At 73.1% G+C, this 57,101-nt stretch carries 46 protein-coding genes (1 of these 46 running past the window's edge); 19 read left to right on the forward strand and 27 right to left on the reverse strand.

Going from position 1 to position 57,101, the window contains the following annotated elements; genetic code table 11:
* Positions 1-368 precede the first annotated feature (368 nt).
* Positions 369-1,373 carry a stage II sporulation protein M gene (locus ACZ3KJ_RS16135; RefSeq protein ID WP_467527454.1) on the reverse strand — a complete coding sequence of 335 codons (1,005 nt, stop codon included), beginning with the start codon at positions 1,371-1,373 and terminating at the stop codon, positions 369-371.
* Between the two features lie 126 nt (positions 1,374-1,499).
* Between ACZ3KJ_RS16135 and ACZ3KJ_RS16140 the strand changes: the two genes are divergently transcribed.
* Entirely contained in the window at positions 1,500-2,438 is a 939-nt protein-coding gene (locus tag ACZ3KJ_RS16140; protein WP_467527455.1) for an RDD family protein, read from the forward strand.
* A gap of 18 nt (positions 2,439-2,456) precedes the next feature.
* Here the strand turns inward: ACZ3KJ_RS16140 and ACZ3KJ_RS16145 are convergent, their stop codons facing one another.
* The 9 genes from ACZ3KJ_RS16145 to ACZ3KJ_RS16185 all read right to left on the reverse strand — a co-directional run bounded on the left by ACZ3KJ_RS16145 (position 2,457) and on the right by ACZ3KJ_RS16185 (position 13,477).
* The gene (locus tag ACZ3KJ_RS16145) at positions 2,457-3,071 is read right to left on the reverse strand and encodes a hypothetical protein (protein ID WP_467527457.1); all 615 of its coding nucleotides are present in this window, start codon (positions 3,069-3,071) and stop codon (positions 2,457-2,459) included.
* A 189-nt stretch (positions 3,072-3,260) separates the two neighbouring features.
* Entirely contained in the window at positions 3,261-4,721 is a 1,461-nt protein-coding gene (gene ahcY, locus ACZ3KJ_RS16150) for an adenosylhomocysteinase (RefSeq protein WP_467527459.1), read from the reverse strand.
* 328 nt (positions 4,722-5,049) lie between these two features.
* On the reverse strand, positions 5,050-6,030 hold the full coding sequence (locus ACZ3KJ_RS16155) for a cation diffusion facilitator family transporter (RefSeq protein WP_467527461.1): 981 nt from the start codon (positions 6,028-6,030) through the stop codon (positions 5,050-5,052).
* Positions 6,031-6,166: 136 nt separating this feature from the next.
* Entirely contained in the window at positions 6,167-7,318 is a 1,152-nt protein-coding gene (manA, locus tag ACZ3KJ_RS16160) for a mannose-6-phosphate isomerase, class I (RefSeq protein ID WP_467527463.1), read from the reverse strand.
* 162 nt (positions 7,319-7,480) lie between these two features.
* Positions 7,481-8,614, reverse strand: coding sequence for an SIS domain-containing protein (locus ACZ3KJ_RS16165; RefSeq protein WP_467527465.1), 1,134 nt, complete (start codon positions 8,612-8,614; stop codon positions 7,481-7,483).
* Positions 8,615-8,680: 66 nt separating this feature from the next.
* The gene (locus tag ACZ3KJ_RS16170) at positions 8,681-8,851 is read right to left on the reverse strand and encodes a Trm112 family protein (protein ID WP_078936097.1); all 171 of its coding nucleotides are present in this window, start codon (positions 8,849-8,851) and stop codon (positions 8,681-8,683) included.
* Positions 8,852-9,770: 919 nt separating this feature from the next.
* Positions 9,771-11,135 carry a phosphomannomutase/phosphoglucomutase gene (locus tag ACZ3KJ_RS16175; protein ID WP_467527467.1) on the reverse strand — a complete coding sequence of 455 codons (1,365 nt, stop codon included), beginning with the start codon at positions 11,133-11,135 and terminating at the stop codon, positions 9,771-9,773.
* Positions 11,136-11,285: 150 nt separating this feature from the next.
* Complete coding sequence (locus ACZ3KJ_RS16180; RefSeq protein WP_467528051.1) at positions 11,286-12,902, reverse strand: L-lactate permease; 1,617 nt, start codon at positions 12,900-12,902, stop codon at positions 11,286-11,288.
* Positions 12,903-13,054: 152 nt separating this feature from the next.
* Positions 13,055-13,477, reverse strand: a complete 423-nt coding sequence (locus ACZ3KJ_RS16185) for a DUF3499 domain-containing protein (RefSeq protein ID WP_187826098.1) — start codon at positions 13,475-13,477, stop codon at positions 13,055-13,057.
* A 295-nt stretch (positions 13,478-13,772) separates the two neighbouring features.
* On the opposite strand from ACZ3KJ_RS16185, the gene ACZ3KJ_RS16190 reads away from it, so the two are divergent.
* A complete protein-coding gene (locus ACZ3KJ_RS16190) occupies positions 13,773-14,222 on the forward strand; it encodes a metallopeptidase family protein (protein ID WP_401695142.1) in 450 nt (149 codons plus the stop codon).
* Positions 14,223-14,313: 91 nt separating this feature from the next.
* On the opposite strand, the gene ACZ3KJ_RS16195 is transcribed toward ACZ3KJ_RS16190, so the two are convergent.
* From ACZ3KJ_RS16195 to ACZ3KJ_RS16205, 3 genes are all read right to left on the reverse strand, one after another.
* On the reverse strand, positions 14,314-15,846 hold the full coding sequence (locus tag ACZ3KJ_RS16195; protein WP_467527470.1) for a DUF5719 family protein: 1,533 nt from the start codon (positions 15,844-15,846) through the stop codon (positions 14,314-14,316).
* On the reverse strand, positions 15,843-19,511 hold the full coding sequence (locus ACZ3KJ_RS16200; protein ID WP_467527471.1) for a glycosyltransferase family 2 protein: 3,669 nt from the start codon (positions 19,509-19,511) through the stop codon (positions 15,843-15,845). Before ACZ3KJ_RS16200 ends, ACZ3KJ_RS16195 begins: the two co-directional genes overlap by 4 nt.
* A gap of 201 nt (positions 19,512-19,712) precedes the next feature.
* On the reverse strand, positions 19,713-19,976 hold the full coding sequence (locus ACZ3KJ_RS16205) for a WhiB family transcriptional regulator (RefSeq protein WP_030792866.1): 264 nt from the start codon (positions 19,974-19,976) through the stop codon (positions 19,713-19,715).
* Positions 19,977-20,686: 710 nt separating this feature from the next.
* On the opposite strand from ACZ3KJ_RS16205, the gene ACZ3KJ_RS16210 reads away from it, so the two are divergent.
* The 4 genes from ACZ3KJ_RS16210 (at position 20,687) to ACZ3KJ_RS16225 (ending at position 24,919) form a co-directional block, all read left to right on the forward strand.
* Positions 20,687-21,205 carry a cysteine dioxygenase gene (locus tag ACZ3KJ_RS16210; protein WP_467527473.1) on the forward strand — a complete coding sequence of 173 codons (519 nt, stop codon included), beginning with the start codon at positions 20,687-20,689 and terminating at the stop codon, positions 21,203-21,205.
* Between the two features lie 278 nt (positions 21,206-21,483).
* Complete coding sequence (cofD, locus tag ACZ3KJ_RS16215) at positions 21,484-22,443, forward strand: 2-phospho-L-lactate transferase (protein WP_467527475.1); 960 nt, start codon at positions 21,484-21,486, stop codon at positions 22,441-22,443.
* On the forward strand, positions 22,440-23,750 hold the full coding sequence (locus ACZ3KJ_RS16220; protein WP_467527476.1) for a coenzyme F420-0:L-glutamate ligase: 1,311 nt from the start codon (positions 22,440-22,442) through the stop codon (positions 23,748-23,750). The genes cofD and ACZ3KJ_RS16220 overlap by 4 nt, the downstream gene beginning before the upstream one ends.
* Before the next feature lie 158 nt (positions 23,751-23,908).
* Positions 23,909-24,919 (forward strand): DNA-3-methyladenine glycosylase family protein, encoded by a 1,011-nt coding sequence (locus ACZ3KJ_RS16225; RefSeq protein WP_467527477.1) that lies wholly within the window; start codon positions 23,909-23,911, stop codon positions 24,917-24,919.
* A 452-nt stretch (positions 24,920-25,371) separates the two neighbouring features.
* Here the strand turns inward: ACZ3KJ_RS16225 and manB are convergent, their stop codons facing one another.
* Both manB and ACZ3KJ_RS16235 read right to left on the reverse strand, forming a co-directional pair.
* Positions 25,372-26,454 (reverse strand): mannose-1-phosphate guanylyltransferase, encoded by a 1,083-nt coding sequence (gene manB / locus ACZ3KJ_RS16230; protein ID WP_467527479.1) that lies wholly within the window; start codon positions 26,452-26,454, stop codon positions 25,372-25,374.
* A 218-nt stretch (positions 26,455-26,672) separates the two neighbouring features.
* Entirely contained in the window at positions 26,673-28,163 is a 1,491-nt protein-coding gene (locus tag ACZ3KJ_RS16235; protein ID WP_467527481.1) for a peptidoglycan recognition protein family protein, read from the reverse strand.
* Between the two features lie 128 nt (positions 28,164-28,291).
* Here ACZ3KJ_RS16235 and ACZ3KJ_RS16240 point away from each other — a divergent pair, with 128 nt between their 5' ends.
* From ACZ3KJ_RS16240 to ACZ3KJ_RS16255, 4 genes are all read left to right on the forward strand, one after another.
* Positions 28,292-29,050 (forward strand): TIGR03089 family protein, encoded by a 759-nt coding sequence (locus ACZ3KJ_RS16240; protein WP_467527482.1) that lies wholly within the window; start codon positions 28,292-28,294, stop codon positions 29,048-29,050.
* Positions 29,051-29,384: 334 nt separating this feature from the next.
* Positions 29,385-30,536 (forward strand): LCP family protein, encoded by a 1,152-nt coding sequence (locus ACZ3KJ_RS16245; protein WP_467528052.1) that lies wholly within the window; start codon positions 29,385-29,387, stop codon positions 30,534-30,536.
* A 409-nt stretch (positions 30,537-30,945) separates the two neighbouring features.
* Positions 30,946-32,706, forward strand: a complete 1,761-nt coding sequence (locus ACZ3KJ_RS16250) for an LCP family protein (RefSeq protein ID WP_467527484.1) — start codon at positions 30,946-30,948, stop codon at positions 32,704-32,706.
* A gap of 139 nt (positions 32,707-32,845) precedes the next feature.
* Positions 32,846-34,507 carry an LCP family protein gene (locus ACZ3KJ_RS16255; protein ID WP_467527485.1) on the forward strand — a complete coding sequence of 554 codons (1,662 nt, stop codon included), beginning with the start codon at positions 32,846-32,848 and terminating at the stop codon, positions 34,505-34,507.
* Between the two features lie 96 nt (positions 34,508-34,603).
* Here the strand turns inward: ACZ3KJ_RS16255 and ACZ3KJ_RS16260 are convergent, their stop codons facing one another.
* The gene (locus ACZ3KJ_RS16260; RefSeq protein WP_467527487.1) at positions 34,604-35,638 is read right to left on the reverse strand and encodes a glycosyltransferase family 2 protein; all 1,035 of its coding nucleotides are present in this window, start codon (positions 35,636-35,638) and stop codon (positions 34,604-34,606) included.
* 132 nt (positions 35,639-35,770) lie between these two features.
* Between ACZ3KJ_RS16260 and ACZ3KJ_RS16265 the strand changes: the two genes are divergently transcribed.
* On the forward strand, positions 35,771-37,240 hold the full coding sequence (locus ACZ3KJ_RS16265; protein WP_467527489.1) for an LCP family protein: 1,470 nt from the start codon (positions 35,771-35,773) through the stop codon (positions 37,238-37,240).
* Positions 37,241-37,282: 42 nt separating this feature from the next.
* On the opposite strand, the gene ACZ3KJ_RS16270 is transcribed toward ACZ3KJ_RS16265, so the two are convergent.
* Positions 37,283-37,840 carry an acyl-CoA thioesterase gene (locus ACZ3KJ_RS16270; protein ID WP_389522101.1) on the reverse strand — a complete coding sequence of 186 codons (558 nt, stop codon included), beginning with the start codon at positions 37,838-37,840 and terminating at the stop codon, positions 37,283-37,285.
* Positions 37,841-37,960: 120 nt separating this feature from the next.
* Between ACZ3KJ_RS16270 and ACZ3KJ_RS16275 the strand changes: the two genes are divergently transcribed.
* On the forward strand, positions 37,961-39,256 hold the full coding sequence (locus ACZ3KJ_RS16275; protein WP_467527492.1) for an LCP family protein: 1,296 nt from the start codon (positions 37,961-37,963) through the stop codon (positions 39,254-39,256).
* Complete coding sequence (locus ACZ3KJ_RS16280; RefSeq protein WP_467527493.1) at positions 39,249-39,878, forward strand: HAD family hydrolase; 630 nt, start codon at positions 39,249-39,251, stop codon at positions 39,876-39,878. The genes ACZ3KJ_RS16275 and ACZ3KJ_RS16280 overlap by 8 nt, the downstream gene beginning before the upstream one ends.
* A 323-nt stretch (positions 39,879-40,201) precedes the next feature.
* On the opposite strand, the gene ACZ3KJ_RS16285 is transcribed toward ACZ3KJ_RS16280, so the two are convergent.
* Both ACZ3KJ_RS16285 and ACZ3KJ_RS16290 read right to left on the reverse strand, forming a co-directional pair.
* Positions 40,202-40,546, reverse strand: coding sequence for a four-helix bundle copper-binding protein (locus ACZ3KJ_RS16285; RefSeq protein ID WP_467528054.1), 345 nt, complete (start codon positions 40,544-40,546; stop codon positions 40,202-40,204).
* Between the two features lie 242 nt (positions 40,547-40,788).
* On the reverse strand, positions 40,789-41,946 hold the full coding sequence (locus ACZ3KJ_RS16290; protein WP_467527494.1) for an acyl-CoA dehydrogenase: 1,158 nt from the start codon (positions 41,944-41,946) through the stop codon (positions 40,789-40,791).
* Positions 41,947-42,151: 205 nt separating this feature from the next.
* Between ACZ3KJ_RS16290 and ACZ3KJ_RS16295 the strand changes: the two genes are divergently transcribed.
* On the forward strand, positions 42,152-43,495 hold the full coding sequence (locus tag ACZ3KJ_RS16295) for a UDP-glucose dehydrogenase family protein (protein WP_467527496.1): 1,344 nt from the start codon (positions 42,152-42,154) through the stop codon (positions 43,493-43,495).
* 285 nt (positions 43,496-43,780) lie between these two features.
* Positions 43,781-44,176, forward strand: coding sequence for a VOC family protein (locus tag ACZ3KJ_RS16300; protein WP_467527498.1), 396 nt, complete (start codon positions 43,781-43,783; stop codon positions 44,174-44,176).
* A gap of 144 nt (positions 44,177-44,320) precedes the next feature.
* Here the strand turns inward: ACZ3KJ_RS16300 and ACZ3KJ_RS16305 are convergent, their stop codons facing one another.
* From ACZ3KJ_RS16305 to ACZ3KJ_RS16315, 3 genes are read right to left on the reverse strand one after another with little or no spacing between them, the layout of a single operon-like run.
* Positions 44,321-45,508: a dipeptidase gene (locus ACZ3KJ_RS16305; RefSeq protein WP_467527500.1), complete on the reverse strand. Its 1,188-nt coding sequence runs from the start codon at positions 45,506-45,508 to the stop codon at positions 44,321-44,323.
* 5 nt (positions 45,509-45,513) lie between these two features.
* Positions 45,514-46,038, reverse strand: a complete 525-nt coding sequence (gene purE, locus ACZ3KJ_RS16310; RefSeq protein ID WP_467527502.1) for a 5-(carboxyamino)imidazole ribonucleotide mutase — start codon at positions 46,036-46,038, stop codon at positions 45,514-45,516.
* Positions 46,035-47,174 carry a 5-(carboxyamino)imidazole ribonucleotide synthase gene (locus tag ACZ3KJ_RS16315; protein ID WP_467527504.1) on the reverse strand — a complete coding sequence of 380 codons (1,140 nt, stop codon included), beginning with the start codon at positions 47,172-47,174 and terminating at the stop codon, positions 46,035-46,037. Before ACZ3KJ_RS16315 ends, purE begins: the two co-directional genes overlap by 4 nt.
* Positions 47,175-47,419: 245 nt before the next feature.
* Here ACZ3KJ_RS16315 and ACZ3KJ_RS16320 point away from each other — a divergent pair, with 245 nt between their 5' ends.
* Positions 47,420-47,944 (forward strand): GtrA family protein, encoded by a 525-nt coding sequence (locus tag ACZ3KJ_RS16320; RefSeq protein WP_467527506.1) that lies wholly within the window; start codon positions 47,420-47,422, stop codon positions 47,942-47,944.
* 86 nt (positions 47,945-48,030) lie between these two features.
* Here ACZ3KJ_RS16320 and ACZ3KJ_RS16325 read toward each other — a convergent pair whose 3' ends face one another.
* Positions 48,031-49,305: an ATP-binding protein gene (locus ACZ3KJ_RS16325; RefSeq protein WP_467527507.1), complete on the reverse strand. Its 1,275-nt coding sequence runs from the start codon at positions 49,303-49,305 to the stop codon at positions 48,031-48,033.
* Positions 49,306-49,536: 231 nt separating this feature from the next.
* Positions 49,537-50,214: a response regulator transcription factor gene (locus ACZ3KJ_RS16330; protein WP_135787585.1), complete on the reverse strand. Its 678-nt coding sequence runs from the start codon at positions 50,212-50,214 to the stop codon at positions 49,537-49,539.
* Between the two features lie 514 nt (positions 50,215-50,728).
* On the opposite strand from ACZ3KJ_RS16330, the gene ACZ3KJ_RS16335 reads away from it, so the two are divergent.
* Positions 50,729-52,225, forward strand: coding sequence for an oligopeptide:H+ symporter (locus ACZ3KJ_RS16335; RefSeq protein WP_467527509.1), 1,497 nt, complete (start codon positions 50,729-50,731; stop codon positions 52,223-52,225).
* A 660-nt stretch (positions 52,226-52,885) separates the two neighbouring features.
* Here ACZ3KJ_RS16335 and ACZ3KJ_RS16340 read toward each other — a convergent pair.
* Together ACZ3KJ_RS16340 and ACZ3KJ_RS16345 are read right to left on the reverse strand one after the other, a co-directional pair.
* Positions 52,886-53,368, reverse strand: a complete 483-nt coding sequence (locus ACZ3KJ_RS16340; RefSeq protein WP_401694853.1) for an ATP-binding protein — start codon at positions 53,366-53,368, stop codon at positions 52,886-52,888.
* A 432-nt stretch (positions 53,369-53,800) separates the two neighbouring features.
* Positions 53,801-54,178: an STAS domain-containing protein gene (locus ACZ3KJ_RS16345; protein ID WP_467527510.1), complete on the reverse strand. Its 378-nt coding sequence runs from the start codon at positions 54,176-54,178 to the stop codon at positions 53,801-53,803.
* Positions 54,179-54,414: 236 nt separating this feature from the next.
* On the opposite strand from ACZ3KJ_RS16345, the gene ACZ3KJ_RS16350 reads away from it, so the two are divergent.
* Both ACZ3KJ_RS16350 and ACZ3KJ_RS16355 read left to right on the forward strand, forming a co-directional pair.
* Positions 54,415-55,362, forward strand: a complete 948-nt coding sequence (locus ACZ3KJ_RS16350) for an RNA polymerase sigma factor SigF (RefSeq protein WP_467527512.1) — start codon at positions 54,415-54,417, stop codon at positions 55,360-55,362.
* Between the two features lie 310 nt (positions 55,363-55,672).
* The gene (locus tag ACZ3KJ_RS16355) at positions 55,673-56,653 is read left to right on the forward strand and encodes a DMT family transporter (protein ID WP_467527513.1); all 981 of its coding nucleotides are present in this window, start codon (positions 55,673-55,675) and stop codon (positions 56,651-56,653) included.
* On the opposite strand, the gene hutI is transcribed toward ACZ3KJ_RS16355, so the two are convergent.
* Positions 56,593-57,101, reverse strand: partial view of an imidazolonepropionase gene (hutI, locus tag ACZ3KJ_RS16360; protein WP_467527515.1) — the 3' portion only. 787 nt of this gene lie beyond the right edge of the window; 509 of the gene's 1,296 nt are visible here — the last part of the coding sequence; its start codon lies beyond the right edge, outside the window; its stop codon occupies positions 56,593-56,595. The genes ACZ3KJ_RS16355 and hutI overlap by 61 nt on opposite strands.

A 57,101-nucleotide genomic window follows, 5' to 3' on the forward strand; every position in this document is an offset into this window, starting at 1 on the left:
CACCCGAGAGACTCTCTCAGGCTTTCCTCCGGGCTTTTCCCTTCGGTCTTGCGTTTCCGACTCTATCAGATCTTTTCTCGATCCGATTTCCTCGGCGCTTTCCAGGTTTCCGCTCTCGCGGTTTCCTTTCCGGCGGTTCCGACTTTATCAGAAGTTCTGAGCCGGTCTGACCGGCCATTCATTTCCGATTAATCGGGGGTGGCTTCTGTGGAAGAAGTGTTCCGAGAGGCCTTATAGATTCTAACTCGCTGCCGACCGGACCCTGTCCAGTCCAGGCAACTGTTCGAATCTACCTCCCCACGCGCTCCGTGTCAACGGCTCTTGTGGGGCGAAGAGGAGACTAGCAGCTCGACAGGGCCCGTCGCACATCACGCGGCCGTCGGCGCCGTCGCGCTGCGCTCGGCGTGGTCGAGGTCGCCCGTGTCCCCGGCGCGGACGGCCCTGGCGCCGAGGACGTAGACGTAGGCGAGGAAGGCCAGCTCGGCGGTGGTGCCGATGGTGATGCGGGTCCAGGTGGGCAGGCCGGAGGGGGTGACGAAGCCTTCGATGGCACCAGAGACGAAGAGGACCAGGGCGAGGCCGATGGCCATGGCCACGGCGGCTCGGCCCTCCTCCGCCAGGGCGGTGCGTCGCGTGCGGGGACCGGGGTCGATCAGGGTCCAGCCGAGCCGCAGTCCGGTGCCGGCGGCGACCCAGACCGCGGTGAGTTCGAGTAGGCCGTGCGGGAGGACGAGGCCGAGGAAGGTGTCGAGTCGGTCGGCCGAGGACATCAGGCCGATGCCGATGCCGAGGTTGAGCATGTTCTGGAAGAGGATCCACAGGACCGGCAGGCCGAGGAAGACGCCCAGGACCAGGCACATCGCGGCTGCCTGGGCGTTGTTCGTCCAGACCTGGGCGGCGAAGGACGTGGCCGGGTGGCTGGAGTAGTAGGTCTCGTACCGGCCACCGGGCCGGGTGAGCTCGCGCAGCGCGGCGGGGGCGGCTATGGAGGACCGCACTTCGGGGTGCGTGCCGATCCACCACCCCAGTAGGGCGGCGACGGCAGTCGAGACGAGTGCGGTCGGGACCCACCAGTGGCGCGTCCGGTACACCGCGGCGGGGAAGCCCCGGGTGAGGAAGCGCGTGGCGTCGCGCCAGGAGGCCTGTCGGGTGCCGGTCACCGTGCTGCGCGCGCGGGCCACCAGGTGGCTGAGCCGGCCGGTGAGCTGTGGGTCGGGGGCGCTGGACCGGATCAGCGAGAGGTGGGTGGCCGTGCGCTGGTAGAGGGTGACGAGTTCGTCGGCCTCGCTGCCGGTGAGGCGGCGCCGGCGCAGGAGGGCGTCGAGGCGGTCCCATTCGGCTCGGTGCGCGGAGACGAAGACGTCGAGGTCCATCGGTGTCCCTGCTCCTCGGCTTCGTGGGCGGCCGGTCGTGTACGTCGGCTTGTCGTACTGCGGTGCGGTGGGTTCTCAGCTTGGCAGACTGGCCGTCGTCGGGGCGGGTCGGGAAGGGCGGCGGGCATGAGTGAGCTGGTGACGGGCGAGGCGGTGGCGCTGGAGCTGGAGCCTGCCAGGCTGCCCAGCAGGTCGTTGGCCGCGTTGGTGGATCTGACCGTGGCCGTGGTGGGCTACGTCGTCATGAGCATCGCCCTGGTGGCGGCTACGGCGTCCCTGGACGAGGCCGCGCGGACGGCGGTGTCGGTCGCCGTGTTCCTGCTGGTGCCGGTGGGTGGGCCGGTCGCGGTGGAGACGCTGAGTCGGGGGCGGTCCTTGGGAAAGCTGGCGTGCGGGTTGCGGGTGGTGAGGGACGACGGCGGGCCGATCCGGTTCCGGCACGCGCTGGTGCGGGGCGCGCTCGGGGTGGTGGAGATCCTGCTGACGGCGGGGGTGGTGGCCTGTGCCGCCTCGCTGGTGTCGGCGCGCGGGCGGCGGCTCGGGGACGTGTTCGCCGGGACGCTGGTGGTGCGGGAGCGGGTGCCGGTGGCGCGGACCGGGTTTCTGCCTCCTGCGCCGCCGTGGCTGGCCGGGAGGTTCGCCGGGCTCGATCTGTCGGCGGTGCCGGACGGTCTGTGGCTGGCGGTCCGGCAGTACCTGGGGCGGGTGGAGCAGTTGGACGCGCAGGTGGGCCGGGCGATGGCGGAGCGGCTGGCCGCGGATCTCGCGGCGCGTACGGGGGTGCCGGTTCCCCAGGGGGTGCCGGCGGCCGCGTATCTGGGGGCTGTTCTGCGGGAGCGGCAGGTGCGGGAGGCGCGGCGGGTGTACGAGTCCGGGGGCGGGAGGGGTGGGAGTGGGGGTGGTGTCGGGCCGGGTGTGGTGCCGTCCGTGCCTGATGGTGGTGGCTGGGTGGCGCCGGAGGCCGCGTCGGCGCCGGAGGCCGGGGTGGGGGGCGGGTCGGCGTCGGCCGGGGGCGGGGTGCCGTCGGTGGAGCGTCCGGCGACCGGGTTCGTGCCGCCCGCGTAGGTGCCTTCCCGGTGGGGGTCAGGGGAAGGTCGACGGGGGTGACGCGAGGTCTTCCAGTTCGACTCCGGGTGCCGCGAGGACCACGTCCCCGGCGATGTGGACGGTGTGCTGTTCCCCGGTGTCCAGGGCTGTGACCTGGTATTCGTCGACGATCAGGGGGCCGTTGTCAGTGGCGTGTGCTTCTCTGTCGACCAAGGCCCAGGACTGGTCCACGGTGCGCGGGGCGAGGACCGGGTCCGTGAAGGCGACGAGGCGGACGCGGGTTGCGGAGGTGGGAAGGGTGAGACGCAGGAGTCGGGCGGTGGCGACGAGGAAGGCGGGGGAGGTGCCGGTGAAGGCGTGGGCCTGGACGTTGCCTTCCGTGGCGTGGGCGCCGGTGGGGTCGGTGCGGACCCAGGTGACGCCGTCGAGGGCCGCGCCGCGTACCTGCCAGCCGCCCGCGTGGAGTTCGAGTCGCAGAGGGCGGCCCAGGTCGTCGAGGGTGAGGTCGACGGAGCCGCTGTGATCGCCGGTGGGGGTGGTCAGCCGGGAGACGTAGCGCCAGCCGGAGGGGCCGGGGGCGCACTGGAAGTGCTCGTGGGCGAGGGGGGTGTGATCGTGCGGGTCGTGGAGCGCATAGCGGCCGCGGGGCATCGGGGTCCTGGGGGTGATGGGCTGGGCCGGGCACCTCGCCGAGGTGGCCGGCACGGGACGGCCGGTGCGGCCGGAGACCGAAGGGGCAGGCCCCCGACACGGGGGTGCGGGGGCCTGCCTCGGAGGATCTGTCCGGTGCCGGGGGCGCGTCGGTGCTCGGGTGCGCTCCCCGGCGGTGGGGCTGCGGACTCAGTAGCGGTAGTGGTCCGGCTTGAAGGGGCCTTCGACGTCGACGCCGATGTAGGCGGCCTGCTCGGGGCGGAGCGTGGTGAGCTTGACGCCGAGCGCGTCCAGGTGGAGGCGGGCGACCTTCTCGTCGAGGTGCTTGGGCAGGGTGTAGACGCCGGTCGGGTACTCGTTCGGCTTGGTGAACAGCTCGATCTGGGCCAGGGTCTGGTCCGCGAAGGAGTTGGACATCACGAAGGACGGGTGGCCGGTGGCGTTGCCCAGGTTCAGCAGGCGGCCCTCGGACAGGACGATGATCACCTTGCCGTCGGGGAAGGTCCAGGTGTGGACCTGCGGCTTGACCTCGTCCTTGACGATGCCGGGGACCTTGGCGAGGCCGGCCATGTCGATCTCGTTGTCGAAGTGGCCGATGTTGCCGACGATGGCCTGGTGCTTCATCTTGGCCATGTCCGAGGCCATGATGATGTCCTTGTTGCCGGTCGTGGTGATGAAGATGTCGGCCTTGTCGACGACCTCGTCGAGGGTCGTGACCTGGTAGCCGTCCATCGCGGCCTGGAGGGCGCAGATGGGGTCGATCTCGGTGACGATGACGCGGGCGCCCTGGCCGCGCAGGGACTCGGCGCAGCCCTTGCCGACGTCGCCGTAGCCGCAGACGACGGCGGTCTTGCCGCCGATGAGGACGTCGGTGGCGCGGTTGATGCCGTCGATGAGGGAGTGGCGGCAGCCGTACTTGTTGTCGAACTTCGACTTGGTGACGGCGTCGTTGACGTTGATCGCCGGGAAGAGGAGGACGCCGTCGCGCTGCATCTCGTACAGGCGGTGGACGCCGGTGGTGGTCTCCTCGGTGACGCCGCGGATCTCCGAGGCGAGCTGGGTCCACTTCTGGGAGCCCTCGGTGATGGTGCGGTGGAGGAGTTCGAGGATGACGCGGTGCTCCTCGTTCTCGGCGGTGTCGACGGCGGGGACCTTGCCGCCGGCCTTCTCGTACTCGACGCCCTTGTGGACGAGGAGGGTGGCGTCACCGCCGTCGTCGAGGATCATGTTGGGGCCGCCGGTGGGGCTGTCCGGCCAGGTGAGGGCCTGCTCGGTGCACCACCAGTACTCCTCCAGGGTTTCGCCCTTCCAGGCGAAGACCGGGACGCCCTGGGGGTTGTCCGCGGTGCCGTTCGGGCCGACGGCGATGGCGGCGGCCGCGTGGTCCTGGGTGGAGAAGATGTTGCAGGAGGCCCAGCGGACCTGGGCGCCGAGGGCGACGAGGGTCTCGATGAGGACGGCGGTCTGCACGGTCATGTGCAGGGAGCCGGTGACGCGGGCGCCGGCGAGGGGCTGGGCGGTGGCGTACTCCTTGCGGATCGCCATGAGGCCCGGCATCTCGTGCTCGGCGAGGGTGATCTCCTTGCGGCCGAACTCGGCCAGGGAGAGGTCGGCGACCTTGAAGTCCTGTCGGTTGTCGACAGTCGTCATGGTGAGCTGCTCCTCGGGGTTGGGGCGAGGTGTGGGTACGGCCGGTCTGCGCGGCGGCGGACACAGGGGTGTCCTGCGGGGACAGGGGTGTGCCCGCAGTGTGCGCGGCGCAGTCCGTCGGAGGCCCTCTCTCCCTCGGCCGGTCCGTCGTGGACCGCCCGACCGCCATCAGCAGCGACGTCTGGCTCCCTTCCAAGCTACACGGTGACCCGGTGAGGCCCCAGTCCGCCTCCGGCGGATCACCTCGGTCGCGGGGGCGGGAGACGCGGCGGGGCCCGCCGTGGTCGGCGGGCCCCGTCGGGTGGCCGGGCGGTCGTTGGCCGTCCGGTCAGTGGTCGGCCGGGGGGTGGCTGGGGCCGCCCGGGGTCGCTTCGGGGTCGGCGCCCTTGGCGGCCTCGGTCTCGCTGTAGATGTCGGGTTCGAGGTAGATGACGCGGGCGATGGGGACGGCCTCGCGGATACGGGTCTCGGCGGCGTCGATGGCGGTGGCGATCTCGGTGGCGGTGTCGTCGTGCCGGACGGCGATCTTGGCGGCGACGAGGAGCTCCTCGGGGCCGAGGTGGAGGGTGCGCATGTGGATGACGCGGGTGACGGTGTCGCCGTCGACGATGGCGGTCTCGATCTTGCGGACGTCCTCGACGCCGGCGGACTCGCCGAGGAGGAGGGACTTGGTCTCGGCGGCGAGGACGAGGGCGATGACGACGAGCAGCACGCCGATGCAGACCGTGCCGATGCCGTCCCAGACGCTGTCGCCGGTGACGAGGGTGAGGCCGACGCCGAGCAGGGCGAGGATCAGGCCGACGAGGGCGCCGAGGTCCTCCAGGAGGACGACGGGGAGTTCGGGCGCCTTGGCGCGGCGTACGAACTCCTTCCAGGAGAGGTCTCCGCGCAGCGGGTCGGACTCTTTGATGGCCGTCCGGAAGGAGAAGGACTCGGCGATGATCGCGAAGACCAGGACGCCGACGGGCCAGTACCAGTGCTCCAGCTCGTGCGGGTGGTTGATCTTCTCGTAGCCCTCGTAGATGGCGAACATGCCGCCGACGGAGAAGAGGACGATGGAGACGAGGAAGGCGTAGATGTAGCGTTCGCGGCCGTAGCCGAAGGGGTGTTGGGGGGTGGCCTCGCGCTGGGCCTTCTTGCCGCCGACCAGGAGGAGGGCCTGGTTGCCGGAGTCGGCGAGCGAGTGGACGCCCTCGGCGAGCATCGACGACGAGCCGCTGAAGGCGAACGCCACGAACTTCGATGCCGCGATCGCGAGGTTGGCGGCGAGTGCCGCCACGATCGCCTTGGTACCGCCTGACGCGCTCATGTGTTCGCGTGGTCCCTTCGTCCTCGGGTGGTCCTGGGGGCGCTCGTGCCGTCGTCGGCTTTGCCCGTCCTTTGCGGTGCGCCATTGTTGCAGCCCGGTCCGTGAGGCGTGTGCCCGGTGGGCCGGGCGGGATGCGTCAGGCGACGACCGTCGCGCGGAAGACCGTGCCGGGTCCGGACACTTCGGCTTTTTCGCCCGCGGGGACGAAGGTGGAGTGGCCGGGGGTCAGGTCGTGGTCGCCCGCGCGGACGGTACCGGCGGTGCACAGGAGGATCTGCGGGGTCGCGAGGGTGAGGTCGTGGGGGGCGGTGCCCTCGGGGAGGACGTACCGGGAGAGGCGGAACTCGTCGATGGGGGTGTCGTAGACCTCTTCGCCGTCCGGGCCGGCCTCGGGGCGCAGGACGCGGGGGTCGCCGGGCTCGAAGCGGACGATGCGCAGGAGTTCGGGGACGTCGACGTGTTTGGGGGTGAGGCCGCAGCGCAGGACGTTGTCGGAGTTGGCCATGATCTCGACGCCGAGGCCGCTGAGGTAGGCGTGCGGGACGCCGGCGCCGAGGTAGAGGGCTTCGCCGGGCTGGAGGCGGACGTGGTTGAGGAGCATGGCGGCGATGACGCCGGGGTCGCCGGGGTGGTGGTGGGCGATGCCGGCGTAGGGGGCGTGGTCGCCGCCGAGGCGGTCGCAGGCGGCCGCGGCGGCGGTGACGGTGCGGGTCATCTCGTCGGGGTCGGCGGTGAGGATCGCGGTGAGGACCTCGCGCAGGGCCGCCTCTCGGGGGCGGGCGCGCAGGAGGTCGGCGTACGGCTTGAGGGAGTCGACGCCGAGGCCGTCGAGGAGGTCGGCGGCGTGGGTGGGGGCGCGGAAGCCGCAGAGGCCGTCGAACTCGGTGAGGGCGCAGATGAGTTCGGGTTTGTGGTTGGCGTCCTTGTAGTTGCGGTGGGGGGCGTCGAGGGGGACGTGCCGGCGTTCCTCGTCCTCGTAGCCCGCGCGGGCCTGGGCGAGGTCGGGGTGGACCTGGAGGGAGAGGGGGGCGCCGGCGGCGAGGATCTTGAGGAGGAAGGGGAGGCGGGGGCCGAACCGGGTGACGGCCGCCGTGCCGAGTTCGGCGCGCGGGTCGGCTTCGATGACGTCGAGGAGGGTGCCCCGGTCGGTGCGGGAGGGTGCGCCCGGGTGGGCGCCCATCCACATCTCGGCCTGTGGTTCGCCGGTCGGTTCGACGCCGAGGAGGTGCGGGATGGCGGTGGGGGAACCCCAGGCGTAGGGGCGGACGGTGTTGTCGAGGCGGTACATGCGGTGTCTCTGCCTGCCTGTCTGTCGGTCTGCCGCGGCTGCCGCGCGGGTGGCTGCCGCGGTCGGCTGTGACGGTCCGTCCGTCGTGTGGGCCGGCGCGCCGGTGCTCGTTGCGGCGGCCCGCGACGGCGGTCGCCCGGGTGCGGTCGGTCGGTCGCCAGATCAGGCGTTCGAGGCGAGCGCCAGGTAAACGGCGGCGAAATCCGTGATGGCGATCAGTTCGGCCAGGGTGACGAGTTCGTCGCCGGGCTCCGGTTCGAGTTCGCTGATCGGCGTGTCGTGGCTGAGGGCGAGGTCGCGGGCGGCGGGGGCGGCGGTGAGTCCGCCGATCGGGCGGTCGCGCAGCAGCACCACGCGCGCGTGGAGGGCGGGTGGTTCCTCGACGCGGTCGCGGAAGAAGTCGTCCGGGTCGGCGCTGGCGGCGAGGGGGCCGGCGAGCAGGGTGCTGTGGGAGGCGAGGGCCTCGGGGAGTTCGGCGACGATGGCGGGGCGGCCGGAGAGTTCGGCGAGCGCGGCGGCGAAGCGGCGGCCGGCGGGGCCGGCGGAGTCGCCCTCGGTCCAGATGACGGGGAGGGCGTCGGCGAGTTCGGCGGCCAGCGTCTTGGCGGGGTTGCTGTAGGTCGCGATGGCGGGGCCGCAGCGTTCGGCGATGTGGTCGAGGCGGTCGGCGACCTTCTCCAGGGCGTCCGGCGGGGCGGAGAGCAGGGCGATCCGGTCGAGGAGCGCGAGGAGCGGGGTGAGCAGGGCCCACAGGACGCCGGGGGCGGACGCGGCGACGGGGGGCTGCTCGTCCTGTTCGTACGGCGCGGTCGCCAGCGGTACGAACAGGCCGTGGGCGCCGGCCACGGCCTCGGTGAGCGGGGAGCGGGCGGGTGCTACGGCGGCGACGGTGCAGCCGCGCCGGTAGGCCTGCTCGGCGAGGAGGGAGAGGCCGGGTTCGGTGCCGTCGGGGGTGGCGATGAGGAGGAGGTCGACGGAGCCGACCCAGCCGGGGAGTTCCCAGCGCAGGGCGCCCGCGGCGGGGGCCACGCCGGTGGGGGCGAGGCGGGTGACCGGGCAGGAGGCGCCGGCGAGGGTGCCGAGGAGGTCGGCGACGCAGGTGGCGGCCGCTCCGGGGCCGGCGATGAGGATCGCGCGCGGGCGGCCGTCCGGTTCGAGCCGGGGGACGCCGGCCTCGATGGCGTGCCGGGCGGCGGTGCGGACACGGGCGCCGGCCTCGGCGGCTCCGCGCAGGAGGGCCCGGTGGTCTGCCTCGGCCAGGGCCTCCGGCGTGTCGAGCAGCGATTCGTCGAGCATGGCGTCAGTTCTCCGATCGCCGGGTCGTCGTCGGTGTGCGGGCGCCGGGGGGCGTGGGGGGCGTCGTTACGCGGGGCGGCGGGCCTCGTCGACGAGGAGGACGGGGATGCCGTCGCGGACGGGGTAGGCCAGGCCGCAGTCCTGTCCGGTGCAGATCAGCTCGGTGTCCTGCTCCTCGAGGGGGGCGTGGCAGGCCGGGCAGGCGAGGATCTCCAGGAGGCCGGCTTCGAGCGGCATGGGGTGTCCTTCCGGGTGGGTCGGTGCCGTGGTGGCGGGTGTGGGAGGTGCGGATGTGCCTGGTCAGCGTACCGCTGGTGGGGGTGGGGTGTCGGGGTGGTCGCGGAGGGTTTCACTCCTGGCTCCCTTGCCCGTTGTGGCGCGTGACACGCCCGTCGCGTGCTGCGGGGTACGCCCTGTCGCATGCCGCGCGTCACGTCCGGTCGCATGCCGTGTGACGCACCCCGTCGTATGCCGCGCGACACGTCCGGTCGCATGCCGCGCGACACGCCCTGTGCAGGCCTCCGGCCGCTCCTGCGGGGTTCCGGCCGCTTGGGCGCCGGTGGGTGCCGGGTGGTCGGGCGGGCGGGGGCCTTCGGCTCACCGGCGTGCACGTGGTGCCGGCGGTTTCGGCCGCACGGGCTTGAGGCCGCTTGGGCCCGGGGGGGCGCCTCGGGCCGGGAGTTTCAGGCCGCTTCGACGTACGGGTGACCCAGCAGGCACGTTCCGGGCCGGCCCGGCCCGCGAGTTCCGGGCCGGCTCGGCCGCGGGCGCCTTGGGCCGGCCCGGTCCCCGGGCACCGTCGGCGCCTCAGCGCTCGTGAGCCCGCGGCCAGCTTGGAGCCCGGCGTCCGCCGCCCAGTGACCGGCGACGGGCGATGGGCGCCCAGCGGCCGGTGGCCGGTGTGCCGGGTGTGCCGGTCTGCCGGTCTGCCGGTGGCCGCGATCACGGCGACCGCGCTCCCGCCACCCTCAGCGCCCGGCGTCCGCCGCCGGCGCGGCGCCAGTGACCGGTGACAGGCGACCGGTAGCCGGTGCGCCGGTGGCCGGTGGCCGCGATCACGGCGACCGCGCGCTCCCGCCACCTCAGCGCCCGGCGTCCGCCGCCGGTGACCGGCGACGGGCGGTCGCGACCGCGGCGACCGCGTGCTCCCGCCGCCTCAGTCCCGGATGATCCCCAGCACCTCGTCGCGGATCTTCCTCATCGTCGCCTCGTCGCGGGCCTCCGCGTTCAGGCGGAGGAGGGGCTCGGTGTTGGAGGGGCGGACGTTGAACCACCACTGTCCGGAGGAGACGGTGAGGCCGTCGAGTTCGTCGAGGGTGACGTCGTCGCGGGTGCCGTAGGCGGCCTTGATCGCGGCGATGCTGGCGGCCTGGTCGGCGACGGTGGAGTTGATCTCGCCGGAGCCCGCGTAGCGGTCGTACTGGGCGACCAGGGAGGACAGGGGCGCGTCCTGGCCGCCGAGGGCCGCGAGGACGTGGAGGGCGGCCAGCATGCCGGTGTCGGCGTTCCAGAAGTCCTTGAAGTAGTAGTGGGCGGAGTGTTCGCCGCCGAAGATCGCGCCGGTGCGGGCCATCTCGGCCTTGATGAAGGAGTGCCCGACACGGGTGCGGACGGGGGTGCCGCCGTTCTCCTCGACCACTTCGGGGACGGTCCAGGAGGTGATCAGGTTGTGGATGACCGTGCCCCGGCCGCCGTGGCGGGCGAGTTCGCGGGCGGCGACGAGGGCGGTGATCGCGGACGGGGAGACGGGCTCGCCCTGTTCGTCGACGACGAAGCAGCGGTCGGCGTCGCCGTCGAAGGCGAGGCCGAGGTCGGCGCCCTCCTCGCGGACCCGCTTCTGCAGGTCGACGAGGTTGGCCGGGTCGAGGGGGTTGGCCTCGTGGTTGGGGAAGGTGCCGTCGAGTTCGAAGTAGAGGGGGACGAGCGTCAGGGGCAGGCCGGCGAAGACGGTGGGGACGGTGTGGCCGCCCATGCCGTTGCCCGCGTCGACGACGACCTTCAGGGGGCGGACGGCGGTGAGGTCGACGAGGGAGCGCAGGTGCGCCGCGTAGTCGTCCAACGTCTCGGCCCGGGTGACGGTTCCCGGGGTCGGGGCCGGTTCGGGGGCGCCCGACCGCGTCCACTGCTCGACCAGGTCGCGGATCTCCGCCAGGCCCGTGTCCTGGCCGACGGGGGCGGCGCCCGCGCGGCACAGCTTGATGCCGTTGTACTGGGCGGGGTTGTGGGAGGCGGTGAACATGGCGCCCGGGAGGTTCAGCGCGCCGGAGGCGTAGTACAGCTGGTCCGTGGAGCACAGGCCGATCTCGGTGACGTCGACGCCGCGGGCCGCCGCGCCGCGGGCGAAGGCTCGGGTCAGGCCGGGCGACGAGGGCCGCATGTCGTGGCCGACGACGATGGCCCCGGCGCCGGTCACGCGGGCGAAGGCCGCCCCGAACAGCTCGGCCAGGGACTCGTCCCACTGGTCCGGGACCAGCCCGCGCACGTCGTACGCCTTCACGATCTGCGACAGATCAGCAGCCACGGCCAAACCTTCCTGAAAGTCCTGTGAGTCACCACAAACTACCCGGAGCGACCGACAGCCCGCTGTGGGTCGGCCGTGTCCGACCCACAGACGTAACGAGGACGGCCCCCCTGGCGGCGGAGCGGACCTCCGTCGCAGGTCACGGTGGGCCTACGGAAGCATCCAGTCCAGTACGGGCGCGCTCTGGCCGACGACGACGAGGCACATCACCAGCAGCAGGCCGAGGCTCCAGGGCAGCACCTTGCGCAGCAGGTCGCCCTCGCGGCCGGCGAGGCCGACGGCGGCGCAGGCGATGGTGAGGTTCTGCGGGGAGATCATCTTGCCGAGGACGCCGCCGGAGCTGTTGGCGGCGGCCAGGAGTTCGGGTGAGAGGCCCGACTCGCGGGCGGCGGTGACCTGGAGGGCGCCGAAGAGCGCGTTGGCGGAGGTGTCGGAGCCGGAGACGGCGACGCCGAACCAGCCGAGGACGGGTGACAGGAAGGCCAGTCCGGCGCCGGCCGCCGCCACGAAGTGCCCGATCGTCGCGGCGTGCCCGGACAGGTTCATGACGTAGGCGAGGGCCAGGACGGACGTCACGGTGAGGATCGCGAACCGCAGTTCGTACACGGTCGCGGCCCACTCCTTGGCCGCCACGCGCGCGTGGACGCCGAGAACGGCCGCCGTGCCGATGCCGGCGAGCAGGACGAGCGTGCCGCCCGTGGAGACGACCGGCCAGGTGAAGAGGTTGGCGCCGACGGGCCGGCCGTCGGGGTCCACGACGTCGAGGAACGGCCAGTCGTACGTCTGCGTCGCCCGGGCGAGCCGGTCCTTGACGGCCGGGATCTGTGCGACGGAGAAGATCGTGACGATGAGCGCGTAGGGGGCGTAGGCGCGGACGACCTCCCGGCGGGGGTCGCGCTCGTCCAGTTCCTCGCTGCGGGTCCCCGTCAGCACGGACGCGCGGACCGCCGCGGGTGCGGGCACGCGCGCGTGCGGTACGGCGGACAGGGCGCCCGCGCCCGCGAGGGCGGCGCCGATGTCGGCGAGCTGGGCGGAGACGTAGTTGGAGGCGGCGAACTGGGCGACGGCGAAGGCGGTGCCGCACACGAGGGCGGGCAGCCATGTCTCGCGCAGGCCGCGCCGGCCGTCGACCAGGCCGACCAGGAGGAGCGGCACGACGAGGGCGAGCAGCGGTGTCTGACGGCCCACCACGGAGGCGACGGTGTCCAGGGGCAGGCCGGTGACCTGGGCCAGGGTCACCACCGGGGTGCCCATGGCGCCGAAGGCGACCGGCGCGGTGTTGGCGACGAGGGAGACCACGGCCGCGCGGACCGGGTCGAAACCGAGGGCGACGAGCATGACCGAGCAGATGGCGACCGGGGCGCCGAATCCGGCGAGCGCCTCCAGCAGGGCGCCGAAGCAGAAGGCGACGACCAGGGTCTGGATGCGCGGGTCGTCGGAGAGCCTGCCGAACGAGCGGCGCAGGACGTCGAAGTGCCGGGTGCGGACGGTCATCCGGTAAACCCACAGGGCGTTGACGACGATCCACAGGATGGGGAAGAGGCCGAACGCGGCTCCCTGGGCGGCGCTGGAGAGCGTCTGGCCGACCGGCATGCCGTAGGCGAGGCAGGCGACCAGAACGGCCGTCAGAAGGCCCGCGGGACCGGCCAGATGGGCCTTCATGCGGACGCCGCCGAGCAGGATCAGGACGAGGACGAGGGGCAGGGCCGCCACGAGGGCGGACAGGCCGAGCGAGCCGGCGACGGGTTGCAGTTCCTGGACGTACACGGGAGCCCCCGATTCCGTCATGCGGAAAGCGATTTCTCGCTCTGCGTCTGAACGGAAGGGTGGCGTCCGCGCCGACGGCGCGTCAATGGGTGTGCGTCAGTGCGTGCGGCGGCCGTCACGTGTCCAGGGGGCACGGCACGCGCGGACGGCCGTCAGTTGTCCGGGGAGCGCAGCACGCGCAGATGGCCGCGGCGGGCGACCTCCATCGGGTCCGCTCCGCGTCCCCCGCCGCCTGCTCCGGCGGCGCGCTCCTGTGGGCGGGCCGCCTCGCGGACGGCGTTGGCAAGCGCTTCCAGATCGTCGCCGCTGGGGCGCGCGGGAGCCGAACCGTCGAGGAGCCGGACGACCTCCCAGCCGCGCGGCGCGGTGAGCCGCTCGGAGTGCTCGGCGCACAGGTCGTAGCAGTGCGGTTCGGCATAGGTCGCGAGCGGGCCGAGGACCGCGGTCGAGTCGGCGTAGACGTACGTCAGCGTCGCGACGGCGGGTCGGCCGCAGGCGGTGCGCGAACAGCGACGTACAGGGCTCACGACGTTGGACGGTACCGCACTCTTGAGCGGGCCGCGACGACTCTCCACCAGGTCACTCCACCGTGTCGTGTTGTGAAACGCCCCACAGGCCACTCCAGTCATACCTCGCTGACCTGCGCGAACGCCAGTCCTCACGGCAAGGAAGGCCCTCCGGTTCAGTCGCTGCCCGGTACAAACACCATCAATTGCCACGAGTTCGCCAGTCCCGGAGAGATACGGAATCGAGCCCGAGCTTGGCTGGAAAGGTCATCCCGCGACATGCCGTGCGCGGCGGCCGGACGGCGTACGGGGTGCTGCGTGGGGCCGGGCGGCCGGGCGCGGCGGGGACTACGCTTCGGTAGTGATGGACAGCCCCGTACCGCCCCGTGCCACAGGCCCCGGGCCCCGCCGCCGTGATCGCCACGGCCGGGGCATGCGGGGGCCGATCGCGCCCCCTCAGGTGCCGTTGGCCGCGAGCCGCGCCGACCTGTTCGCGGACCTGGTGCAGGACTCCGTGGAGCGGCTGGAGCGGCGGTGGCCGCAGCTCGCCGACATCGACTTCCTGGTGCTGGAGGTGCCCCGGCTGGACGGGGCCGAGGTCCCGTGGAACGACGAGGCGGTGCCGCTGGGCGGGACGGTCCCGGCGCGCGAGGGGCGCCGGGCGCGGGTGGTCGTCTACCGGCGGCCCGTCGAGATCCGCACCAAGGGGCGCGACGAGCGGGCCGCGCTGGTCCACGAGATCGTCGTGGAGCAGGTGGCGGAGCTGCTGGGGCTGACCCCGGAGACGGTGGATCCCCGGTACGGGGAGGACTGAGCGACCGCCGACGGGCGGTGTGCGTCCGCCCGTCGCCGCGGCCGCGGTCCGTGCCTGAGGCGCCGTCACCCCCGGAAGCGCCGCCCGCTCCTCACTTCTGGAGCACCGTCAGGTCCTCGTCCGCCTCCGGTACCGCCACCGTCCCCCGGTCGTCGGGGAGGGTCTGGACCGTGAAGCCCGGCAGTCCGTCCACCGACTCGGCCAGGGTGCGGGCGGCGTGGACGGGGGTGTCGGTGAGGGGTTCCACGGTCAGGGCGAAGGTGCCCTTCAGGCCGGCCGGGACGGGGATCTCCACGTCCTGGGTGGTGCCGGACTTGACCGTGTACGTCTTGGAGGCCGCCGTTCCGCCGCCGGTGCCGGCGGAGGCGGTGACCTTCACCTTGGCGGTTCCCTCGGGTGCGGTCAGGGAGAGCGTGGTGCCCTTGGCGGTGTTGTCGACGGCGGACGCGCGCGTGCCGACGGCTGCGGCGGCCGGGATGAACGCCGACTCCTGCTTCTCGCCCTCGCCGCGGACGACCCGGACGGCCGCGACGACCGGCACCGATCCGCCGGTGGGCGTCAGGACCAGCGAGCCGGGCTCGCCGCGCGTGATGTCGCCGAGGTCGACGGCGGTCGTCATGCCCCCCTTGATGCGCAGCGTCTCGTGTCCGGCGGGGGTGATCAGGCCGGAGCCCGAGGCCAGTTGGACCTTCAGGTCGGCGTCGGCGTCGCCCGGTACGAAGGCGACCAGGCGGACGGCCGAGGCGTCCTTGGGGATGCCGGGCACGACCAGGCTGCCCGCCGGGTCGGTGGACGCGGCCAGCCAGTCACCGCCGAGCTTGTCGTCCAGGGCCTGTACGGCGGCCCCGACGCGGCCGCTGCGGACGTTGACGTGGAGGGTGAGGTCGTCCTGCTTCTCGTCGGTGAGCGTGGACAGCAGGATCGGCTCGCTGGACCGGGCCGGGATCGTCAGCCCCTCCCCCACCGTGGTCGTCACGGCGCCGTCCGGGCCGTAGAGCTCGATGTCGGCGACGGCGGCGGAGTCGTCCGGGTTGGTGAGGTACACGTAGTCCGTGCGGTCGGCGGCCGTGCTGACGCCCGGGAACCAGAACTCGGTGTCGGGTGCGGTGCAGGTGACGCCGAGCAGGCCGCGGCCGGTGCCGGCGGAGACCTGCGTGGTCTCCTGGACCGTCCACCCCGGCGCGTACTTCCCCTCGGCGGTGCCCATGAGCGCGGGCGAGTCGCCGCCGGAGACCTCGGCGGTGACGGGCGTGCCGGGGGCCTTGGGGGTGAGGACCGGCTCGGCCGCGCTCTTCTCCGCGTCGTCCTTGTCCTCGTCGTCCGCGGCGCTGTCGTCGTCCGTCGCGCTGTCGTCGGCGGCGGATTCGGTGGTGGCGGCCGCGAGTTCGGCCGTGCCGTCGCTGTCCGTGCCCTCGGTGACCGGCGTGAAGGACGTGTACGTCGTCTCCGCGAGGTCGGAGCTGCTGGGCTGCGGGCACAGCAGGCTGGTGCGCTCCACGGGCAGCACGGCGGCCGCCTTGGCGGTGTCCGCGGCGGGGGCGGCCGGCTCGGTGAGCGTGGCCAGGCCGGTGACGGCGGCGAGCGCGGCCGTGCCGGCGATCAGGGACAGGGTGGTGCGGTTCACTGCTGGCTCCCGTCGGGGCGCTCGCTGCCGGTGCCGTGGGGGTGCTGCGCCGGGTCGTAGGCGGGGTCGTAGCCGCCCTGGCCGTACGACGCCGGGTCGTAGCCCTGCTGGTAGCTCGGGTCGTACGCCGTCTGCGCCTGGCCGTCGTAGGCGTACGGGTCGTACCGGCCCGCCTGGTAGGGGTCGTAGGACTGCTGGTCGTAGGCGCCCGGCGGGTACTGCTGCCGGGTGTCCTGGTACTGCTGCTCGCCGGCCGGGGCGCCGTACTCGGCGGGCGTGTGGCTCGGGGTGTCCCACGCGGCGTCGGCGGGCGTCTGCTGCCGCGGCACCGTGACCGGGGTCTCCTCCGGCGCGGGCGGGGGGATCTCCTCGTCCTGGGCGGGTTCCTCGGTCTCGGCCTGGGCGCGGAGCCGGCGGGCGCGGCGGCCCTCCCCGGTCGCCTGGGCGGGCACGAGCTGCTCCTCGGGCAGGTCGTCGTCGACGTCGCGGCGGCGGCCGGGCAGGGCGAGGACGACGAGGACCAGGGCGAGGAAGCCCTGCGCCCACAGCCAGAGGGTGTGGGTCATCGGGTCGTCGTAGGTGACGTCGAGCCGGCCGCCGGAGGCGGGCAGTTCGAAGCCCTGGGCCCAGCCGTCGACGGTGGTGCGGGTGAGCGGCTCGCCGTCGAGGGTGGCCGTCCAGCCGTCGGCGGCGGCGTCGGCCAGGCGCAGGACGCGTCCGTCGGAGCCGTCGGGGATCGTGGTGTGGATCTCGACCGGGCCCGCGGCGACGGCGGTCGGGGTGCCCTTGCCGGAGGCCGTGACGACGGCCGCGCGGGAGACCTCCTGGTCCACCCGCCACAGGGCGCTGCCGTCCTGCTGGCTGAGCCGGGACAGGCCGGGCGTGGCGTCGAGGACGCGGGTGACCTCGCGGGGGGCGCCCTTGTGGACGAGGACGTAGCGCACGGCGAACTTGCCGAGCTGGTCGGACTGGTCGGCGCCGGAGCCGGCGACGAGGTTGGCGACGACCTTGTCGAGCGTGGCGTTCTCCCCGTCGGCGGAGGCGAGTTCGGCGTCGCCGAGGCGGGCGCCGGAGCCGCGGACCAGCATGTAGCCGACGTGGGCGGTGGAGTCGCTGTCGAGGACGAGGGTGCGCGCCTGGTCGCGGGTGCCGCTCTCCTCGGCCACGAACGCGGGTACCTGGACGGGGTCGCGGCGCTCCAGCGGCCCGTCGGCGCCGCCGATCACCCAGCCGGCGGCGACGAGCAGCGGGCCCGCGGCGGCGGCGAAGGCGATGAGGGCGGCGACCGGCTGGCGCCAGCCGAAGTTCTGTTCGGCGACCCGCGCGCGTGCGCCGTCGGCGCCGATGACGGCGGCGGCCAGCAGCGCGATGCCGTAGACGAGGGTGGCGGGGCCGGCCCAGGCGGAGCCGTTGGACAGGACCGCGAAGACGAGGCCCACCAGGGCGGCGGCCCAGGCCGCCAGGACGCCGGACCGGCGCTCCGAGCGCAGCAGGGCGGCCAGGGCGGCGAGGACGACGCCGATGAGCATCAGTCCGTCGACCGTGCCGGGACCGCCGGGGCTGGCGCCGAGCAGGTCGGTCGCGGTGGCCGCCGAGGGGCCGTACTCCAGGCCGGCCTCGGTGAAGAAGCCGAACGGCAGCAGCGTCAGGGACCAGGGGGCGAGGACCAGCAGGGGGGTGCCGAGCTGGGCGAGGAAGCGCAGTCCGTAGGCGGTGATGTCGGTGCGGCGCACGGCCGGGACGGCGAGGCCGAGGACCAGGGCGATGGGCCACACGATCGGCGTGAACGCGGTGGTGACCGTCAGCAGCAGTGCGTACGCCCAGGTGGCGCGCCAGCTGCCGCGTGCCCCGGAGGAGTGGGCCAGTCCGCTCGCGGCGACGCCCGCGCGCGCGATGAGCGGCAGCAGGACGGCCAGGACGGCGGTGCCGAGTCGGCCGCCGGCGAGGGCGCCGGTGGCGGCGGGCAGGAAGGCGTAGCCGACGGCGGCCCAGGCGCGCAGGAGGCGGGACTCCACGAGGGGCCGGGAGGCGAAGTAGGCGGTGAGGCCGGCCAGTGGCACCGAGCAGACGAGCAGGACGGTGACGGCGAGTCCGGTGGAGCCGAACAGCAGGGAGGCCAGCAGGGCCACGACGGCGAGGTAGGGCGGGGCGGACGGGGTGCCGCCGGCGCCGACCGGGTGCCAGGCGTCCAGGTAGCGCGACCAGAGCTCGGAGGCGTCGGCGGGCGCGGGCAGCAGGGCGCCGCCCGCGAGTGCGCCGCTGCCCAGGAGGTTGCGGCAGGCGGCCAGGGAGACGAGCAGCAGCACCAGGAAGAGCACCGGGCCGGGCTTGCGGGCGATGCGCTTGAGACGGGCGAACTGCTCGATCTCCAGGAAGTCGGCGTCGTCGCCGCCGGGTCCGGACTCGATGGCGCCGCCGTGCCGGCCGGCGCCGGTGGTGGTCTCGGCGTCGGAGGCGCCGAGGAAGTTGCCGGCGGCCTGCTCGACGGTGGCCCGCACGGTCGCGCCGGGCGGCGGGAACAGGGGGCGCAGCTCGTCCTTGTCGACCTGCGGTCGGCCGCGCCGGCGCCGGCCGGCGACGATCCGCTCGGGCCGCAGCAGGGTGCCCAGCAGGCCGCGGATCTCGTCGAGGGCCTGCCCGGGGACCTTCCCGACCAGGTAGGCGACGGTGCGCAGGAGCGTGCCGAGGACCAGGCGGACCAGGATCCACGGCAGCAGCGCCGTACGGCTGTTGACGAGGAGGGTGTAGACGGCGCCGGCCTTGTCGACCTTGTGGGGGGAGGCCGTGGTGCGGCCCGCGCAGTCGACGGCGCGCCGCTCCCGGGAGGCCGCCTCGGCGTGCCGTACGACGGCGTCGGGGGCGACGAGGACGCGGTGGCCGGCGGTGTGGGCGCGCCAGCACAGGTCGACGTCGTCGCGCATGAGGGGCAGGCGCCGGTCGAAGCCGCCGAGTTCCTCGAAGACGTCGCGGCGGATCAGCATGCCCGCGGTGGACACGGACAGCACGGGGCGGACGTGGTCGTGCTGGCCCTGGTCCTGTTCCCGGCGGTCCAGGCCGGTCCAGCGGCGGCCGGAGTGGGCGATGGTGACGCCGACCTCCAGGAGCTGCCGGCGGTCGTACCAGCCGCGGAGTTTGGGGCCGACCACGGCCACGTCGTCGCGGCCGAGCTCCAGTTCGTTGTCCACGACGCGCAGCAGTTCGGCCAGGGCGTCGGGTTCGGGGGCGCAGTCGTCGTGCAGCAGCCACAGCCACTGGACGGGTTCGCCGTGCGGGAGCTCGGGCAGGTCGTAGGCGTCGTCGCGCCAGGTGCGCGTGACGGGGTCCCAGCCGCTGGGGCGCTTGAGGTACGGCAGTTCCTCGGGGGTGAGGTGGGGTGCCGTGCGGTGGGCTTCCTCGACGGCCTGGCCGAATCCGGTGCGCCGGGCGAGGTGCAGGACGCGGTCGGCGCCGAGGGCGTCGGTGACGAGCTGGGCGGAGTCGTCCGCGCTGCCGGTGTCGGCCGCCATGACGGACTGGACGGGGCGTTCCTGGCCGAGCAGGCCGGCGAGCGCGTCGGGCAGCCAGCGGGCGCCGTCGTGGGAGACGAGCACCGCGGTCACGACATGACGCGGGAACTCAGGTGTGGCAGCGGCCTCTTGGGCTGCCGTATGGCTGTGCACGGACATCGAGGTACGGGCCCCGGTTCGGTGGACTGTGGTGGACACCTGCGCCGTGTGGGGGCGGCGGGGCGTCTCGGACGAGCGACCACACTATCGGCTGGGCATGACCACGGCCCGCCGCCTGTGGATAACCCACCTGCGACGGGCCGTTCGTGACGTCGTGCTGTCGTGGAAGGGCGGTTTTCGGACAGCCGCCTTCTTCAGCCTTCAGACAGCCGCCTTCTTCAGCCGGCGCCGTTCCCGTTCGGAGAGGCCGCCCCAGATGCCGAAGCGTTCGTCGTTGGCGAGGGCGTATTCCAGGCACTCGGAGCGGACCTCGCAGGCGAGACAGACCTTCTTGGCCTCCCGGGTGGAGCCGCCCTTCTCGGGGAAGAAGGACTCGGGGTCGGTCTGGGCGCACAGTGCGCGCTCCTGCCAGCCGAGTTCCTCGCCCGCGTCGTCGACCAGCAGTTGCTGCACCAGCTCGGTCATGTGCGCCCCTCGCTCTGTCTTTCGCGTCCCCGTGACGTGGCCGTTTACCCATCACGGCTGAACGACACGAGTGAAATTACAAGTGTGCTGCTCCGGGCGAGTCAAGCCGGGATCTGCTATTGGGCCCCTTATTCACTCTGCGGAACCAAGGCCGTGCGGTAAGTGTTCAAATCGGCATAAACCTCGACACGCAGAGAGGCCCCCGTGAGGGCCCGAGGTCTCGCACACACCCGTACGAGAAAGGACGCCCACAGGTTCGATCCCGTTCCGACACGCGCGCGGAAGCGAACCGGATCACAGTCGATCCCGCGATCCCGGCGAGGCCCACGCGCCCGGCTTGGACGCCATGTGTCCCGGTGAGGGCATGCACAAACCTTTCGCCTCACAGATGAACCGGAAGAGATGAACCGGTCCCACATGCCGATCCTCGAGTTGACACCGCAGGTGTAAACCGGTGTCCTAGTGGGCATGCTCGCGAACTTGGCACTCACCTCGACCCGCACCGCCGGGTCCCACGGTGCTGCCCGCGCTCGCTGTAGCTGTTGCTGTTCCAGCTGTTGAGCCCAACGCGCTCCGGCTGACACCGGGCCCACCGAGGCCCGGCCGCCCGGTCCCGTGCCCGGACCCGGGCATCCCTCCCGCCCGTGACCCGGGCGGACGGTACGCGACACCCCGCTCGTCTCGTCTCCCGCCGAGGAACCACCGCACCCATGAACAGCGACAGCGACCTCCAGATCGCCGGCGACATCCTCGAGGTCCCGCACCTCCTCCAGGCTCCGCGCGAGCACCCGTCCACCGTCGCCGAGTTCGTCGGCCTCGCCCGCTCCCTCGCCGCCGACCGCTCCCGGTGGGAGCACCTCGTCCGCTACGACGCGACCGCCCGCTGGTACCACCGGCTGAGCACCGGCCCCGGCTACGAGGTGTGGCTGCTGTCCTGGGTGCCCGGCCAGGGCAGCGGGCGGCACGACCACGGCCGCTCCTCCGGGGTGCTCACCGTCCTGAACGGCACGCTGACCGAGCGCACCGGCCGCGGCGAGCGGGTGCTGGCGGCGGGGGCGCAGCGGGTGTTCGCCCCGGGCTACGTGCACGAGGTCGTCAACGACGCGCTGGAGCCCGCGGTCAGCCTGCACGTCTACTTCCCGGGCCTGACCGAGATGCCCATGCACACCGCCCCGCACTGCGACGGACGCGCCGGGGGGCGCGCCGGGGCGCATGCCGTGACCGCCTGACGCGGGCCGTCCTGGCACGGGCCGTCCTGGCACAGGCCCTTCTGACACGGGCTCGTCCGGCACGGACCCGCCCCGCACGGACCCGCCCGGCCCAGTCCGGCCCGGCACGGGCCCGCCCGGCACGGGCCCGCCCGGCACGGGCCCGCCCGGCACGCGGGCGCCCGATGCGCGGGCGTACCGGCGCACCCGCGCGACCACGCACCCGCCCGTACGCCGTGCCGGCCGCCATCCCGCCCCGCCCCTCAACGGGCCGGCGGGCCGGCTGACACACTGTTTCCATGCGCATTGTGGTTCTGGCAGGCGGCATCGGCGGTGCCCGGTTCCTGCGTGGTCTGAAGCGGGCCGTGCCGGACGCCGACGTCACGGTCATCGGCAACACCGGGGACGACATCCACCTCTTCGGGCTGAAGGTCTGCCCCGACCTCGACACGGTGATGTACACGCTGGGCGGCGGCATCAACGAGGAGCAGGGCTGGGGGCGGGCCGAGGAGACCTTCCACCTGAAGGAGGAGCTCGCGGCGTACGGCGTCGGGCCCGAGTGGTTCGGGCTGGGCGACCGGGACTTCGCCACCCACATCGTGCGGACGCAGATGATCGGCGCCGGATACCCGCTGAGCGCGGTGACCGAGGCGCTGTGCGACCGGTGGAAGCCCGGCGTGCGGCTGATCCCCATGACGGACGACCGGGTCGAGACGCACGTCGCGGTCCGGGTCGACGGCGAGCGCAAGGCGGTCCACTTCCAGGAGTACTGGGTCCGGCTGCGGGCGTCGGTGCCGGCCGAGGCGATCGTGCCGGTCGGCGCCGAGCAGTCGAAGCCGGCGCCGGGCGTCCTGGAGGCTATCGCGCAGGCGGACGTCGTCCTGTTCCCGCCGTCGAACCCGGTCGTCTCCGTCGGCACCATCCTCGCCGTGCCCGGCATCCGGGAGGCGATCGCCGACGCCGGGGTGCCGGTGGTCGGCCTGTCCCCCATCGTCGGGGACGCGCCCGTGCGCGGCATGGCCGACAAGGTGCTCGCGGCGGTCGGCGTGGAGTCCACGGCAGCGGCGGTCGCCGAGCACTACGGCTCGGGGCTCCTGGACGGCTGGCTCGTGGACACCGTCGACGCGGGCACGGTGGAGCGGGTCGAGGCCGCCGGGATCCGCTGCCGGGCCGTACCGCTGATGATGACCGACGTGGACGCCGCCGCGCAGATGGCCCGCGAGGCGCTGGCGCTGGCGGAGGAGGTGCGGGGGGCGTGAGCGGCGCGGAGGGGAACGGCTACCGGGTCTGGGCCGTGCCGGGTCTGCCCGAGGTGCGGGCCGGCGACGACCTCGCCAAGCTGATCGCCGCCGCCGAGCCGGGGCTCGCCGACGGGGACGTGCTGCTGGTCACCTCGAAGATCGTGTCCAAGGCCGAGGGCCGCGTCGTCCGGGCCGACGACCGGGAGGCCGCGATCGACGCCGAGACCGTCCGGGTCGTCGCCCGGCGCGGAACCCTGCGGATCGTCGAGAACCGGCTGGGCCTGGTGATGGCGGCCGCCGGCGTGGACGCCTCCAACACGCCCGCCGGGACGGTGCTGCTGCTGCCGGAGGACCCGGACGGCTCCGCGCGTGCGATCCGCGACGGGCTGCGCGCCGCCCTCGGCGTCGACGTCGGGGTCGTCGTCACCGACACCTTCGGACGCCCCTGGCGCGCGGGGCTCACGGACGTGGCGATCGGCGCCGCCGGCGTCCGCGTCCTGGACGACCTGCGCGGCGGCACGGACGCGTACGGCAATCCGCTCGGCGCCACCGTCGTGGCGACCGCCGACGAACTGGCCGCCGCCGGCGACCTGGTCAAGGGCAAGGCGGCCGGGCTGCCGGTCGCCGTCGTGCGCGGGCTGCCGCACGTGGTGGCCGGCGGCGACGGGGACGGCGCGCGGGCCATGGTGCGCGGCGCGCGCGACGACATGTTCCGGCTCGGTACGTCCGAGGCGGTCCGGCTGGCCGTCACCCAGCGGCGGACGGTGCGCTCCTTCACGGACGAGCCCGTGGACCCCGGTGCGGTACGGCGGGCCGTCGCCGCGGCGGTCACCGCGCCGGCGCCGCACCACACCACACCGTGGCGGTTCGTGCTGCTGGAGTCGGAGGGGGCGCGGGTCCGGCTGCTGGACGCGATGCGGGACGCCTGGATCGCGGATCTGCGGCGGGACGGCAGGAGCGAGGAGTCCGTCGCCCGGCGGGTGCGCCGCGGGGACGTCCTGCGGAACGCGCCGTACCTGGTGGTCCCCTGCCTGGTGACGGACGGAGCGCACACGTACGGGGACGCCCGGCGGGACGCGGCCGAGCGCGAGATGTTCGTGGTCGCCGCCGGGGCCGGCGTACAGAACTTCCTGGTCGCGCTGGCCGGGGAGCGGCTGGGCTCGGCGTGGGTGTCGTCGACCATGTTCTGCCGGGACGTGGTGCGGGAGGTGCTGGAGCTGCCGCGGGAGTGGGATCCGATGGGCGCGGTCGCGGTCGGCCATCCGGCGGAGGAGCCGAAGGCCCGGGCGGAGCGGGACGCGGGGGCGTTCGTCGAGGTGCGGTGAGAGGGCGGGGGCGATGACCGGGGCGCGGTGGAGAGGGGCGCGGGGCACGTCGTCGCGGTGCGGTGACACTGCTGACACGCGTGCTCGCCGCCGGGTGCGCCTACCCTCGTAGGGTCGTTTCCGCTCCTTCGCCGCTGCCCCCCCCCAGGACGTCACCCGTGTCAGGACGCTTCGCTCCCCGGCCCACCCGTACGACCGTGCGCGGGGGGCATGTCGTCGTGCCCGCGGGTGTGCCGCGGCAGACGGGTTCCGGGGCGGGGCGGGTGCGGACCTGGGTGCCCGAGGGGCCGCTCGACCTCGGCCTGGTGCTGGGGCCGCTCCGGCGCGGGCCCGGCGATCCGACGTTCCGGGCGATGCCCGACGGGTCGGTGTGGCGGGCCAGCCGGACGCCCTCCGGGCCGGGAACCCTGCGCGTCGTCGCGGCGCCCGGGGGCGGTGCGGTGCGCGGCGAGGCCTGGGGGCCCGGCGCGGAGTGGCTGCTGGAGCGGCTTCCCGAGCTGCTCGGGGCCTCGGACGATCCCGCCGCCTTCGTGCCCCGGCACCGGGTGGTGGCGACGGCGCGGCACCGGCGGCCGGGGCTGCGGCTGACGCGGACCGGGCTGGTGCTGGAGTCGTTGATCCCGTCGGTCCTGGAGCAGAAGGTCACGGCCGTCGAGGCGTACCGGGCGTGGCGGCTGCTGGTGCCCGCGTTCGGGGAACCGGCGCCGGGACCGGCGGGCGGACGGCTGTGGGTGATGCCGGCGCCCCGGGCCTGGGCGCTGATCCCGTCGTGGGAGTGGCACCGCGCCGGGGTCGACGACAAGCGGGCGTCGACGATCCTGCGGGCGGTGCGGGTCGCGGGGCGGCTGGAGGAGACCGTCGGCATGGAGCCGGCGGCCGCGCGGGCCCGGCTGGAGGCCGTACCGGGGATCGGGCCGTGGACGTCGGCGGAGACGGTGCAGCGCAGTCACGGCGCGCCGGACGAGGTGACCGTGGGGGATCTGCATCTGCCGGGGATCGTGGGGTGGGCGCTGGCCGGGGACCGGTCGGCCGACGACTCGGTGATGCTGGAGCTGCTGGAGCCGTACGCGGGGCAGCGGCACCGGGCGGCTCGGCTGATCCTGCTGAGCGGGCGGGTGCCGCCCCGGCGGGGGCCGCGGATGCCGGTGGGGGACATCGGGCGGTGGTGAGGGGTGGGGTGCGGGAGGGGGAGGTGCCGGGGGGGGCGGTGACTGCGGTCCGGGGGTGCCAGTGGCGGTGGCTGCGGTACGGGGGTGCCAGTGGCCGGTGGCTTCGGTACGGGGCTGCCAGTGGCCGGTGGCTTCGGTACGGGGGTGCCAGTGGCCGGTGGCTTCGGTACGGGGGTGCCAGTGGCCAGTGGCTTCGGTACGGGGGTGCCAGTGGCCGGTGGCTTCGGTACGGGGGCGGTGGCTGCGGTACGGGGTGGGCGTCGAGGGTGTTTCGCCCCCGCCGCCCCTTCCCGTCCCGTCCCGGGGGGCTCCGCCCCCGGACCCCCGTTCGGCCCTGGACGGGCCTCGTCCTCAAACGCCGGACGGGCTGGGACAGCCCGGCCGGCTGGGAGGAACCGGTCGGCTGGGAGAGCCCGGTCGGCTGGGAGAACCGCCCCGGATGAACGATCCGCCTACTGGTCCGACGAGAAGCGCACCGCGCCCGCCGGGATGCGTGCGTCGCACCAGATGCGGGCGCCCTCGCGGAGTTCGTTGTCGGGGCCGACGACCGCGCCGTCGCCGATGACCGTGCCGGTGAGGACGGAGCGTTCGCCGACCCGGGCGCGGGTGCCGATGAGGGAGTCGGTGATGACCGCCCCCGGTTCGATGACCGCGCCGGGCAGGATCGTGGAGCCGAAGACGCGCGCGCCCTCGGCGACGAACGCGCCCTCGCCGACCACCGTGCCGCCCGTCAGCTTCGCGTCGGGGGCGACCGTGGCCGTCGGCAGGATCAGGCGGTCGCCGCAGCGGCCGGGGACCGCCGGGGAGGGGGCCCGGCCGAGGACGAGGTCCGCGGAGCCCCGCACGAAGGCGGCCGGGGTGCCGAGGTCCAGCCAGTACGTGGAGTCGACCATGCCCTGGAGGTGCGCTCCCGCCGACAGCAGGTCGGGGAAGGTCTCCCGCTCGACGGAGACCGGGCGGCCCTGCGGGATCGTGTCGATGACCGAGCGGCGGAACACGTACGCGCCCGCGTTGATCTGGTCGGTGACGATCTCCTCGGGGGTCTGGGGCTTCTCCAGGAAGGCCAGCACCCTGCCCGTCCCGTCGGTGGGGACCAGGCCGTAGGCGCGGGGGTCCGTCACCTTGGTGAGGTGGAGGGAGACGTCCGCGGACGTGGCTTCGTGGGTGGCGACCAGCCGGCGGATGTCGAGGCCGGTGAGGATGTCGCCGTTGAAGACGAGGACGGGGTCGTCGGGGCCCGAGTGCAGGCGGGAGGCGACGTTGCGGATCGCGCCGCCGGTGCCGAGGGGCTCGTCCTCCGTGACGTACTCGATGTGGAGGCCGAGCGCCGAACCGTCGCCGAAGTGCGGTTCGAAGACCTCCGCCAGATAGCTGGTGGCGAGGACGATGTGGTCCACGCCCGCCGCTCTGGCCCGTGCCAGCTGGTGCGTCAGGAACGGCACGCCGGCCGCCCGGACCATCGGCTTGGGCGTGTGCACCGTGAGCGGGCGCAGCCGGGTGCCCTTGCCGCCGACCAGGAGGATCGCTTCTGTCACCTTCGTCTCTGCTTCCTGCCGGGACCGGCCGAACTGTCTTTCGGCCGGCCAGTGTATGCAGACCGTTGCGTGGCAACTTCGATGGCCGTGCGGTGTGGCATGCGGTGTCCCATGCGCTGTCCCCCCGACGGCTGGTGGAATGTGCCCCCCGCTGGACGTGACTCCGCGTCCTCCGGGGTCGCCGGGGCCTCCCCAGGCCCCGGGCGCCCGGGCCCGCGTCAACGGCCCTGGTAGCGGGCGGCTGTCGAGCGGGCCGAGCCGAGCTTGCCGTAGAGCTGCTTTCCTGGGCATTCCGTGGCGAAGCCGTCCCGGTGACCGGAGATCACGTTCAGTCGTACGTTCTTACCTTTTGCGTAGAGATTGCCACCGCCGGACTTCAGATATGTCTTTCCGACTGGATTGGCCCCGAACAGACCCAACTTCCACGCCGTCAGACGTGCGACGGACGTCACCGCGGAGGCGGCCGGCTTGGTGGAGGAGAACGTACCGATCACCGCGATGCCCATGCTGTTGCTGTTGAAACCGAGGGTGTGGGCCCCCAGGACCGCCTTGGTCACTCCCCCGGCGCGGCCCTCGTAGATGGTTCCGCACTTGTCGACGAGGAAGTTGTAGCCGATGTCCCGCCAGCCCATGCTCTTGACGTGGTAGCGGTAGATACCGCGGATGACGGAGGGCGCCTGGGAGCAGGTGTAGTTGTTGCCCGACGCGGTGTGGTGCACGAAGGCCGCCTTGACCTTCGTCGTGTAGCGGAAGCCGCTCTCCCGCAGGCTCTCGTCGGCGCCCCAGCCGCGGCGCGTGACGATGCCCGGACGGGGGCCGATGTACGGCTTGGCCCTCTGGCTGCCCGTCAGGTCGGCGCCGCGCAGGGTGAGGAGCTCGCGTTCGGTGCCGGCGCGGTCGAGAGGGGGGATCACGGTGGCGCCGAGGGGGGCGAGGTCCAGGTTGGCCGCGGAGGCGGCGTTCGCCGCGGTGGCCGTCGTGGCTGCGGTGGTCGTCGTGGCCGCGGTGGTCGTCGTGGCCGCCGTGTCCGGCGCGTCGACGGGGAGGGGGGCGGTCAGGGAGTGGCTGCGGGGCGGGCCGACGGGCGCGTGGCCGGGGGCGGCCGCCGCGGGGTCGGGCCGGCCGGGGTCGACCAGTTCCAGGCGCAGGCCCGAGGGGAGCGGGGCGGCCGAGCTCGCCGTACGCGGACCTCGGGCGGTGTCCTCGTCACGGACCTCGGCCGTGGGGGTGACGCGGACCTCCACGCCGTCGGAGGCGCCCACCCACAGGGGTGCGGTGGCGCCGCGGACGCGGCCGGAGGCGCGCTCGGCCGTCTCCGGGTCGGCGCTGTGGTCGGCGTTGTGGGTCTCCAGGTCCTGCCAGCCGGACCAGGTGCCGGTGCCGGTGGCGCGGGTACGGGCCTGGACCCGGCCGTGCAGTTCCGCGTCCGGGTCGTCCCAGACGACGCCCAGGAGGGAGAAGGGGGCCACGTCCCTGCGGGGCAGGCCCTGCTGCGCGCCGGAGGCGCGGTCACGGGCGAGGGGGGTCAGGGGCAGCGACCGGGTGCTGCCGGGGAGCGGGGCGGCGGGGCTCATGGCCCGGGCCGCGGCGGTCGCCGACTCCGCGGCCGGCGCGGGTGGCGCCGTCGCCGCGATGGCGGGCGGCGTCAGCGGGAGGGCGAGAGCCGCCGCGCAGGTGACGCCGATCGAGGTAGCAAGCAATCCACGCATGGCACTGATCCTGGGCACCGCCCCAGCGCGTCCGCACATCGAGAACCTGACGGTCCGTCTCCTTCGTTGCGCCGAACCGGTGGCCCGGCGGCGGGTGTCCGGCGCGGGCGGCGCGTACGCTTGCGCGGGTGAACGCCACCGATCGCACCCCTGCCGACCTGCTGCGTTCCGCGCTCGCCGCGGATCCCGCACGCCCGCTGGTGACCTTCTACGACGACGCCACCGGCGAGCGGGTCGAATTGTCCGTGGCCACCTTCGCCAATTGGGTGGCCAAGACCGCGAACCTCCTCCAGGACGGCCTGTCCGCCGAACCGGGCGACCGCGTCGCGCTGTTGCTGCCCGCGCACTGGCAGACGGCGGTGTGGCTGCTGGCGTGTTCGTCCGTCGGGGCCGTGGCGGACGTGGCCGGGGATCCCGCGCGCGCGGACCATGTCGTCGCCGGGCCCGGCATGTTCGAGGCGGGGCTGGCCTGCCGGGGTGAGCGGTACGCGCTCTCCCTCGCGCCCCTCGGCCGGCGCTTCGTGCCGGCGCCGCCGGAGGGATACGCCGACTACGCGGTGGACGTCCCGAGCCACGGCGACCGCTTCGTCCCGTACGCGCCGGTCGACCCGGAGGAGCCCGCGCTGATCGTGGCGGGCGCGGAGTACACGGGCGCGGAGATCGTGGAGCGCGCCCGCGCGGACGCGGCGGGCCTCGGCCTGACGGGCCCCGGCTCCCGCCTGCTGTCCGCCCTTCCCTACGACACCTGGGAGGGCCTCAGCGCCGGTCTGTACGCCCCCCTGGCCAGCGGCGGCTCCGTCGTCCTCTGCCGGCACCTGGACCAGGCGACCGAGGAGACGGTGGCCCGGCGGATCGAGAGCGAACGGGTGTCGGCCACGGCACGGTAGGGGCGCCGGCGGAGCCCTGGAGGACCGGCGGGCCGGGGGCGGCGGGCCCGTGGCGGTCGTCCCGGGGACGGCCGGCCCGGCCCCCGCCCGGCCGGTGAGCACCCGCCCAGCACCCCCCGTCCGGGGACGGCCGGCCCAGGACCGGTCGCCGCGGGCGTCTCACCGCAGGGCACCCGTTCGGCCCACCCCGGCCCGCGTCCCCACCCCGGCCGCGCCATCGTCGTAGGAGCACCACGAGACGTTGGCAGGACGGGCGGTGTGTCCGTACCGCGGGCAGGGGGTGGAAGGCGGCGTGAGCAGGGACGCAGGCGCAGCCGGGCCCCTCGGGCCGGGGGTGGGGGCCTCCGCTCGGGGGGCGGGGTCCGTGCGGCGGCGCCGGCGGCGGTGGGTGCGGTACGGGGCGGGGGCGGCCGCCGTGCTCGTGGTGGGGGCCGGGGTGGCGGGGTGGGCGGTGTACGCCAAGCTCGAGGGGAACATCACGCCCGACGAGGCCGCCGCGGCGGAGCTGGCGCGGTACGCGGCGGAGCGGCCGACGGCGCTGGTGAAGGACGCCCGGAACATCCTGCTGATCGGGTCGGACACACGTTCGGGTTCCGGCAACCGCGCGTACGGGCGGGACTCGGGCACCGAGCGGTCGGACACGACGATCCTGCTGCATCTGGCCGCCGGGCGGCGCGGCGCCACCGCCGTCTCCCTGCCCCGCGACCTGATGGTGGACGTGCCGGCCTGCCGGCGCGCGGACGGGAGCCGGACCGAACCGATGTTCGCGATGTTCAACTACGCCTTCCAGACGGGCGGCTCGGCGTGCACGGTCCGCACGGTGGAGAAGCTGACCGGGATCCGGATCGACCATCACATGGTCGTCGACTTCAGCGGGTTCAAGGAGATGGTCGACGCCGTGGACGGGGTCGAGGTGTGCCTGAAGGAGCCCGTCCGCGACAAGGCCGCCAAGCTGCGGCTGCCCGCGGGCCGGGTGACCCTGGACGGCGAGCAGGCCCTCGGGTACGTGCGCGCCCGCAAGTCGCTCGGCAACGGCAGCGACACCGACCGCATGGACCGGCAGCAGCGGTTCCTCGGAGCGCTCGTCAACAAGGTGCGCAGCGACGACGTCCTGCTGAACCCGGCGAAGCTGTATCCCGTGCTGGACGCCGCGACGTCCGCCCTCACCACCGACCCGGAGCTGGCGAGCCTGCGCGGCCTGTACCGGCTCGTGCGCGGCCTGCGCGACATTCCCACGGACAAGGTGCGGTTCCTCACCGTTCCCCGGGAGTCGTACGTCTACAACGCCAACCGCGACCAGCTGGTGGAGCCCGAGGCGGAGCGGCTCTTCGGCCTGCTGCGGGCGGACGCACCGGTGCGGGTCTCGCGGGGCGGCTCCTCCGCGCCGGGCTCCGCGGAGCCGCCCGGCGACGGCGCGTCCCGTTCGCCGAGCCCGTCCCCGCCCGTCTTCCGCGGGAACACGGCCGCCGAGGACGGCTGCGTCTGAGACCCGACCGCGTTCCCGTGCGGTCGCACACGTTCCCCTGCGGTCACACACGGTCGCACACGTTCCCCTGCGGTCACACACGGTCGCACGCGGTCCCGCGCGTTCCCGCGCGGTCTCGCACGGTCCCGCACGTCTTCCGCGGGTAAAGCGCTTCCCAAGCGCAAGTGTCCACGCGCAGACGAGTTCCAGGAAATAGGACGGATTGCCCGGTTGTAGGGACGTGGAATTTGTCACCGTCGTCGTTCGACGCTGAACTGGGCGGATAGTGTGAGCGATCCGGTGCACCCGGCCGATAGGTCCGTCCTGGGGTCGAGCACTGAGTGACCGATTGACTGAGTGACCGAGACGACCCGAGCGCCTCCTGAGGGGAAGAGGCGCCGCGTGGCCCCGACGGAGGATTCGGACAACCGTGGACGCGCAAGGCCGTGGGCGGGCGGACAACATCGACCCCGCAGACCAGTGGGTGCTCAATCCGGACACCGGCGAATACGAACTGCGACTGACCCCTTCCGCACCGCAGTCGGCGGTCCCCGGGCCCCGCAGGGCCGACCGGCGCGCCGCGGGGCCCAAGGGCAGGTCGGACGCGGTCCGCAGCCGGACGCCGGAACCGGAGCAGGACACCCCGCAGACGCCGGAGGTGCCCGGCCCGCGCCGGCGCCGCGGCACCCCGGAGGAGGCGCCCGCGCGGCGCGGCCGCCGGCCGGCGAAGAAGAAGTCGAAGGGCCGGAAGATCCTGCTGTGGACCGGCGGGACCATGGCCTTCGTCCTGGTGGGCACGGCCGCCGCGGCCTACCTCTACCTCCAGCACCTCAACGACAACATCACCTCCGTCTCCGACGACGGCGCGAGCACCGGCGGCTTCAGCAAGGACAAGGCGATCAACCTGCTGCTGATCGGCACCGACAAGCGCACCGGCTCGGGCAACGAGGGCTACGGCGACTCCGGCAGCGTCGGCCACGCCGACACCACGATCCTGCTGCACGTCTCCAAGGACCGGACGAACGCGACCGCGCTGAGCATCCCCCGCGACCTCATCGTGGACGTCCCGGACTGCGAGACCACGCAGGAGGACGGCAGCACGAAGGTCATCCCGGGGACCGAGAACGTCCGCTTCAACACCAGCCTCGGCCAGAGCGGCCGGACGCCCAGCTGCACCATGCGCACGGTGACGGAGCTGACCGGGATCACCCCGGACAACTTCATGGTCGCCGACTTCAACGCGGTCAAGACGCTGACGACCGCGGTCGGCGGGGTCGAGGTGTGCCTGGCCAAGGACATCGACGACGAGGACTCGCACCTGAAGCTGTCCAAGGGCACGCACACCATCCAGGGCGAACAGGCACTGGCGTTCCTGCGCACCCGGCACTCGGTGGGCTTCGGCGGCGACCTGAGCCGCATCGAGCTCCAGCAGCAGTTCCTCAGCTCGCTGATGCGCAAACTGAAGTCGAACGACACCCTCACCAGCCCCAGCAAGATGATCAAGCTGGCGGAGGCGGGCACCAAGGCGCTGACCGTCGACTCCCAGCTCGACAGCATCGGCAAGCTGAAGGACCTGGGCCTGGAGCTGGGCAAGCTCAACGTCAAGAACCTGACCTTCACCACCGTCCCGGTGGTCGACAACCCGGCCGAGACGGTCGCGTCCACGGTCGTCCTCAACGACTCGACCGCGCCCACCGTGTTCCAGATGATCCGGGAGGACATCTCCTTCACCGAGGTGAAGCAGAAGGCCAAGGCGTCCAAGGACGCGGCGTCCGCGGCCGCGGCGGCCCGTCTCGAGGGCACCCAGTCCGAAGCCTCCGAGGTGCGGGTGCGCGTGATGAACGGCGGGGCCCCGGCCGGCAGCGCACAGGAAACTCTTAACTGGTTGCAGAATGATGAGGGCGTGACGAAGTCCGAGAACGCGGGCAACGCACCCGAGGACCTCAGCAAGACGACGCTCGAGTACGCGCCCGACCAGGCGGCGCAGGCCCGCAAGCTCGCCGCCATCATGGGGCTGGCCGGGACCGCGCTGAAGCCGGGTGAGAGCGTCACCAACTCCCAGGGTCTGCCGACGATGACGCTGACGCTGGGCAAGGACTTCAAGGGCGCGGGTGTCTCGCTCACGGCTTCGACGACGGTGCCCGACACGGTCCAGAAGTCCACGGCGGACAAGGTCGAGTGCGCCAAGTAATCGCCAAGTAGGTAACCCTGCGGGCCCGTCGAGCGTCTGACGTGACGCGGGACGGGCCCGTGTCAGGCGCACGGCGGGGAGGGCAGGGGAAGTGGCGCGGAGCAGTGTGCGGGGGAAGGTTCCCGAAGTCGAGGACGCGATGTCCCCGACAGCGGTGGACCGGGACTCGATCGAGGACGGGCACGGCGGCGGCGCCGGTGACAGCAGCGACGACGGACACCAGGGCGCCGGGACCGGTGCCGGCGACGGCGACGGCGGCCCGGGCGGGAGCGACGACGGACGCAGATCCGGCCGCGGCCCCGAACGCGGCCGGCGCAGGCGGCGGGTGCTGCGCTGGTCGGCGACGGTGCTGTCGCTGGTCATACTCGGCGGCGCGGGCGCCGGTTACCTCTACTACCAGCACCTCAACGCCAACATCAAGAGCGACGACCTCAACCTGGGCGACGCCAAGGACCGGGCGGCGGAGACCAAGACCAACGCGGCCGGGCAGAAGGCGCTGAACATCCTGCTGATCGGCTCGGACGCCCGTGACACCGCGGAGAACCAGAAGCTCGGCGGCGCCAAGGAGACCTACGGCGGCACCCCGCTCGCCGACGTGCAGATGCTGCTGCACGTGTCGGCGGACCGCAGCAACATGTCCGTGGTGAGCATGCCGCGCGACACCCTGGTGGACATACCCAAGTGCACCGACCCCGACGACGGGGAGGTGTACGCGGCGACGACGCGGACGATGACGAACCAGTCCCTCGGGCGCGGCGGCCCCGGCTGCACGGTGGCCACCTGGGAGAAGCTCACCGACATCCACATCGACCACTTCATGATGATCGACTTCGCCGGTGTGGTGTCCATGGCGGACGCGATCGGCGGTGTGCCGGTGTGCGTGGACGCCAACGTCTACTCGCACACCAGCACCGGCAAGGGCTCCGGACTGAAGCTGGCGGAGGGCACGCACGCCATCAAGGGCGAGCAGGCCCTTCAGTGGCTGCGCACCCGCTACGGCTTCGAGGACGGCAGCGACCTGGCCCGCGCCAAGGCGCAGCACATGTACATGAACTCGATGGTCCGTCAGCTGCGCTCCGAGGCGAGGCTGTCCAACCCCAACGCGCTGCGCAAGCTCGCCGAGGCGGCCACGGAGGCGATCACCGTCGACGACGGCCTGGACAGCATCGCGAAGATGTACGACCTGGCGACCGAGCTCCAGAAGGTGCCCACCGAGCGCATCACCATGACGACGATGCCCAACCGCTACGTCGGCAGCCGGGTGGAGCCCACCGAGGACGCCACGCAGCTGTTCCGGCTGGTGCGCGAGGACATCGCCCTGGACGGCAAGGACACCGCGAAGGCGACCGCGTCCGCGAGCCCGTCGCCGACGGAGACGGACCCGGCCGCCGCGGACGGCGAGATCGCCGTACAGGTCCACAACGGCACCTACACCGACACCCTCGGCGCCGCGAGCGGGCGGGCGGCCGCGGTGGCGCAGCTGCTGGCCGGCAAGGGCTTCACGCAGGCGGTGGCGGACCCCTCGGCGGCCACCTCCGAGGAGACGACGGTGATCCGCTACCCGAGCGCCGACCTCCAGGGAGACGCCGAGCGGGTCGCGGAGGCCCTCGGCATCCCGGCGGGCCAGGTGGAGAAGTCCACCGAGGTCACCGGGATCACGCTGTCCGTCGGCGCGGACTGGCGGTCGGGGTCGGCGTACGAGGCGCCCGAGCAGGACGACACGACGCCCGAGTCGGCCGAGTCGATGAACGCCTCCGACACCAGCCAGTGCATGCACGTGGACCCGGACTACACCTACTAGCCCGGGTCCCGGTGGGGCGCCGTCCGACGGCGCCCCACGGCCTCGGTACGCCGCGCAGTCGCGGTGCGCCCCGCGGCCTCGGTACGCCCCGCGGCCTCAGCGTGCCTGGGCGTCGAGGACTGCCGGGCGGCGGGAGGCGATGACCTTCCTCGCCAGCGACTTCGGGCTGGTCAGGAAGCCCCAGCCCCACGACATGTGCATGGTGGCCAGGGCCACGGGGATCTGGAGCCGCGCCTTCAGCGGCAGCCCCTTGCCGGCCGGCACCGACCCGGCGACGATCGCCGCGAGGTAGCCGCCGGGGATCACGAAGCCGAGCGGGGTGACGGCCGCGCCCACCACGATCCCGGCCGCGATCGCGCACACGGCGGTCGGCGGGGCGAGATAGCGCAGGTTGATGGAGCCCTCGTGGTAGCGGGCGACGACGTGCCGCCAGCGGCCGTAGTCCTTGTACTGCTTGGCGAGCGCCTTCACGCTGGGCCGGGGCCGGTACGACACCTTCAGCTCGGGCGAGAACCAGATCAGTCCGCCCGCCTCGCGGATGCGGAAGTTGAGCTCCCAGTCCTGGGCGCGGATGAACTCCTCGTTGTAGCCGCCCTGTTGCTCCAGCGCCTCGCGCCGGAAGACGCCCAGGTAGACGGTCTCGGCGGGAGCCGCCCGGCCACCGGTGTGGAAGGCGGCGTTGCCGACACCGATCTTCGAGGTCATGGCGGCGGCGACGGCGTGCTCCCAGTCGTTCTCGCCCTCGGCGTGCATGATGCCGCCGACGTTCTGCGCGCCGGTCTCCTCCAGGAGCCGTACGGCGGTGGCGATGTAGTTCGGGGAGAGCATCCCGTGCCCGTCGACGCGGACGACGACCGGATGGCGCGAGGCCTTGATCGCGGCGTTGAGCGCGGCGGGCGTACGTCCCGTCGGGTTGGGGACGGTGTGCACGCGCGGGTCGTCGGCGACGAGCTCGGCCGCGATCTCGTCCGTGCGGTCCGTGGACGGACCGAGGGCGATCACGACCTCCATCTCGCCGTCGTACTCCTGCGCGAGGATCGCTTGGACGGCTCCGCGCAGATGCCGCTCCTCGTTCAGGACGGGCATGATGACGGACACGGCGGGGAGCTGCACGTCGGACTTGGCGTTCATAGGACGCTCACGTTACCGCGAACGGGGGACCTGCTCGCGCCCCGCCGGGTGTGCTGCCCCGGACCGCAGATCGTATGGGCCTACGGTGCTCACGGCTCCCCCTCGTACGGCCGTCGCCCGGAGGTGACCCGCATGTCCCCGACCCCGCACCGGTCGTCCGGCTCCCGGCCCGCGCGCCGTCCGCCCGCACTCCCGATCCCGCCGCCACTCCCCCTTCGGAGGAAACGTCCCCGCTGGGCCATGCGGGCCACGATGACCCTCTCGGTCGTGATCCTCGCGTCCGCCGGCATCGGCCACTCCGTGGTCAGCAGCCTCGACGCGGACATCGCCCGCGTCGACCCCTTCAAGGACATGAAGAACCGCCCGCGGGCCGGCCACGGCATGAACGTGCTGCTGGTCGGCACCGACGGACGGGACCGGATCACCGAGCGGGAGCGCCGGCGCTACCGCCTGGGCGGCGCGCCCTGCCACTGCACCGACACGCTGATGATCGTGCACATCTCGGAGGACCGGGAGCGGGCGAGCGTGATCAGCCTGCCGCGCGACTCCTTCGCCCAGACCCCCCCGCACCCCGACCGCACCACCGGCCGGGCGCACCAGCACCCCCTGAGGATCAACGCGGCGTACGCGGAGGGCGGGCCGCAGCTGACCGTGCGGACCGTCGAGCACATGACCCGGGTGAAGATCGACCACTACCTGGAGGTCGACTTCACCAGCTTCATGCGGACGGTGGACGTCCTCGGCGGGGTGCGGATCTGCACGGCCCGGCCGCTCAAGGACCGGTTCACCGGCCTGGACCTGCCGCCCGGCACGCACGCCCTCAAGGGCGGCCAGGCCCTCCAGTACGTCCGCTCCCGGCACATCGACGCCGACTCCGACTTCGGGCGGATGAAGCGCCAGCAGCGCTTCCTGGCGGCCCTCGTCGACCGCGCGACCTCCTCGGGCATCCTGCTCAACCCGCTGAGGTTCCGTGACGTGGCGCGGGCCGTGCTCGGCTCGGTGCGGGCGGACCGCGGTTTCGGCGCCGACGAACTCCTCGACCTCGGCCGGGCCATGCGGACCTTCTCCCCGTCGTCGTCGGAGTTCACGACCGTCCCCGTGGCCCAGATGGGATACGTCGTGAAGGGCATCGGGTCGACCGTGAAGTGGGACCCGGTGAAGGCCGAGCGCCTCTTCCGGGCCGTGCGCGAGGACAAGCCGCTCGCGACGGCGCCCCGGGCGCGCAGCACGGCCGTACGCGTCGAGGTGGCCCCGCAGCAGATCCGCGTCCACGTCGAGAACGGGACCACCACCGTGGGGCTGGCCAAGGAGGTGGACGCGGGTCTCGCGGCCACCGGCTTCCGCACCACCGGCCGCCCGACCACCGCCGCGAACCGTGCCACGCGCCGCACGGTCATCACCTACGACCCCCGCTGGGACCGCTCCGCCCGGTCGCTCGCGGCGGCCCTGCCCGGCAGCGAGATGCGCGCCGTCCCCGGTCTCGGGCCGACGCTGCGGGTCACCGCCGGCGCGGACTTCCGGGAGGTCCGCAGGGTCCGCGCCGAGAACCTGGGCCAGGGCGAGTCCGGCGTGGTGCGGGGGGACGAGGTGGGCTGCTCCTGACCCGACCGGGGGACGACGGACCCGCCCCGGCCCGCGGGGGGCTCAGTCCTCGAAGCCCTCCGCCGCCCGCCGCTCCCGGAGTTCCATGATCGCCCGGCGGCGGGCCAGGCGGTGGGTGCGGCGGATCTGGGCCTCCTGGTGGCGGCGGCGGTCGCGGTCGGTCTCCGGCAGGACCGGGGGCACCCGGCGCGGCTTGCCGTCGGCGTCGACGGCGGCGAAGACCAGATAGGCGGAACCGACCTGGGTGGGCGGCGCGGACTCGTTCCAGCGCTCGGCCAGGACCCGGACGCCCACCTCCATGGAGGTCCGGCCGGTCCAGTTGACCTGGGCCTTCACATGGACGAGGTCACCGACGCGCACCGGCTCCAGGAACGCCATCTCGTCCATGGACGCGGTGACGGCGGGCCCGCCGGAGTGCCGGCCGGCCACGGCGCCCGCCGCGTCGTCGACGAGCTTCATGATCACACCGCCGTGCACCGTGCCCAGGAGGTTGGTGTCGTTGTGGGTCATGATGTGGCTGAGGGTGGTGCGGGACGCGGAGACGGGCTTGCCCGGGATGTCCGAGGTGCCCGGGTCCACTGCGGTGACCTGGTCTGTCATGACCTCCACCTTATGCCGAGGGGAGGATCCCGAGATTTTGTGTCGACTTGGCAACAGCGGGCCCCCGATTTTCCGACGGCCCTTGTACGGCATACAGCCGTTCCCTGCACACTGGGGCGCATGAACGATTGGCCCGAGGGACCGTCCGACGACAACCGCGGCACCCGGTACGGAAGCGGCAGCGCCAGCGCACGGCCCGAGGGCGCGCGCGTCATGCGGCAGGTCCGCCGCGGCCGTCCCGCCCCGCCGCAGAGCCCCGGCATCCCCCAGCAGCCGTCGTACGTCGACGGCCGGGGACACGGCGACTTCACCGACGCCCGGGGCACCGGGTACGACAGCGGCTACAACACGGGCCAGGTCTACGGCACGCCCGGCGGGGGCGGACCCGGCGGCGGAGGCGGAGGCGGATTCGGCGGAGGCCGCGGCCCGCGTCCGGCGCCGAACTGGCGGCGCCGCATCAAGGTGACCTCGATCACCGTCGCGACCGTGCTGGTCGTGACGACCGTCGGCACCTACTTCTGGGCCGACGGCAAGCTCCAGCGCGAGGTCGACCTGTCGAAGGTCATCGACCGGCCCGACGAGGGCGAGGGCACCAACTACCTGATCGTCGGCTCCGACAGCCGTGAGGGCATGTCCGCGGAGGAGAAGAAGGAGCTGCACACCGGCTCCGCCGACGGCAAGCGCACGGACTCGATGATGATCCTGCACACCGGCTCCAACGGCGACACCCTCATCTCCCTGCCGCGCGACTCGGACGTGGAGATCCCGACCTTCGTGGGCTCGGAGTCCGGCAAGACCTACGAGGGCACCGGCCGGCACGTGAAGCTGAACGCGGCCTACGCCGAGGACGGGCCCGAACTGCTCGTGCGCACCGTCGAGTTCAACACCGGCCTGCGCATCGACCACTACGTGGAGATCGGCTTCGCCGGCTTCGCGAACATCGTGGACGCCGTCGGCGGCGTCGAGATCGACATCCCGCAGGACATCAAGGACACCAAGTCCGGGGCGGACTTCAAGAAGGGCAAGCAGACCCTGAACGGCGAGGAGGCCCTCGCCTTCGTCCGCACCCGGTACGCGCTCGCGGGCTCCGACCTCGACCGCACGAAGAACCAGCAGAAGTTCCTCGCGGCCCTCGCCAACCAGGTGGCCACGCCGGGCACGATCCTCAACCCGTTCAAGCTCTACCCGACCATGGGCGCGGGCCTCGACTCCCTGATCGTCGACAAGGACATGGGCCTGTACGACCTGGCGTCCATGTTCTTCGCGATGAAGGGCGTCAACAGCGGCGACGGCAAGTCCATGAACATGCCGATCTCCGGCTCCACCGGCGGCAACCTGGTCTGGGACGAGACGAAGGTGAAGCAGCTGGTCGAGCAGCTGAAGAACGACGAGAAGGTGACGGTGTCGGGTGACTGACGCCCCCGGAGGCAGACCGCCGTTCGCCGCGGTCCTGTGTGACATCGACAACGTGGTGCGGCACTTCGACTCCCGTCACCTGGAGGCGCTGGAACGCTCCGCGGGGCTGGCGGAGGGCACGACGAAGAAGGTGGCGTTCGCCCCCGAGGTCATCGCGCCCCTGCTGGTGGGCCGGATCACGGAGCAGGAGTGGGTGGAGTCGATCGCCCGCGGCCTGGCCGGCCTGGTGGACGAGGAGACGGGCTGGGCGCTCGGCAGCACCCTGCTGGAGTCGCCCTTCCACGCCGACGAGACCGTGGTGACCCTGCTGCACCGCGCCCGGGCCCGGGTGCCGGTGGTCCTCGTCTCCAACGCCACGCTCGGCCTGGAGCAGGACCTCGACGCCCTCGGCCTGGCCGGACTCGCCGACCACGTCGTCAGCAGCGCCCGGGTCGGCCTCGCCAAGCCCGACCCGCGCATCCTCGCGCTGGGCGCCGAGCGGGCGGGCGTACGGCCCGAGCGGTGCCTGTTCGTGGACGACACCCTGGAGAACGTGGAGGCGGCCGCGGCGCTGGGCATGACCGCCGTGCACTTCCGCGGACCGGCCGACCTGGAGCGGGCGCTGGAGCCGCTGTTCGCCTGAGCCGGCGGCCGTCCGGCTCCCAGGCACCGACTCCGGCTCCGGCTCCGACTCCGGTCCCGGCTAGAGCTCCGTCCCCCGCTCCGGCCCCGGCTCCGGTCCCGACTACAGCTCCGTCGCCCGCTCCGGCTCCGGCACCGACTCCGGCACCGACTCCGGTCCCGGCTACAGCTCCGTCCCCCGCTCCGGTCCCGGCTACAGCTCCGTCCGCCGCTCCGGTCCCGGCTACAGCTCCGTCCGCCGCTCCGGCCCCGGCTGCGGCCCGGCCGCGCCCGCCCGCACGACGAGGGCACCCCGTGGGGTGCCCTCACCGGCCGTCCGGCGCGTCACATCGAGGTGCCCGCCATCGCGCGGCACATCTCGGCACAGCGGCGACAGGCGTCGGCGCAGCGCGCCATGCCGGCGTCGTCCGGCATGGCCATGCACGCCTCGGCGCACATCTCGCACGCCTTGGCGCACATCGCGCACATCTCGGCCGCCATGGGTGAGCGGCGCATCATCATGTCGGCGCACATGCGGGTCGTCTCGGAGCAGTCCATCAGCGCGCGCATGATCTGCAGCTGGGCCTGGCCGCCCATCTGAAGACAGGCGCTCATGGTCTCCTCGCACACGCCGTGGCAGGACATGCACGCCTCGACGCAGTCCTGCATCTCCTTGCTCATGGCGGGCATGGTTCCGGGCTGGGCCGATCCGGGCCGGGTCGTTCCGGGCTGGGTCGTTCCGGGCTGGGTCATGACTCCTCCTGGGAGAGAGACGGGCCGGGGCCCGGGCGGACCCCGCGCGCCCTTCCGTCGTACGCCTCCCCGTCGCCGAGCGCCATCGGACGGCGGCGCGGGCGGCCCCCGGCGCACCGCCGGAGGCCGCCCGCCCGCAGGTCAGGCGCCCCGGAGGACCCGACACCGGCCGGAAACCGTTACGGCAGGTTCCGCGCCATGACGATCCGCTGGACCTGGTTGGTGCCTTCGTAGATCTGCGTGATCTTGGCGTCGCGCATCATGCGCTCGACCGGGTAGTCGCGGGTGTAGCCGTAGCCGCCGAGGAGCTGGACGGCGTCGGTGGTGACCTCCATCGCCACGTCCGAGGCGAAGCACTTGGCGGCGGCGCCCTGGAAGGTGAGGTCGCCGTCGCCGCGCTCGGACTTGGCCGCGGCGGCGTAGGTGAGCTGGCGGGCGGCCTCGATCTTCATGGCCATGTCGGCGAGCATGAACTGGATGCCCTGGAAGTCGGCGATCGGCTTGCCGAACTGCTTGCGCTCCCGGACGTAGCCCTTGGCGTAGTCGAAGGCGCCCTGGGCGACGCCGAGGGCCTGGGCGGCGATGGTGATGCGGGTGTGGTCGAGGGTCTTCATCGCCGTGGCGAAGCCGGTGCCCTCCTCGCCGATCATGCGGTCGGCGGGGATGCGGACGTTGTCGAAGTAGACCTCGCGGGTCGGGGAGCCCTTGATGCCGAGCTTCTTCTCCGGGGCGCCGAAGGAGACGCCCGGGTCGGACTTCTCGACGACGAAGGCGGAGATGCCCTTCGAGCGCTTGGCGGGGTCGGTCACCGCCATGACCGTGTAGTACTCGGAGACGCCCGCGTTGGTGATCCAGCGCTTCACGCCGTCGAGGACCCAGTGGTCGCCGTCGCGGACCGCCTTGGTCCTCATGCCGGCCGCGTCCGAGCCGGCCTCCGGCTCGGAGAGGCAGTAGGAGAACATGGCGTCGCCCTTGGCGAGCGGGGTCAGGTACCGCTTCTTCAGGTCCTCGGAGCCGGAGAGGATCACCGGCAGGGAGCCCAGCTTGTTCACCGCGGGGATGAGCGAGGACGACACACAGGCGCGGGCGACCTCCTCGATCACGATCACCGTGGCGAGCGCGTCGGCGCCCGCGCCGCCGTACGACTCGGGTACGTGCACGGCGTGCAGGTCGTTCGCGACGAGCGCGTCGAGGGCCTCCTGCGGGAAGCGGGCCTCCTCGTCCACCGCGGCGGCGTACGGCGCGATCTTCGCCTCGGCCAGCGAGCGGACGGCGTCGCGGAGCATGTCGTGCTCCTCGGACGGGCGGTACAGGTCGAAGTCAGCCGATCCGGCCAAGGTCTCTCACGCTCCAAAACACTGGGGTGATCCCGCTAATTACCGTTAAGTAACTCAAAGTTTAGGGGGCTGCTCGCAGGAGTGTCACGTGAGCTTGACGACAGGGGGGAGAGCACAGGAGAACTGCCCGGTGAGAGGCTCCCGCACGCCCCGACTATGCTCGGGCGCGCCATCCTGATCCCCGTCCAGCCCAGGAGCTGCCCCCATGGCCCTCAAGATCACCGTGATCGGCACCGGTTATCTCGGCGCCACGCACGCCGCGGCCATGGCCGAGCTGGGCTTCGAGGTCCTCGCGCTCGACGTCGTGCGCGAGAAGATCGAGATGCTGGAGCGGGGCGAGACCCCGATGTACGAGCCGGGTCTGGAGGAGCTGCTGCGGCGGCACGTCCCGGGCTTCGAGGGGTCCACCGGACGCCTGCGCTTCACCCAGGACTGGGCGGAGGTCGGCGCCTTCGGCGACGTCCACTTCGTCTGCGTCAACACGCCGCAGAAACACGGCGAGTACGCCTGCGACATGTCGTACGTCGAGTCCGCGATCGCCTCCCTGGCCCCGCATCTGCACCGGCCGGCCCTCGTCGTCGGCAAGTCGACCGTGCCGGTGGGCTCCGCCGACCGGCTCGCCCGCACCGTCGCCGGGCTGGCCCCGGCCGGTGCGGACGCCGAGCTGGCGTGGAACCCGGAGTTCCTGCGCGAGGGCTACGCCGTGCGGGACACGCTGCACCCGGACCGGATCGTCGTCGGCGTGCGCAGCGAGCGGGCCGAGAAGCTGCTGCGGGAGGTGTACGCCACGCCGATCGGCGAGGGCTCGCCGTTCGTCGTCACCGACTTCCCGACCGCCGAGCTGGTGAAGACCGCCGCGAACTCCTTCCTCGCCACCAAGATCTCCTTCATCAACGCCATGGCGGAGGTGTGCGAGGCCGCCGACGGCGACGTCGCCAAGCTGGCGGAGGCCATCGGGCACGACGACCGGATCGGGAAGAAGTTCCTGCGGGCGGGGATCGGCTTCGGCGGCGGCTGCCTGCCCAAGGACATCCGGGCGTTCATGGCGCGCGCCGGCGAGCTGGGCGCCGACCAGGCGCTGACCTTCCTGCGCGAGATCGACTCGATCAACATGCGCCAGCGCGGGCAGATGGTGGAGCTGGCCCGGCAGGCGCTGGGCGGCGGGCCCTTCCTGGGCCGCCGGGTCGCCGTGCTGGGCGCGACGTTCAAGCCGGACTCGGACGACGTCCGCGACTCGCCGGCGCTGAACGTCGCCGGCCAGATCCACCTCCAGGGCGGCCAGGTGACCGTCTACGACCCGAAGGGCATGGAGAACGCCCGCCGGGTCTTCCCCACCCTCGGCTACGCCGACACGGCCCTGGAGGCGGTGCGGGGCGCCGACGTCGTCCTGCACCTGACCGAGTGGCGGGAGTTCCGTGAGCTCGACCCGGCGGTGCTCGGGGAGGTCGCGGCCGCCCGGGTGCTCCTGGACGGGCGCAACGCGCTCGACCCGCAGCTGTGGCGCAAGGCCGGCTGGACGTACCGCGCGATGGGCCGCCCGACCGCCTGAAGGGACCTGCGGCCTGAGGGACCGGCCACTCGGCGGGAGCGGCCAGTCGGCGGGAGCGGCCGCTCGCCGTGCGGTGGCGGACGGACGACGCCGGTTCGGCCGAGGCTCAGTCGGCCGAACCGGCGTACGCGTGCATTCTGCCGCACCCGGGTGGTCCGCGCGGTGTGAACTCCCCGTGGGCCACGGCTGCGGGTCCGGGCCGCGGGTCACTGCTGTGGGTTACCGGGCGCGCACGGCTGGGCACCCGTTTCCTCGTCCGTCCGCCGGCCAGCGAGGAGACTGCCCATGGCACCCGTCGTCCGTGTCCGTTCCGTCGTGCTCGACTGCCCCGACCCGCATGCGCTCGCCCGCTTCTACGCGGCCGTGCTGGGCGGCACGCCGGAGGCCGAGGAGGGGGACGACTGGGTCGTCCTCGAGGTGCCCGGAGGCCCCCGGCTCTCCTTCCAGCAGGTGGCGGACCTCACCCCGCCCGAGTGGCCGCGGGGCGACCGCAACGCGCAGCAGTTCCACCTCGACCTCGACGCCGGTGCCACCTGGGAGGAGCTCGACGCGGTGCACGAGCGGGTGGTGGCGCTGGGCGCGCGGCCCCTGGACCTGGAGGACCGGGAGAAGAAGGACTTCCAGGTGTACGCCGATCCGGCCGGACACCCGTTCTGCCTGTGCCGGATCGAGCATCCGTGAGCGGGCGCCGCTGAGCGGGCGCCGGTGAGCGGAGGCGGTGCTACGGGACCCGTATCCAGGTTCTCGGGTACCGGCCCCGTCACCGGCGTCCGTGAGCGGGGCGGCGGCCGGACGTGCCGGCCGGTCCGCCCCGCGCGGGCCGGGTCAGCCGTCCAGCGACTCGATCGTCGCGTTCGACGGGCCGCGCGTCGCCTTCAGGCCGCGGGCCACGTCCTCCGCCGCGCCCAGCACCCGGACCGCGTTCTGCCAGGTCAGCTTGGCGAGGTCGGTCCTGGACCAGCCGCGGTCGAGGAGTTCGGCGATGAGGTTCGGGTAGCCGGAGACATCGTCGAGGCCCTCGGGGGTGAAGGCCGTGCCGTCGTAGTCGCCGCCGATGCCGAGGTGGTCGACGCCGGCCACCTCGCGCATGTGGTCCAGGTGGTCGGCGACCGTGGCGACCGTGGCGGTCGGGCGCGGCCGGCGCTCCTGGAAGGCGCGGTGGACCGCCATCGCCTGCGCGGTGGTGTCGAGCGGGTGGAAGCCGTGGGCGCGCATGTTCTCCTCGGCCTCGGCCGTCCAGTCCACGGCCGCCTGGAGCACGAACTTCGGCACGAACGTCACCATCGCCACGCCGCCGTTGGCGGGCAGCCGCTCCAGGACGTCGTCCGGGACGTTGCGCGGGTGGTCGCAGACGGCCCGGGAGGAGGAGTGGGAGAAGATCACCGGCGCGGAGGACGTGTCCAGCGCGTCCCGCATCGTCGTCGCCGCCACGTGGGAGAGGTCGACGAGCATGCCGAGCCGGTTCATCTCCCGCACGACCTCGCGGCCGAACGCCGTCAGCCCGCCGGCCCTCGGCTCGTCGGTCGCGGAGTCCGCCCAGTCGACGTTGTCGTTGTGGGTGAGCGTCATGTAGCGCACGCCGAGCGCGTACAGGCCGCGCAGGGTGCCCAGGGAGTTGGCGATGGAGTGGCCGCCCTCGGCGCCCATGAGGGAGGCGATACGGCCCTCCGCACGGGCCGCCTCGACGTCCTCGGCGGTGAGCGCGGCGCGCAGGTCGCCGGGGTGGCGGTCGATGAGCCGCCGTACGCAGTCGATCTGCTCCAGTGTCGCCGGGACCGCGTCGGGCTGGTCCGCGCGCACGTACACCGACCAGTACTGGGCGCCGACCCCGCCCTCCCGCAGGCGGGGGATGTCGGTGTGCAGGTGGGCGCGCTGGTCCACGGCGACGTCCCGGGCGTCGAGGTCGTAGCGGACCTGCTCGCGCAGCGCCCAGGGCAGGTCGTTGTGCCCGTCGGCGACCGGGAACTCGCGCAGCAGCTCGCGGGCCTCCTCCAGCCTGTCCGGCCTGGCCACGGCCGTCACTTCCCGAAGCCGAAGCCGTTGCCGGCGCCCTCGGCCTTGGCGCGCAGCCGCTTGCCCTTCTCGGTGGCCTGGTCGTTGAGGTCCTGCTGGAAGTCGCGCATGCGGGCCAGGAGGTCCTCGTCGTGGGCGGCCAGGATGCGGGCGGCGAGCAGGCCGGCGTTGCGGGCGCCGGCGACGGAGACCGTGGCGACCGGCACCCCGGCCGGCATCTGCACGATCGACAGCAGGGAGTCCATGCCGTCGAGGTACTTCAGCGGCACGGGCACGCCGATGACCGGCAGCGGGGTGACGGAGGCGAGCATGCCGGGGAGGTGGGCGGCGCCGCCGGCGCCCGCGATGATCACCTTCAGTCCCCGGTCGGCCGCCTGCTCGCCGTACGCCACCATCTCGCGCGGCATGCGGTGCGCGGAGACGACGTCGACCTCGTAGTCGATCTCGAACTCGTCGAGGGCCTTGGCGGCGGCCTCCATGACGGGCCAGTCGCTGTCCGATCCCATGACGATGCCTACGACGGGGCTCATTCGGTGATCGTGCCTCTCAGGTAGCCGGCAGCGTGACGGGCGCGCTCCAGCACGTCGTCGAGGTCGTCGCCGTAGGTGTTGACGTGGCCGACCTTGCGGCCGGGCTTCACGTCCTTGCCGTACATGTGGATCTTGAGCTGCGGGTCGCGGGCCATGCAGTGCAGGTACGCGGAGTACATGTCCGGGTAGTCGCCGCCGAGGACGTTGACCATGACCGTCCACGGGGCGCGCGGGCGCGGGTCGCCCAGCGGCAGGTCGAGGACCGCGCGGACGTGGTTGGCGAACTGGCTGGTGACCGCGCCGTCCATGGACCAGTGGCCCGAGTTGTGCGGGCGCATCGCGAGCTCGTTGACGAGGATGCGTCCGTCGCGGGTCTGGAACAGCTCCACGGCGAGGTGGCCGACGACGCCGAGTTCCTTGGCGATGGTCAGGGCCATCTCCTCGGCCTGGAGCGCGAGGGACTCGTCGAGGCCGGGCGCCGGGGCGACGACCGTGTCGCAGACGCCGTTGACCTGCTGGGACTCCACCACCGGGTAGGCGACGGCCTGGCCGTGCGGGGAGCGGACGACGTTGGCGGCGAGTTCGCGCACGTAGTCGACCTTCTCCTCGGCGAGGACCGGCACGCCGGCCCGGAAGGGGTCGGCGGCCTCCTCGGCGGAGTCGACCACCCACACGCCCTTGCCGTCGTACCCGCCGCGGACGGTCTTGAGGACGACGGGGAATCCCTCACCCTCGGCGGCGAAGGCCGCCACGTCCTGCGGATCGCTCACGAGGCGGTGGCGCGGGCACGGCACACCGATCTCGGTGAGCTTCGCGCGCATCACGCCCTTGTCCTGGGCGTGCACGAGCGCGTCGGGGCCCGGGCGGACGGGGATGCCCTCCGCCTCCAGCGCCCGTAGGTGCTCGGTGGGTACGTGTTCGTGATCGAAGGTGATCACATCGCACCCCCGCGCGAAGTCACGCAGGGTGTCCAGGTCGCGGTAGTCGCCTACGACGACATCGCTCACCACCTGGGCCGCGGAATCCTGGGGAGTGTCACTGAGGAGCTTGAACCTGATGCCCAACGGGATGCCCGCCTCGTGTGTCATCCGAGCGAGCTGACCCCCGCCGACCATGCCGACTACCGGGAATGTCACGCCCCTAGGGTATCGGCCACGCCAGACGGCCGGATTCCGCGCCTCTCCGGAGGCCTCCGCCGCCGTCCCCCGGGCACCGCGCCGCCGCTCCCCCGCCGCTCCCCCCGGCACTCCGGCGGCACTCCGGCGGCACTCCGGCGGCCCGCTCGCGGATCTCGTGAGGCGCACCACAGGAAACCTGCAAGGGGGGTGGTTAGCATGGCTGGGTTGACGAAACCGACACCCGGACGGGGGCCTGTACGGCCATGGCACAAGGTTCCTCGGATGGTTCCACGGGGGATGGGCGGCTGCGGAGGATAGCCCGCGAGCTCGTCCGGTTCGGCGCCGTCGGCGGAGCGGGCCTGCTGGTCAACCTCGCCGTGTTCAACTTCGTGCGGCACGTCACCGATCTGCCGGTGGTGCGGGCCAGTGTCATCGCGACCGTCGTCGCCATCGTCTTCAACTACGTCGGGTTCCGCTACTTCGCGTACCGCGAGCGCGACAAGGGCGGGCGGACGCGTGAGCTGACCCTGTTCCTGCTGTTCAGCGCGGCCGGACTGGTCATCGAGAACGGGCTGCTGTTCCTGGCCACGTACGGCTTCGGGTGGGACGGCCGGCTCCAGAGCAACGTGTTCAAGTTCCTCGGCATCGGTGTCGCCACGCTGTTCCGTTTCTGGTCGTACCGGACGTGGGTGTTCCGGGCGATTCCGGTGCGGGGGGCCGTGGCGGGGGCGGAGTCGGTGCTGGCGGCGGAGTCGCGGCAGCCGCAGCCGACGCAGCGGGTGAGCTGAGCGGGCGGCACCGCACCCGAACCCGTGTGACCGGCGCCTCACCTCAGCAGCGCCTGGCGTGACCGGCGCCTCGGCGCACCGTCCGCTCAGCGCACCGTCGGCTCGTCCGCGGCGGACGTCTTCTTCTCGGGAGCCGTCCGGGACAGGAACAGGCCGAAGACCGGGGGCTGGGCCTGGAGCATCTCCAGGCGGCCGCCGTCGGCCTCGGCGAGGTCGCGGGCGACGGCGAGGCCGATGCCGGTGGAGTTGCGGCCGCTGATGGCGCGCTCGAAGATACGGGCGCCGAGGTCGGCGGGGACGCCGGGGCCCTCGTCGGTGACCTCGATGACGGCCTGGTTGCCGGTGACACGGGTGCGCAGGGCGACGGTGCCGCCGCCGTGCATGAGGGAGTTCTCGATCAGGGCCGCCAGCACCTGGGCGACCGCGCCCGGGGTGCCCACCGCCTGGAGGTGGCGTTTGCCGGAGCTGACGATCGCCCGGCCCGCGCTGCGGTAGGCGGGGCGCCACTCGGCGAGCTGCTGCTGGATGACCTCGTCGAGGTCGAAGGTGACGGCGGAGCCGGTGCGGGGGTCGCGGGAGTTCGTCAGCAGGCGCTCGACCACGTCCGTGAGGCGTTCCACCTGGGTGAGCGCGATGGTCGCCTCCTCCTTCACCGTGTCCGGGTCGTCGGTGACGGTGATCTCCTCCAGCCGCATGGACAGCGCGGTCAGGGGCGTCCGCAGCTGGTGGGAGGCGTCGGCGGCGAGGCGTCGCTCGGCGGTGAGCATACGGGCGATGCGTTCGGCGGAGGCGTCGAGGACGTCCGCGACCCGGTCCAGCTCGGGGACGCCGTAGCGCTTGTGGCGGGGGCGCGGGTCGCCGGAGCCGAGGCGTTCGGCGGTCTCGGCGAGGTCGGTGAGGGGGGAGGCGAGCCGGTTGGCCTGGCGGATGGCGAGGAGCACCGCGGCGATCACCGCGAGCAGCGCCACCAGTGCGATGATCAGCAGGGTGCGGCCGACCTCGCGCGTCACGGAGGAGCGCGGCTCCTCTATGACGACCGTCTCGCCCTCCTCGCCCCGCGCCCTGCCGCGGATGACGTCGCCCTCGGGCCGGTCGCCGACCTCGATGGCCCGCTGCCCGGGGATGCGGATCACGGCGTACCGGTCCTGGGTGACCTGGTCGCGGAGCACTTCCGCGTCGACGGTCCCGGCGCCCAGCAGCCGGCTGTCCACGATGCTGGCGAGCCGCGCCGCCTCCAGCTCGACCCGCTCCTGTGCGCTGTTGCTGATCGTGCGCGTCTCGACGATGACCAGCGACACGCCGAAGACGGCGATCACGACGAGGACCACGGCGAGGGTGGACTGGATCAGACGGCGACGCACTGGGATCTCCGGACGGTGACGCTACGGGACGGTGGGGGCGACCCCGCCCAGGGGTGCGGGGAACCGTGCGACCGGCCGTTCACGGCCCGCACCCACGGTGCGGCACGGGCGTCGGCGGCCGTGTCGCGCGTCGGCGGGGGCCCCGCCGGGCACGGGCGTTCGCGCGTCGGCGGGGGCCCCGCCGGGCACGGGCGTTCGCGCGTCGGCGCGGGTCCCGCCGGGCACGGGCGGTCAGCTCTTCTCGAAGCGGAACCCGACGCCGCGCACGGTGGCGATGTAGCGGGGGTTGGCCGCGTCGTCGCCGAGCTTCTTGCGCAGCCAGGAGATGTGCATGTCCAGCGTCTTGGTCGACGACCACCACGTGGTGTCCCAGACCTCGCGCATCAGCTGGTCCCGGGTGACGACCCGGCCGGCGTCCCGGACGAGGACCCGCAGCAGGTCGAACTCCTTGGCGGTGAGCTGGAGCTCCTCCTCGCCCATCCAGGCGCGGTGCGACTCGACGTCGATCCGCACGCCGTGGGTGGCCGGCGGCTGCTGGGGCTCGGCGGAGCCGCGCCGCAGCAGGGCCCGGACGCGCGCGAGCAGTTCGGCCAGCCGGAAGGGCTTGGTGACGTAGTCGTCGGCGCCCGCGTCCAGACCGACGACGGTGTCCACCTCGTCGGCGCGCGCGGTGAGGATCAGGATCGGCACGGCGTGGCCGTCGGCGCGCAGCCGGCGGGCCACCTCCAGGCCGTCCATGCCGGGCAGGCCGAGGTCCAGCACGACCAGGTCGACACCGCCCTGCAGGCCGGCGTCGAGCGCGGACGGTCCGTCCTCCCGCACCTCGACCTCGTATCCTTCCCGGCGCAGTGCGCGGGCCAGCGGCTCCGAGATGGACGCGTCGTCCTCGGCGAGCAGTACACGGGTCATGAGGCGATGGTAGTCCGCACGGGGCGGGGCCAGAGGTGTGACGGCCGACCCTGCCTCTTACCCAGGGACATGACGGACATTCACCCCGCGCGACACAACGGATCACGGTCCGGACCTGGGGTCCGGGGATGTCATCCTGGTATGGACCTTGAAAAGTGACCCCTGGTTCCTGGATCACCTGTGATCCGCGTCTCAAGTCCTTCCATATCAGGCACTGTCCTGCCGTATGGTGAAAGGACGCCTGTAGCACCGCGGGGACCCTTGGCGCTCGACGAACTGACGCCAGGGGTCTCTTGCGTGTGCGGGCTGGTTCTCACCAGCCCTGGAAAGGAATGACCTGTGGCCGGGCCCCCTGCGCGGGGGCGTGGATCCCGGTGGTCGCCGTCCGCCGTTCCGAGACCCGGAGCGGACTCCCCGTGGGCGTGCGGGGTGGGCGGGCCGAACGCCGGTGCCGGCCGCCCCCCACCGGGCGCGTAACGCTCCACTCATGCGTCCCGACCAGCAAGGAACGACCATGGCGTCCAGCCTGACGAAGGACTCGGTCCGTCCGGGCACCCCCGGCTCCGGGAAGACCTTCTTCGGCCACCCCCGCGGACTGGCCACTCTCTTCATGACCGAGATGTGGGAGCGTTTCTCCTACTACGGCATGAGGGCTCTGCTCCCGCTGTACCTCGTCGCCCCGGGCGGGCTGCACCTGAACGCGGCCACCGCGACCGCGATCTACTCGGTGTACGTCTCCCTGGTGTACCTGCTCGCCATGCCGGGCGGCTGGTTCGGCGACCGGGTCTGGGGACCGCGCAAAACCGTCGCCGTCGCCGGCGCGGTCATCATGCTCGGCCACCTCACGCTGGCGCTGCCCTCGTCGGGCACGTTCTACGCGGGCCTCGGTCTGGTCGCCATCGGCTCGGGTCTGCTGAAGGCCAACATCTCCACGATGGTCGGCCACTTGTACGACGGCCCGAACGACCCGCGCCGCGACGGCGGCTTCACCGTCTTCTACATGGGCATCAACCTGGGTGCCTTCGCCGCGCCGCTGATCATCGGCACCATCGGTGAGAACGTCAACTGGCACCTGGGCTTCGCGCTCGCCGCGCTCGGCATGGCCCTGGGCCTGGTGCAGTTCCTGATCGGCAGCCGCCACCTGGACGCGCGCTCCAGCGTCGTCCCGAAGCCGCTGTCCGCCGACGAGAAGGCCGCGACGCTGCGCAAGTCCGCGATCTGGGCCGCCGTCGCCGTCGTCTTCTACGCGATCGTCGGGTTCTCCGGCCACTACACCCTGAACTGGGTCCTGGTCCCGCTGACCCTGCTCGGTGTGATCATCCCGGTGATGGTGCTGGTCAACATCAAGCGGGACAAGGATCTCGACCGCGCCGAGCAGTCGAAGATGTCCGCGTACATCTGGTTCTTCGTCGCCGCGGCCGTCTTCTGGATGATCTACGACCAGGGCGGCTCGACCCTGTCGCTCTTCGCCGACTCCTCGGCCGAGAACAGCGTGCTGGGCTGGGACTTCCCGGTCTCCTGGTACCAGTCGGTCAACCCGGTCCTGATCATGGCGCTGGCCCCGGTCTTCGCCTGGATCTGGCTGGCGCTCAACCGGCGCGGCAAGGAGCCCAGCACGATCGTGAAGTTCGCCTCGGGCCTGGTGCTGATCGGCGCGTCCTTCTTCCTCTTCATGGCCCCGCTGTCCATCGCGGAGGGCGGCCACAAGGCGGCGGCGCTGTGGCTGGTGGCGATCTACTTCGTGCAGACCGTCGGCGAGCTGACGCTCTCTCCGGTCGGCCTGTCGGTCACCACGAAGATGGCGCCCGCCAAGTACGCCTCGCAGATGATGGGTGTGTGGTTCCTGGCCGTCACCGCCGGTGACGCCACGACCGGTCTGCTCTCCATCGCCGGCGTCGACCTGAACAAGACGGGCATCGTCGCCTTGCAGGCCACGCTCGCGGTGGTCGCCGGTGTCGCGGTGTGGATGTACCGCAACAAGGTCAAGGAGCTCATGGGCGACGTCCGCTGACGTCCGGCCACGACCTCACGGAGGGCCGTCGCACCGACAGGGTGCGGCGGCCCTCCGGGCTTTCCGACGCCTGCCCGGTGGGTACCGCCCGCCGCCCGGACACTGAGGGTGCGTCACGGCGCGGCGGGCGGGGCAGGCAGGCGGGCGGGCGGGCGGGCGGGCGGAGAAGGATGAGGGGGACGCTCCGGAGGGGTGCGGCTCGGCGCCGTACGGGCGGCTCGGCGCCGTACGGGCGGCTCGGCGCCGTACGGGCGGCTCGGCGCCGTACGGGCGGCTCGGCGCCGTACGGGCGGCTCTGCCGTACGGGCGGCTCTGCCGTACGGGCTCGGATCGGGCGGCCCGGTCGGGCGGCTCCGGCAGGGTGGCTCGGGGAGGGTGACCCGGCCGGGCGGTCCGGGCAGCGTGGCACGGTCGTGCGGCTCCGGCAGGACGGCCCGGTCGTGCGGCCCGGTCTTGCGGCCCGGCAGGGCGGCTCGGGCCGCGTGGCTCGGTAGTGCGGCCCGGTTGGGCGGCTCGGGCCGCGTGGCTCGGTCTTGCGGCCCGGTTGTGCGGCTCGGGCCGCGTGGCTCGGTAGTGCGGCCCGGCAGGGCGGCTCGGGCCGCGTGGCTCGGTAGTGCGGCCCGGTCAGGCGGCTCGGGCCGCGTGGCTCGGTCGGTGCCGCTACGCCGGAGCGCCGAGTTCGGCCCAGACCGTCTTGCCCGAGACGCCCGGCGTCCGGACGACCCCCCAGTCCAGGGAGAGCCGCTGGACGATGAACATGCCGTGGCCGCCGGGGCGTCCGGCGCGGTGCGGGGTGCGGGGGGTCGGCTGGCCGGTGCCGCGGTCGGAGACCTCCACCCGGATGACCTTGTTGTCACAGCCCAGGAAGAGCTGATCGGGGCCCTCGGCGTGCAGGCAGGCGTTGGTGACCAGTTCGGAGACGACGAGCAGCACGTCCTCGGCCGCGGCCCGCCGGTCGGCGGTCGCGGCGGGCAGCCAGCCCCACGCGTACAGCGCCTGGCGGGCGAAGTCGCGGGCGAGCGGGACCACGCCGCTCTCGCCGTCCAAGCTCAGCCTGCGGACCTGACGACCCTCCGACGCCCCGGAAGCGCCGCTGGGCTCCGGGCCGCGGTCGCCCGGCGAACAGGGCCGGGTGGTGCTCATCAGCGCTTCACCTCACCGATTCACCAGTTCACGATGGACACGATTCGAGATTCCCGGAGTGCACGAGCCCCCACGGGCACCGGATCCAGTACACACGGTCGACGGCCGTCGCACGGTCGGTCCGCTCATCCCGCCCCTCCTCGAGCTTGCGGAGCTCCTCGCGCTCCTCGTGCCGTACGTGGCGTACGGGCCGCACCACGCGCTGTGTCATCGACATGTTCAGGATGTCTCCTGCCCGACGGAACCGGCGGAACACCCCTCGTTCGCCCGCAGGTGAGCCGTCCCGTCCGCCCGGCCGTCCACGCTGCCCGCCCCTCCCGCACCCCCTGCGCGCCCGCCCCGTGCGCCCCCGTACACCCTTCGACGCGGGTGTGACGCGCGTAACACGCCGTCCGCGCGGGGCGTGGGGAGGCCGGGGGGCCACTCGCCGGGTCAGCCGTCGCCGTCGGCGAGGGCGGCCTCGACCGTGTCGTGCACGGTGAAGACGGCGTCCGCGCCGGTGATCTCGAAGACCCGGGCCACCACGGGCTGCATGCCCGCCAGGTGCACCGCGCCGCCGGCCGCCTCCGCCTTCAGACGGGTGCCGAGCAGCACGTTGAGCCCCGTGGAGTCGCAGAACTCCAGCCGGGAACAGTCCACGACCAGTCGGCTCAGCCCCTTGTCGAGGCAGCCCTCGAGTGGCTCTCGCAACAGGTCGGCCGTGTGGTGGTCGAGCTCACCCGCCGGTGTCACGACGGCGCTGGAGCCCTCTTCCCGCACCTCCACCAGAAGCCGGCCAGACTGTGTGCTGCCGACCGTCCCGTGGTCCATGCCGTGTCTCTCCCGAGGTCGTGACTGCTTGCTGACGCCCTCGAACACTACGCCTTCGATCCGCGCTCCAACAGCCGAACAATCACCCACAAACGGACATAACTCAACAAAACGCACTTGCGATCGATCGAGCAAAGCGGGTAGGGCTAGGAGGAACACGTACCCGACACGCCGGCTTCGGAGGCGCCGCACACCGTAGTGCACGCACTGGCTTCGGCAGCCATATGCCGAGAACGATGGAGGACATCATGTCATCCCGGCTCGACGCACCGCATACCCACAAGGCGACGTCGACACCCCCACCGGACCATCTGGATCCCATCGCACTTCTGGATCCCGTCGCACAGGACAGCGACGCCACCGCGGACCCCGCCGACGCGCTCGCCGGGCTGCCGGAGATCCCGCCGTACGACGAGGTGGGCCCCGTCGACGCGCGGGCCCTGTCCAAGACCCTCTTCGAGCGGCTGGAGTCACTGGAGGAGGGAACGTACGAGTACTCGTACGTCCGCAACACCCTCGTCGAGCTGAACCTCGCGCTGGTCAAGTTCGCGGCCTCCCGCTTCCGCTCCCGCAGCGAGCCGATGGAGGACATCATCCAGGTCGGGACGATCGGCCTGATCAAGGCGATCGACCGTTTCGAGCTGAGCCGGGGTGTGGAGTTCCCCACCTTCGCGATGCCAACCATCATCGGCGAGATCAAACGTTTCTTCCGTGACACCTCGTGGTCCGTGCGCGTCCCGCGCCGGCTCCAGGAGCTCCGCCTCGACCTGGCCAAGGCCGGCGACGAACTGGCCCAGAAGCTCGACCGCGCCCCCACCGTGGCCGAGCTGGCGGAACGTCTCGGCATCTCCAACGACGAGGTCGTCGAGGGCATGGCCGCCTCGAACGCGTACACCGCCTCCTCGCTGGACGCCCAGCCCGAGGACGACGACGCCGAGGGCGCCCTCGCCGACCGCATCGGCTACGAGGACCACGGGCTGGAGGGCATCGAGTACGTCGAGTCCCTGAAGCCGCTGATCGCCGAGCTCCCGCACCGGGACCGGAAGATCCTCTCCCTGCGTTTCGTCGCCGGCCTGACCCAGTCGGAGATCGGCGACGAACTCGGCATCTCCCAGATGCACGTCTCACGACTGCTGTCGCGGACCCTGGTGCGGCTGCGCAAGGGCCTGACGCTGGAGGAGTGAGACCCGCGCGCGTCGGGAGACCGGAGTCCAGTGCGGTCCGCGCCCGGGTGAGCAGCACGGTCTGCCCGCCCGGGCGCGGGCGTGCCCCGGCACGAGGGCCGGGTCGGTGTGCGGCTCCTCACCCGGAGCGTGCGTGTCCTCCTCCTGAGCGCGCGGGTCCTCACCCTGAGCGCGCGGGTCCTCACCCTGAGCGTGCGGGTCCTTGTCCAGGTCCAGAGACAGGCCGCTGACCCGGTCCGCTGTCGCCGCTTACGCTGAGCCGGCCCTCCGGCCCGCGGTGGGCGCACCGCCGACCGCCGCGAGGAGCACGATGCCCGCCACCCCTGCCCGTCCCGGCCGGCTCGCCGACCTGCCCGTGCTGCTGGTCGCCGTGGTGTGGGGGTCCAGTTATCTCGCCGCCAAGGGGATCACCACGGCGGACACGGTCCTCGCGGTGCTGGTGCTGCGGTTCGCCGTCGCGCTGCCGGTGCTGGCCGTCGTGGGGTGGCGGCGGCTGCGCGCGCTGAGCGGGGCGCAGGTGCGCGGGGCGGGGCTGCTCGGGCTGGTCCTCGCCGGGATCTTCCTGCTGGAGACGTACGGGGTGGTGCACACCTCGGCGACGAACGCCGGGCTGATCATCAGCCTGACGATGGTGTTCACGCCGCTCGCGGAGAGCCGGGTGCGCGGGGTGCGGCTGCCGGGGTCGTTCCTGGGGGCGGCCGGTGTGTCGGTGCTCGGCGTGGCGCTGCTGACGCAGGGTGCCGGGTTCACCGCACCGTCGGGGGGTGATCTGCTGATGCTGGGGGCCGCGGTCGCGCGGACGGTGCACGTGCTGGCCATGGCGCGGATGGAGTCGGTGCGGGGTGCGGACGCGCTGTCGCTGACGACCCTTCAGCTGGGCGGCGCGGTGGCCGTGTTCGCGGTGCTGGTGGCGGTGCCGGGGACGGGCGCCTCGCCGTGGGCGGCCGCGAGGGCGTTCGACGCCGGGGACTGGCTGGGGCTGGTCTACCTGGCGGTGTTCTGCACGTTGTTCGCGTTCTTCGTGCAGATGTGGGCGGTCCGCCGCACCTCCCCGTCGCGGGTCAGCCTGCTGCTGGGCACGGAACCGGTGTGGGCGGCGGCCGCGGGCATCGCCCTGGCGGGGGACCGGCCCGGTCCGCTCGGGTTCCTGGGCGCGGTGCTGGTGCTGGTGGGGACCGGGTGGGGGCGGGCGGTGGCGGACCGGGGGCGCGCGGTGCCGGAGGCGGGCGCTCAGACCACGCGTACGCCGCGCCGCCACACCTGCGACACCAGCGGCACGCCCGGCCGGTAGGCCAGGTGGACGTGGCTCGGGGCGTCCAGGAGGGTCAGGTCGGCGTAGGCGCCCGGGGCGATGCGGCCGATGTCCGTGCGGCGCAGGGCGGCCGCTCCGCCGGCCGTGGCGGACCAGACGGCCTCGTCGGGAGTCATGCGCATGTCCCGCACGGCGAGCGCGATGCAGAACGGCACGGAGGACGTGAAGGACGAGCCCGGGTTGCAGTCGGTGGACAGGGCCACGGTGACGCCCGCGTCGAGGAGGCGGCGGGCGTCGGGCCACTCGGCGCGGGTGGAGAACTCCGCGCCGGGCAGCAGGGTGGCGACGGTGTTCCCGCCGGCGAGGGCGTCGACGTCGGCGTCGGTGAGGTGGGTGCAGTGGTCGGCGCTGGCGGCGTCCAGTTCGACCGCGAGTCGCACGCCGGGGCCGTAGGAGAGCTGGTTGGCGTGGACGCGGGGGTGCAGGC

Source organism: Streptomyces sp. NPDC003248 (assembly GCF_055563235.1).

What these genes read in the sequence shown, in the direction of transcription:
- ACZ3KJ_RS16135 (WP_467527454.1), bottom strand. Translation starts at nt 1,373, where the DNA reads ATGGACCTCGACGTCTTCGTCTCCGCGCACCGAGCCGAATGGGACCGC.
- ACZ3KJ_RS16140 (WP_467527455.1), top strand. Translation starts at nt 1,500, where the DNA reads ATGAGTGAGCTGGTGACGGGCGAGGCGGTGGCGCTGGAGCTGGAGCCT.
- ACZ3KJ_RS16145 (WP_467527457.1), bottom strand. Translation starts at nt 3,071, where the DNA reads ATGCCCCGCGGCCGCTATGCGCTCCACGACCCGCACGATCACACCCCC.
- ahcY (WP_467527459.1), bottom strand. Translation starts at nt 4,721, where the DNA reads ATGACGACTGTCGACAACCGACAGGACTTCAAGGTCGCCGACCTCTCC.
- ACZ3KJ_RS16155 (WP_467527461.1), bottom strand. Translation starts at nt 6,030, where the DNA reads ATGAGCGCGTCAGGCGGTACCAAGGCGATCGTGGCGGCACTCGCCGCC.
- manA (WP_467527463.1), bottom strand. Translation starts at nt 7,318, where the DNA reads ATGTACCGCCTCGACAACACCGTCCGCCCCTACGCCTGGGGTTCCCCC.
- ACZ3KJ_RS16165 (WP_467527465.1), bottom strand. Translation starts at nt 8,614, where the DNA reads ATGCTCGACGAATCGCTGCTCGACACGCCGGAGGCCCTGGCCGAGGCA.
- ACZ3KJ_RS16170 (WP_078936097.1), bottom strand. Translation starts at nt 8,851, where the DNA reads ATGCCGCTCGAAGCCGGCCTCCTGGAGATCCTCGCCTGCCCGGCCTGC.
- ACZ3KJ_RS16190 (WP_401695142.1), top strand. Translation starts at nt 13,773, where the DNA reads ATGGACAGCCCCGTACCGCCCCGTGCCACAGGCCCCGGGCCCCGCCGC.
- ACZ3KJ_RS16200 (WP_467527471.1), bottom strand. Translation starts at nt 19,511, where the DNA reads ATGTCCGTGCACAGCCATACGGCAGCCCAAGAGGCCGCTGCCACACCT.
- ACZ3KJ_RS16205 (WP_030792866.1), bottom strand. Translation starts at nt 19,976, where the DNA reads ATGACCGAGCTGGTGCAGCAACTGCTGGTCGACGACGCGGGCGAGGAA.
- ACZ3KJ_RS16210 (WP_467527473.1), top strand. Translation starts at nt 20,687, where the DNA reads ATGAACAGCGACAGCGACCTCCAGATCGCCGGCGACATCCTCGAGGTC.
- cofD (WP_467527475.1), top strand. Translation starts at nt 21,484, where the DNA reads ATGCGCATTGTGGTTCTGGCAGGCGGCATCGGCGGTGCCCGGTTCCTG.
- ACZ3KJ_RS16235 (WP_467527481.1), bottom strand. Translation starts at nt 28,163, where the DNA reads ATGCGTGGATTGCTTGCTACCTCGATCGGCGTCACCTGCGCGGCGGCT.
- ACZ3KJ_RS16255 (WP_467527485.1), top strand. Translation starts at nt 32,846, where the DNA reads ATGTCCCCGACAGCGGTGGACCGGGACTCGATCGAGGACGGGCACGGC.
- ACZ3KJ_RS16260 (WP_467527487.1), bottom strand. Translation starts at nt 35,638, where the DNA reads ATGAACGCCAAGTCCGACGTGCAGCTCCCCGCCGTGTCCGTCATCATG.
- ACZ3KJ_RS16265 (WP_467527489.1), top strand. Translation starts at nt 35,771, where the DNA reads ATGTCCCCGACCCCGCACCGGTCGTCCGGCTCCCGGCCCGCGCGCCGT.
- ACZ3KJ_RS16270 (WP_389522101.1), bottom strand. Translation starts at nt 37,840, where the DNA reads ATGACAGACCAGGTCACCGCAGTGGACCCGGGCACCTCGGACATCCCG.
- ACZ3KJ_RS16275 (WP_467527492.1), top strand. Translation starts at nt 37,961, where the DNA reads ATGAACGATTGGCCCGAGGGACCGTCCGACGACAACCGCGGCACCCGG.
- ACZ3KJ_RS16285 (WP_467528054.1), bottom strand. Translation starts at nt 40,546, where the DNA reads ATGCCCGCCATGAGCAAGGAGATGCAGGACTGCGTCGAGGCGTGCATG.
- ACZ3KJ_RS16295 (WP_467527496.1), top strand. Translation starts at nt 42,152, where the DNA reads ATGGCCCTCAAGATCACCGTGATCGGCACCGGTTATCTCGGCGCCACG.
- ACZ3KJ_RS16300 (WP_467527498.1), top strand. Translation starts at nt 43,781, where the DNA reads ATGGCACCCGTCGTCCGTGTCCGTTCCGTCGTGCTCGACTGCCCCGAC.
- purE (WP_467527502.1), bottom strand. Translation starts at nt 46,038, where the DNA reads ATGAGCCCCGTCGTAGGCATCGTCATGGGATCGGACAGCGACTGGCCC.
- ACZ3KJ_RS16320 (WP_467527506.1), top strand. Translation starts at nt 47,420, where the DNA reads ATGGCACAAGGTTCCTCGGATGGTTCCACGGGGGATGGGCGGCTGCGG.
- ACZ3KJ_RS16330 (WP_135787585.1), bottom strand. Translation starts at nt 50,214, where the DNA reads ATGACCCGTGTACTGCTCGCCGAGGACGACGCGTCCATCTCGGAGCCG.
- ACZ3KJ_RS16335 (WP_467527509.1), top strand. Translation starts at nt 50,729, where the DNA reads ATGGCGTCCAGCCTGACGAAGGACTCGGTCCGTCCGGGCACCCCCGGC.
- ACZ3KJ_RS16340 (WP_401694853.1), bottom strand. Translation starts at nt 53,368, where the DNA reads ATGAGCACCACCCGGCCCTGTTCGCCGGGCGACCGCGGCCCGGAGCCC.
- ACZ3KJ_RS16345 (WP_467527510.1), bottom strand. Translation starts at nt 54,178, where the DNA reads ATGGACCACGGGACGGTCGGCAGCACACAGTCTGGCCGGCTTCTGGTG.
- ACZ3KJ_RS16350 (WP_467527512.1), top strand. Translation starts at nt 54,415, where the DNA reads ATGGAGGACATCATGTCATCCCGGCTCGACGCACCGCATACCCACAAG.
- ACZ3KJ_RS16355 (WP_467527513.1), top strand. Translation starts at nt 55,673, where the DNA reads ATGCCCGCCACCCCTGCCCGTCCCGGCCGGCTCGCCGACCTGCCCGTG.